Raw genomic sequence first — 55982 nt, 5'->3', positions numbered from 1 at the left:
ACCTCGATGCCCGCCTCGCAGAGCCGCTCCAGGACCTCGATCCCGCGCATGGCCCTGGGCCCGATGAGCGAGCGGCGCACCTCGGGGGTGACGGCGTGGATGGAGACGTTCATCGGCTCCAGGCGGTAGGCGATGACGCGCTCGACGTCCTCGTCGGTCATGTTGGTCAGCGTGACGAAGTTGCCCTGGGTGAAGGAGAGGCGGTAGTCGTCGTCGCGGAGCGTGAGCGAGGCGCGCGCGTCCTCCGGGAGCATCCTCATGAAGCAGAACTGGCAGGCGTTCACGCAGGTGCGGATGCCGTCGAAGAGCACGTCCTCGAACTCGACGCCCCAGTCCTCGCCGGGCTCGCGCTCGAGGGTGCAGGCGCACTCCTCACCCGTGGCGGGGTCGAAGACGGCGAGCTCGGCGACGGCGTCGGAGGCCTCCCAGCGCCAGTCGATGATGTCGCGCAGGGGGGCGCCGCCCACCGAGTCGATGCGCATGCTGGGCTCGAGGCCCGCCTCCCACGCGGGGCTGCCCTCCTCGACGGCGGCCACCCAGGCCCCCACCCTGCGCTCGCGGGTGCTCGCGTAGTCGGCGCGGCGCGGGGAGGCGCCGACGTCCCCCTGCGCGCCGGGCGCGGGCCGCACGTCCTTCTCCCCTTCCCTCGCCATGGCCTACTCCCCCACCCCGTCGCAGAGGCGGGCGATGGCGGAGGCCACGGCCTCGATCTGCTCGTGGGGCGTCGACGCGCCGGCCGTGACGCCGACGAGGGAGGCGCCCTCGAACCAGCCGGCCTCGAGCTCCTCGGGCGTCTCTATGTGGTGGGTCGCCGGGCAGCGCTCGGAGCAGATCTCGGCGAGGTGGGTCGTGTTGGCCGAGATGCGCCCGCCGATCACGATGACGACGTCCGCCTCTAGGGCGAGCTTGGCGGCCGCCCTCTGGCGCTCGGTCGTGGCGTCGCAGATGGTGTTGACGACGCGGACCTCCTCGGCGAGGTCGAGCAGGCGGTCCACCACCGCGCGCAGGCAGGCGCGCGTCTGCGTGGTCTGCACGACCACCCCGACCCTGCGCCCGACCCTCGCGCCATCGAGCTCGGCCGCGTCGGCGACCACGAGGGCGCCCGGGGCGTGGCCGAGCGTGCCCTCGACCTCCGGGTGGCCCTTCTCGCCCACGATCACGACTTGGTAGCCCTCCTCGCTGAGCCGCTCGGCGGCCAGGTGTGCCTTCTTGACGTAGGGGCAGGTCGCGTCTATGACCGCGGCTCCGGCCTCCCTCGCCGCCCGCTCGGTCGCGGGGGTCACGCCGTGGGTCCTGAGCACGAGCGTCGCGCCCGCCGCCTGCCCGGGGTCCTCGACGACGCCGACGCCGTCCTCCTCGAGGCTGGCGACGACCTGCGGGTTGTGGATGAGGGGCCCGAGCGTGTAGAGGGGCCCCTCGCTCCCGCGCGCGGCCTCCCTCACGAGCTCGAGCGCGCGCTCGACCCCGTAGCAGGCCCCCGCCTCGGACGCGACGACTATCCGTGGCCTCATGTCCTCATCGCCCCTCTCGTTAGAGCTTCCCCGGGTGCTCCGCGCGCAGCTCGTCGCGCAGGGCATAGACCCGCTCCATGGCCACCCGCTCCATCTCGGCCGCCTGGCGCTTGCGCCCCTTGGCCTCGATCCCGCCGAAGCCGATGGGCTCGCCGGCCTTGAGGAAGACCCGGTGGAAGTGCGGGACCTTGCGGGTGCGCGTCGTGATGTCGCGCGCGCCGACGATGGCGACGGGGAGGACGCGCGCCTTGGCGAGCTGCGCCATGAGGGCGAAGCCGCCGTGCAGCTCCACCTCCTCGTCGTCGGCCTTCACCCTGGTGCCCTCGGGGAAGATAAGGACGTCCTCCCCGCGCTCGAGCGCCCTCTGCGCGCGGCGCACGACCTTGATGTCTGCGGTGCCGCGGCGCACGGGGACGGCGCCGGCGCGCGCGAAGAGCCAGGTCGCCACCTTCACCTTGTCGAACTCGCTCTTGTAGACGCAGCGCACGCGCCTGCCGTGGACCCACTCGGAGACGTAGACCACGACCGGGTCGAGCATGGAGACGTGGTTCATGACGATTACGCGGCCCTTGCCGCCCTCCGCCGAGGCGTCCCAGAGCCTCTCCGCGCCCTCGATGCGCCACGGCCAGAGCACCTTGGTCGCGGCGCCCACCACGCCGACGAGGAAGCCGAGGAGGACCTTGGCCGTCCAGGGGTAGTCGCGCATCGCGTGGTCGTAGTAGTCGTCGATGGAGTTGCCGGCGAAGGCGCGCATCCGGCCCTCCGCGGGGGCGGGCTTGGGGGCCGCGGGCCTTGCGGGCGCGGGAGCGTCGGAAGCCGGCTTCGCGATCGCGTCCGGGGCGGGCGCCGTCGGCCCGGACGGCGCGGCCTGCCCCGTCGGGCCGCCCGCCTCCCTGGCGGCGGCGATGAGGCCCATGATCTGCTCGAGCTCCTGCTCGACCGTCAGGTCCGAGGAGTCGAGGAGGTGCGCGTCGTCCGCGCGCCTGAGGGGCGTTGTCTCGCGCGTGGAGTCGATCCGGTCCCTGCGCTCGATGCCCTCGAGGATGGCCCGCTCCTGCTCGGGGTCGACCTCCGCCGCGACGCCCGCGGCGGCGTCCCCTCCCGCGCGCTGGACGGCGCGCCGGTGCGCGCGGGCCCTGGGGTCGGCGGTCAGGAAGACCTTCACCTCCGCGTCGGGGAAGACCACGGTGCCGATGTCGCGCCCCTCGGCGACCACGTCGCCCTCGCCGGCGAGGGCGCGCTGGCGTTCGACCATGAGGGCGCGGACGGCGGGCACGGCGGAGACGATTGAGACGCTCCGGTCGACCTCCGGGGTCCTGATCTGGGCCGTGACGTCCTCGCCGTCGAGGAGCACGCGCTGGGACCCGTCCTTCTCGCGCACGAAGCGGACGTCGGACCTCGCCGCCGTGTCTGCGACGGCGGCGAGGTCCGAGGGGTCCACGCCGTCGCGCAGGCAGGCCCAGGTGACCGAGCGGTACATCGCCCCGGTGTCCAGGTAGGTCATGCCGCAGCGCTCCGCGAGGGCGCGCGCTATGGTCGACTTGCCCGATCCGGCCGGCCCATCAATTGCGATCTTCATGCTCAATCACCCCGGAGATGGTCTGTGTCGTGTCGTTGCCCATGAGGGAGGGGTCCTTGGCGCGGGCCACCACCTCGCGCGGGGCGAGCCCGAGGGCGGCGAGGCGGAAGGTGGTGCCGTCGCAAGTCAGGACCTGCGACGAGACGTTGGAGATCGAGACGTTCCAGAAGGTCTCGAGCGGCGTGTCGAAGACGGCGCCGAGAAGGCCCCTCGTGAGTCCGCCGTGCGTCACGCAGGCCGTCCTGCCCTCAAGGGGGAGAAGCTCCGCGAGGAGCGCCTTGGCGCGCGCCCTGAGGTGCTCGAAGTCCTCCGCGCCGGGCGCCGCGATGGAGCGTCCGCGCTCGTCGAGGTGCCACGGGAAGGGGTAGCCGAGCTCGGCGACCTCGTCGTAGGGGACGTTCTGGACGGAGCCGAACTCGAGCTCCACGAGGTTCTCGTGCACCTCGAAGGGGACGTGGAGACGCTCGGCGGCGGCCTCGGCTATGGTCGTGCAGCGCGACAACGGCGACGACCAGACGCGGTCGGGCCCCCAAGCGCAGACGGCCTCGATGGCCTCGAGGCGCTCGCGCTCCCCCCTCTCCGTGAGCTCGACGTCCTCGCGCCCCGAGAGGAAGCGGCGGGTGTTCGCCACCGTCTCCGGGTGCCTCATGACCAGTATCCTGTGACGTGCTGCCAAGCCTAGTCCTCCCTCTCGCCCTCGCGCGCGCCGGCGCCCGCGCCGGCCTCCCTTGCCTCGCCGACGACGCGCCTGATCGCCGCGACCTCGCCGTCCGTGAGGAGGCGCCAGCGGCCCTCGGCGACCCCCGTGAGCCTGAGCGGGCCGAACTCGTCGCGGTGCAGGCGCAGCACCTTGTGGCCGATGGCGCCGAGCATGCGCTTGACCTGGTGCTTCCTGCCCTCCTGGATCCTTATCCCCACGACGCTCACGTCGCCGCGCGCCCCCTCCGGGGCCACCGCGCCGAAGAGCGCGTCGCCAGGGCCGATGACCTCCGCCTCCGCGGGCTGCGCCATGCCGTCGCGCAGGCGGATCCCATGGCGGAGCCGGTCGAGCTGGGCGGCCGTGGGCCTGCCCTCCACGAGCGCCACGTAGTGCTTGGAGACGTGATGCGAGGGGTGCAGGAGCTGGTGGGCCGCCTCGCCGTCCGTCGTGAAGAGCAGAAGGCCCGTGGTGTCCCTGTCGAGCCTGCCGACCGCGAAGAGCCCCGGGTAGCGCCCGCAGGGGACGAGGTCCGCCACGCACGGGCGCCCCTGCGGGTCGCTCATGGTGGTCACGTAGCCCGCGGGCTTGTTGAGCATGAGGTAGGTGGGGCCGTCCGCGATCCGGAACTCGACCCCGTCGACGGTCACGCGGTCGCGCAGCGGGTCCACCTTGCTGCCCAGCTCGCGGACCACCTCGCCGTTGACGCGGACCCTGCCCGCCGTCATGAGGTTCTCCGATCCCCTCCTGCTCGCGGCCCCCGCCCGGGCGAGGAACTTCTGGAGCCTCATGGGCACGATGCGCCCGGAGCCCTCCTGCACGGGACCCGCCTCCCCCATCTCGTCCATCCTACTCCACGTCCCCCTCCGGCCCGTCCTCCGGGCCCTCCGCTTCGCCGTCCTCGAAGAGGTCCTTCTCCTCCTCGATCTCGTCCGCCGCGTCCTCGAGCGTCGACTCCACGTGCGCCCCGGAGAGCCGCTCGCGGATGAAGCGCCTCGACTGCTCGTCGGGCGCGAAGTCCTCGAGGGGCGGCAGGTCCTTGAGCGACCTCAGGCCGAAGTGCTCGAGGAAGGCGCGGGTCGTGCCGAAGAGCGCGGCCTGGCGGTCGTCCTTGCCGACCTCGCGGACCAGCCCCTTCTGGCGCAGGGACCCGATGACGCCGTCCGAGTTGACGCCGCGGACCTCGCGCACCCCCTCGCGCGAGACCGGCTGGTGGTAGGCGATGACGGCGAGCGTCTCGAGGGCGGCCTGGGAGAGCGTGTGCTTGTCCCACGACAGGACGTAGCCCTCCACCTGCTCGTGGAAGGCCGGGTGCGTGCACAGCCGCCAGCCTCCCGCGAGCTCCCTCAGCTGGAAGCCGCGGTTGGCGCGGGCGTACTCCTCCGAGAGCGCCCTCAGGACGTCCTCCACCTCCGCCGGCGCCAGCCCGAGCGCGCGGGCGAGCTCCTGCGCAGAGACGGCGTCCGTCGACACGAGGAGCAGGGCCTCGACGGCCGGGGCCATCGAGTCGGGCTCGAGTTGCTGGAGCTGCTGCATCACAGGTCATCCTCTCCGATGCTGGTAAGGTCCTCCTCGTCGAGCTCGAAGGCCGGCGCCCCCTCGACGCGGTCGATCCTGATGTCCCCGAAGACCTCGTCCTGGGTCACCCTGACCGAGCCGCGCTTGAAGAGCTCGAGCATGGCGAGGAAGGTCGCGACCACGACCTCCGGCCTCGTGTCGCCGTCTATGAGCTCCCGGAACGTGACCGAGCCGCGGCTGCGCGTGACGCGGTCGACGGAGGCCACGGTCAGGATGACCGGCAGGCGGTGCGGGGCGATGTGCTCGTCCTCCAGCAGGAAGCGACCCCTCCTCGAGTCGAGGTCGGCGCAGATGACGGCGAGGCTGCGCAGGGTCACGCCCTCGAGGTAGTCGGGAATGAGGCCCAGGAACTCGGGGTCGGGCCCGGCCGTGCGCGGCACCATGAGCGACTCGACGAGCTCGCGGCTCGCGAGGGCCGCGGCCGCCCCCCTGAACTGCTTGTAGGTGACGAGGCGCCCGACCAGGGCCTCGCGGGCCTCGTCGGGGCTCATGCCCGCGAACTCGTCGCCGAGCTCGTCCTCGTCGTCGGAGACCAGGCGCACGCCCTCGTCGGGGACGAGCGAGGCGGCCTTCATGTCGAGCAGCGTCGAGGCAACGAGCACGAAGTCGCTCGCCACGTCCAGGTCGAGCTCCCCCATGCGCTCGACCTCGGCGAGGTACTGGTCGGCCACCTCCGAGATGGAGATGGAGCCGATGGCTACCTTCTGCCTGCTCACCAGGGAGAGCAGGAGGTCGAAGGGGCCCGAGAAGACCTGTGTGCGGACGCGGTAGGACATGGGCTCCCACCTAGGCGAGCAGGAGCTCGAGGAGGTTCCCCGCCGTCGCGTCGAGGTAGAGGCTCAGGGGGTCAAAGTGCACGACCATGGGGACGAGGTAGAGCACGGCGACGAGGATCGGGAGGCTGTACGACTGGATGTGGTAGTAGCGCTCGCGCGCGCTTCCATGCAGCAGCGGCATGACGAGCTTCGAGCCGTCGAGCGGCGGGAGCGGGATCAGGTTGAAGAACATGAGGACGAGGTTGACGTAGACGTAGAGGGCAAGCGCCCTCAGCACCCAGAAGGAGGCGCCGCCGACGACCAGGGAGCCCCCGTCGGCGAGCAGGCGGGAGAGGACGAGCTGGTAGACGGCCGCCCCCGCGAGCGCCTGCAGGAGGTTTGACGCGGGGCCGGCGAGGGCGACAAGGACCTCGTCGGTGCGCGGGTTGCGCAGGTTGTTGGGGTTGTAGGGGACGGGCTTGGCGTAGGCGAAGACGGGCCAGCCCGCGACGGCCATCAAGAGCGGCAGCACGACTGAGCCGAACGGGTCCAGGTGCCTGGCCGGGTTGAGGGTGAGCCTGCCCGCCCGCTTGGCGGTCGCGTCGCCAAGCCTGTAGGCGACCCAGCCGTGCGCGACCTCGTGCACCATGGCCGAGAAGATCACGAGCGCGAGGGAGAGCGCCAGGTTCAGGATGTCGAGTGCGCTGTATCCGAGCACGTATCCCCCTATCTCCTCAGCGAGCCGCGGACGCGGCACAGGAGCCAGTCGGCGACGAAGAGGGCGAGCGCGGAGAGGGCGAAGTCCCCGCGGAAGGCGCCCCCGAAGGGCGTGTTGATGACGTAGAGGCCCGACACCCGGGCCGGGAGCGCGGAGGCCAGGGCGGCCGTGAGGTTGAAGAGGGCCGTCCTGGAGCTGAGGTTGGAGAAGCAGTCGAGGACCGCGACGACGCTCAGCGTGATGGCGGCGAGCCGGCACGCCCAGGCGAGAAGGGCGAGGAGGCCCCGGGCCGGCAGGTGGCGCCGGCGACGGGCGGGCGACGCGGCGCCGGGCTCCTCTCCGTAGCGGTACTGCGCGGGGGACGGCACGGCGTCGACGCGAACCGGCTCCGGCTCGGGAGCGTACGCGCGACCCGAGGCGGCACCCACGGGGATGCTGGGCAGGGTGTCGTCGAGGTCGCGGGCGAGGCGCGTCGTCGGGGGCTGCGCCCCCATCACGCGGGTGCGCCCGGCCGCCTGGGCGACGGTCGCTCTCGTGCCGGGGTCGTCCGGCACGGCTGCCCCGTCCCTGAAGTGGCTCGCCATCAGACGCCCGCCTCGATCTTCTCGGTGAGCTCCAGCCACTCCTCCTCGAGCCTGGGGATCTTCTTCGAGAGGGACTCATACTCCTTCATGGCCTTGTCGAACCTCGCCGAGTCGTTGTAGAGCTCCTCGGAGGCCATGAGGCCCATGAGCTCCTCGTAGCGGGCGTGCGCGGGCCCGAGCGCGCCCTCGACCTCCTTGAGGCGCCTGCGCTCCGCCTTGAGCGCGCGGTTGGCGGCGTTCCTCGCGTCCGCCTCGGCGCGGCGCTGCTCGCGCGTCTTGACGTTCCTGCCCTTGGGGCGAGCGTCCTCCGGCCTCGCCTGCGCGGCGGCCGGCGCGGCCTGGGCCGGGGCCTCGGCTCCCGCCGAGCGCGCCTCGAGCTCAGCGCGCTTGAACTCGTAGTAGTCGTAGTCCCCGTCGTAGAGCGTCACCTTGTGGTCGCGCACGTCGACCACCTTGTTGGCCACCGCGCGCACGAGGTGCTCGTCGTGGCTGATGAGGACGATGGTCCCCGGGAACTCGACGAGCGCTCGCTCGAGCACGTCGACCGAGTCGATGTCGAGGTGGTTGGTGGGCTCGTCGAGGCACAGCAGCGGGTCGGGGGCGACGAGCATCTTCGCCAGGGCGAGGCGGGCCTTCTCGCCGCCGGAGAGGACGTCCACGAGCTTGTTGACGTCGTCGCCGTGGAAGAGGAAGGCGCCGAGGAGGCGTCGCTCCTCCGAGCTCGTCCAGCCGGGGGCCGCCTCGTCCATCTCCTGCATCACCGTGTTGGAGGCGGTCAGCTCCTCGAGCTGGTGCTGGGCGTAGTAGGCCTGCGTCACGTTCTGGCCGAGCGTGACGGTGCCGGAGGTCGGCTCCTCGTGGCCGTTGATGAGCTTCATGAGGGTCGACTTGCCCGCGCCGTTGGGACCCACGAGGGCGACGTGGTCGCCACGGTAGAGCGTGAGGGAGACGTCGTCGTAGACGTCGTTGTCGCCGTAGTGCTTGGAGACGTCCTCGACGCTGACCACCATGTCGCCCGTGCGCGGGGGCGCCGGGAAGGAGAAGTGCACCCGCTTGGACTGCTCCGGCAGGACGACGAGCTCCTCCTTGATCTTCTCGAGCTTCCGCACGCGCTCCTGGACCTGCTTGGCCTTCGTGGGCTTGTAGCGGAAGCGCTCGATGAAGGTCTCTATGTGCTGGATGTCCTTCTCCTGCTTGGCGCGCTTGGCGCGGAGCTGCTCCAGGTTGTCCTCGCGCTGGCTGAGGTAGCTCGAGTAGTTGCCGGTGTAGGTCATGAGGCGCTTGTTCTCGAGCGAGGCGATGTGGCTCACGCAGGCGTCCATGAAGGCGCGGTCGTGGCTCACGAGCAGGACCGCCCCGTCGTAGGAGGCGAGGAACGACTCGAGCCACTTGACGCTCTCGAGGTCGAGGTGGTTCGTCGGCTCGTCGAGCAGGAGGAGGTCGGGGTGGCGCAGCAGGAGCTTGGAGAGCGAGATGCGCATCTGCCAGCCGCCCGAGAACTCCTTGGCGGGCTTGTCGAAGTCCTCGGTCGGGAAGCCGAGGCCGGCGAGGATCTGCTTGGCGCGCGCCTCGACCTCGTAGCCGCCCAGGCGCTCGAAGCGGTCCTGCGTGGAGCCGTAGCTCTCGAGCAGGCGCTGGTACTCAGGGCTGTCGATGTCCGCCGCTGGGTCCGAGATCCTCTCTTCCATCTCGCGGATGCGCGCCTGGAGGCGCTTGACCTCGGTCGCGGAATCCACGACCTCGGCCAGGGCGGTCTTGTCGCCCGCGAGCTTGGTCTCCTGCTCGAGGTAGCCGACGGTCGTGTCCTTGGCGAACGAGACCGTGCCCTCGTCCGGCGACTCCTTGCCCATGATGATCTTGAGCAGGGTCGTCTTGCCCGCGCCGTTGGGGCCCACGAGGCCCCAGCGCTCGCCGGCGTTGAGCTGAAGCGTAGCGGCCGCGTACAGGACGCGGCCGCCAAAGGACTTGGTAATCTTGTCTGCAAGAGCTATCAAGTGCGTCCTCCCGACGCTCTCCTGGCTTACGCACTCAAGGGTACCCCAGGGACCGCCGCGCCTGCATGGCGGCGCGCCTCTGCAAACAAGTACCACGAAGCGCCCGGGCGCCCGCTACTTCTGCGCGGTCAGGTGGATCGCGAAGCCAGCGATCTCCTTCTCGAAGTAGACGAGGAAGAGCGAGCCGTCCGGGTTCTTGGCGCAGTGGTCCCAGTCGATCTTGGAGCCGTGCTCGTCGAACCACTTCGCCGCGGCTTCGACGTCGTTCACGTGGAAGCCGATGTGGCCCCGCTCGCCGCTGCCGTGCCCGGGCTTCATGACCTCGACGAAGTCCCCGGCGAACTCCGAGACCGGGGCGACGGTCATGTGCTCGAGGCCGAGGAGGCCCGAGAACTCGTCCACGATCCTCATGGTGTCCTCGTCCGCCTCGGCGTTGACGCCGATGTGCGCGATGTACATGCCGAACTTCTCGACCGGGTTCTCGCCCTTCGCGTCCATGCTCCACCTCCGCATAGCAAAAAGGCCGGAGCGAACTCCGGCCCTCTCATCCTATGGTGGGCGATGCTGGTTTCGAACCAGCGACCTCTTCCGTGTGAAGGAAGCGCTCTACCCCTGAGCTAATCGCCCGCAACGCACGGGTTATATTACCAGACTCTCCCCGCAAGCGCACGAGAATTTTCCCCTGTCCGAGAAATTCCTGTGCCCGGCGCGCCAGCCTGCGGGGCAAGAGGCCCCCTTCGCGTTGGGCCTACTTCGCGAGGTTCCTCCTGTGGAGGGCTCGGGAGAGGCAGAACACGACGAGGGTCACGACGGCGCCCGCGCACATGAGGGCGAGCGCGGGGGCGTGAGCCTGGGCGGCTGCCGGGCCCACGAGCACGACGACGGCCGCGATCAGGGCGACCTGCACGAGAAGCAGGACTCCCGAGAGCCTCATGAGCCCGCCTGCCTTGTTGGGGACGTTTGCGAGCAGCGACCCACGGATCCCGAGGACGAAGGAGACCACGCCGCCTCCGGCCTCGGCGGCGCCGACGGGCGTCTGCTCGCCAAGCGCGGAGACCATGAAGATGCCGCAGAACAGGGAGACGAGGCCGTACACGAGACTGATAAGGGTGAATACCTTGATCCGCTTGCTTTCGGGGGACACGAGAACCTCCTGGGACGAGACTTCGGCCCTTCCGGGCCCGACCAACCTGCAGCTTTGTTCGTACCCACGCGTCGCGCGGGGCAGAGACGGCGCCCGCGCGTCCACGTTCTCTCCAGTCTAGGCCAACTCGCCCTTGACCAGACGCGTCGGCAGGAGTAAGGTATCCACCGTTGCGTTTGGGGAATTAGCTCAGCTGGGAGAGCGCATGACTGGCAGTCATGAGGTCAGGGGTTCGAATCCCCTATTCTCCACCAGGTAAACTCGGCTCCGCACTCCGGTGCGGAGTTTTTTATACCGCTTTAGCCCTGGCGCCGCCGTTGCACGGGGCACGATGCGGTAGAGTAGGCAGTGCACCGGGCCCTTGGCGCAACGGTTAGCGCAGGGGACTCATAATCCCTGGGTTGGGGGTTCGAATCCCTCAGGGCCCACCAAAAGGAATGCGCAGGCCAACGGATGCTTACCGTTGGCCTGCGTTTTTTTGCACGCCCCGGTTTCAGGCATGGCAGAGGCCGCCCCAAAGCCCGAGGCCCACCCGTGCCTACGGTCTAGCCCCACGAAGCCACGTCTAGGCCTTGTGGTAGCCGAGGTCCGCCGGGTTCAGGTCTCCCGAGATCCACTTGACGGTGCCGCCGCCCGCCTCGAACGCGCTACGGGCGGCCGTCACCTCCTTGGAGAGCTCCCGCGTATCTGCGTCCTTGCTCTTGCAGATTCCCTTGGACCAGTAGTCGATCACCAGCTCGGAGTCCCCGCAGATCTCCTTGGCGCCAAGGCCCCTTGCCACCTCGAGAGCCAGGGAGAGCGCCCGCAGCTCGCCATAGTTGTTGGTCCGGCCAGCCAATGTCAGGTTCCCGTCCTCGTCGAGCTCCCCCGCGTCGAGGACGAGCGGCAGCAGCGACTCCTTCGCCTCGTTCGCCACACGGCACTGGGTGGCCCTGCCAGACTGCAGCGACGCCCCGCTGTCGAAGTAGACGACGCCATTCTCCGCCTTGAGGTCATTCGCCATCTCGAAGTCCCTTCTCCCGTGTCAGGTCCGATGACCCTTGTCACACGCCATACTATAGTATGAGGGGACATTAATTCACGCAGTGCAATAGCCCTGCCCATCGCCTCCGGAGCGGGGCGGAGAAGGGGACGCAAGTACCTGCGGCCCCGAAAGGACGTCGGGCATGAATTTCCGCATGGCCCAGGACTTCTTTGTCGAGCTTGTCGGCGCGCTCGCCTGCGCCGATGGCGGCACCCCGGAGACGAACCCGGCAATTACGTTCAACGAGCACGCCAAGGCGGGAGAGTTCGACGAGCTCTCGGACGCCGAGTACAACGCCTGCCTCCACGCCGTGAACGAGATCGCCGTCCTCTGGCAGAAGCGCCCCACCACCACCCTTTCCGAGGTCGCGCGCAGGGCACTCTCCGACTGCAGCCTCACCGAGGCTGAGCTTTCGGTGGTAGCCGAGGTGCTCGGGCGCGCATGGGTCCGCAAGCACGGAAACCCCCTGGAGGACCACTACTTCAAGACCCCCGTCCGATACCTCGACCGCGAGCGGTCGCGCGGCGGCGCCCTCGACAGTGCCGAGGTGACGGGCCTCCTCCAGCTGAGCCCGCGGCAGATCGCCAAGGAGCTCTCGCGAGACGTCTGGGGGCAGGAGGATGCCATTCGCGACCTCGCCCTCATGCTCTGGCACCATGTGCGTGGAGACCGCCGGGTCACCCTGCTCATGGGGCCCACCGGCTCGGGCAAGACCCTGCTCGCCAACGGCGTCGCAAGGTTCTGGCCTCACGTGGCCTGGGTCGACGGCAGCCAGGTCACCACCGAGGGGTGGAAGGGTGACGTCAAGTTCTCCAACATGTTCCGTGGGATGGACAAGGTCGACGCCGAACATGCCATCGTGGTAATCGACGAGGCCGACAAGATGTTCGAGCCGAAGACCACCAGCTCGGGAGAGAACAGCTCCGCGTGGGTGCAGACCGAGCTCCTCAAGCTCATGGACGGGGGGCACACGAAGTCCATCCTCGGGTCGGACCCCAAGGCAGTCCCCGAATCGCTCTCCATGGAGAGCGTGAGCTTCCTGCTCATGGGTACCTTCGAGCACATGCTCGAAGGCATGTCCCACGAGACGCGGCTGGCCGGCTTCTCCGCCGACAACAGCGCGATCGACGCGGCCGAGACCAGGCTCCCCTCGATCGAGGACCTCGTGCGCTACGGTGGCGTGCGCCGCGAGATCGCAGGTAGGATCAACATCGTGTCGCGGGTCTCCAAGCTCACGGTCGACGACTACGCTCGCCTGCTGAGGGACCCCGCCCGCTCCCCCGCCGTGCGCATCGCGCGCCAGTACGGGACCTCGGTCACGCTCACCGACCAAGAGTGCCAGGAGCTGGCCGAGTTCGCCGCCTCCGCCGGCCTCGGCGTCAGGAGCCTCGAGTCCAAACTCGAGCAGAGGCTCGACGAGGACCTCTGGGAGGGCAGGATAGACCCCGACAACGACATCCCGGACCCCACGGACCAGCCGAGCTCGACCGAAGAGGCCGGCACCACCGAAGAGCTCCCCTGGGACTGATCCCAAGACCTGGGGCCCTGGCCCCTTAGGAGAAGAGCATCTCGCGCCCGACGTCTGCCAGGGTGGCCGCGCCGCACATCTCCATGGTGTCGGCGAGCTCCGAGCGCAGCTGCGCGAGGTAGTCCTCGACGCCCTGCTGGCCGCCGCCGTGGGCCGCCACCACCACGGGCCTGCAGACGAGGGCCGCGTCCGCGCCGAGCGCGAGCGCCCGGAAGACGTCCACGCCAGAGCGGATCCCGCCGTCGACGAGGACGGACATCCTGCCCGCCACCGCCTCCGCGATGCCGGGGAGCACCTCGGCCGTCGCCGGGACGCCGTCGAGCACGCGGCCGCCGTGGTTGGAGACCACGATGGCGTCCGCGCCCGCGTCGAGCGCCTTGAGCGCGCCGCGCGCGGTCATGATGCCCTTGAGCACGAAGGGCGTCCCGGCCTCGTGGCACTGCTCGGCAACCTTTGCGAGCTGGTCGACCGTCTTGGACCCCGCGGGCGGGTTCTGGCCCTTGAGGAATGGCAGGCCCGCCGCGTCGATGTCCATGGCGATGGCGAGCGGATGGGCACCCAGGGCCACCCCGACGCGCTCGCGCACGACGTCCATTGCCCAGGGCTTGATCGTCTCGACGCCGCAGCCGCCGAGCGAGGCGATCACCTGCGTGGCGTTGGCCACGATGCTGCCCTCCAGGCCGTCGCCGGTCCACGCGACCGTTCCCTGGGCCGCGGCTGCCGAGAGCACGCAGCGGTTGTAGGAGACGTCGTCGAAGAGCTCGCCGTAGTGGCGCCTCACGTCGCCGACGGGACCGACCATGACGGGCAGCGAGAGGGTGCGGCCGAAGAGCTCGAGCGAGGTGTCCGCCTCCGCGTAGGGACGGATCGTGTCGAGGTTGACGCGCCACTCCTCCCAGGCCTGGTAGTTGCGGACGGCGACCGTGCCCGTCCCCTTGGCGCCCGGGCCTGGGACGTGCGCGCCGCACGCCCTCCCGTCGCAGACGGGACAGGCCTTGCACCACGCCCCCGTCTTGCCCCTCGCCCTCTCCGCGAGCTCCCTGTACAGCATGGCTCTCCCCCCTTGCGAAGGGGCGCCCCGTGGGGCGCCCCGGACCACCTGGCTGTCTTTGCGATCTTTCGACCTTGCGTCGCGCCTACGCCCTCTGCGGGACGACCTTCTCCGCCAGGAACTTCGCGACCTCCTCGATCGCGACCTCCTCGCGCTCGCCTGTGGCGCGCACCTTGACCTCGACCTTGCCGTTTGCGATGGCCTTCTTGCCGCAGACGACCTGGTACGGGAAGCCCATGAGGTCGGCGTCGTTGAACTTGACGCCCGGGCGCTCCTTGCGGTCGTCCACCACGACCTCCACGCCGGCGGCAACGAGCTCTCGGGCCACCCTGTCCGCGACGGGCCAGACGACCTCGTCGCCCACCGTCAGGGGCACGACCTCGACCTCGTAGGGCGCGACGCAGACGGGCCAGGTTATGCCGTGCTCGTCGTGGTGCTGCTCGACGATGGCGGCGAGCATGCGCGAGACGCCGATGCCGTAGCAGCCCATCACCAGGGGCTTCTCCTTGCCGTCCACGTCCATGAAGGTGGCGCCCATGGGCTCGGAGTACTTGGTGCCGAGCTGGAAGACCTGGCCGCACTCGATGCCGCGCGCGAGCTTGAGGGGCTCGCCGCACGTGGGGCACAGGTCGCCCGCCTTGGCGGAGATGACGTCGACCCACGCGTCGTCGGCGATCGTGAGGTCGCGGCCGAGCTTTGCGTGCACGTAGTGGTAGCCCGCCTCGTTGGCGCCGACTGCCCACCACACGGACCCCTTGAGCGACTGGTCGAAGCAGGCGCGCACGCCCTCCGGCAGGCCGATCGGCCCGATGAAGCCCTTCACGAGGCCCGTCTGCTCGAGCTCCTCGTCGCTCATCAGGTGGTAGTCGCCGAAGGCGTGGGACGCCTTCACGTCGTTCATCTCGTGGTCGCCCGGGACGAAGACCACGACGGGCCTGCCGTCGCCGTCCATGAGCGCGAGCGCCTTGCGGGTTGCGCCCTCGGGGACGCCGAGGAAGGCGGCGAGGTCGGCGATCGTGGAGCAACCGGGGGTCTCGACCTTCTCGAGCTCGCCCGGCTCACCGTCCTCGAGGCTGATCGGTGCCGTCGCGGCCTCGGTGTCCGCCGCGTAGCCGCACTTGTCGCAGTAGACGAGCTCGGCCTCGCCGGCGTCGGCGATCGCCATGAACTCGATGGAGGTGCTGCCGCCGATCTGGCCCGTGTCCGCCGCGACGGGCAGGCACCACAGGCCGCAGCGGCGCATCACGTTCGCGTAGGCGCGGCTCTCGTCGTCGTAGCAGCGCTGCAGGCTCTCCTGGTCCGCGCTGAAGGAGTAGCCGTCCTTCATGATGAACTCGCGCGAGCGCATGAGGCCGAAGCGCGGTCGCCTCTCGTCGCGGAACTTGTCCTGGATGTGGTAGAGGGTGACGGGAAGCTGCTTGTAGCTGCTGAGCTCGTTGCGCACGAGGTCGGTGTAGGTCTCCTCGTGGGTGGGGCCGAGCGCGTACTCGTGGTCGTGGCGGTCCTTGATGCGCATGAGCTCGGGGCCGTAGGCGTCCCAGCGGCCGCTCTGGTGCCAGAGCTCCGCGTCGGTGAGGATCGGGGTGAGCATCTCCTGGGCGCCGATGTCCTCCATCTCCTCGCGGATGACGCCCTCGATCTTCATGAGCGAGCGCCACGCGAGCGGCAGGTAGCTGTAGAGGCCGGCGGCCTCCCTGCGGATCATACCGGCGCGGAGCAGCAGGCGGTGGCTTGCCAGCTCGGCCTCGGCGGGGTCCTCCTTGAGGGTTGGTGCGTAGAGGGACGACATCTTCGCGTAAGACTTCACGGGAATCCTTCCAGTAAGCTCGGTCGCGCCGGCCCCCACCGGAGGCTCGGGCGCGACCCGTACGGACCTTCTAATTGTAGGACAATCGGCAGCGCGCCCTACGAGAAGCGCGCCTCGATCTCCTTGAAGAGCTCGTCCACGATGTCTGCCTCCGCGACCTTGCGCAGAGGCTTGCCTTCGGCGAATATGAGCCCCTGGCCCTGGCCGCAGGCGACTCCGATGTCGCAGCCCGCCGCCTCGCCCGGGCCGTTCACGACGCAGCCCATCACGGCGACCGAGATGGGCGCGCGGACCCCCTGGAGCCTGCGCTCGACCTCCTCCGCGATCGGAATGAGGTCCACCTTTGTCCTGCCGCAGGTGGGGCAGCTCACCAGCTCGGGGTGCAGGCGCCTCATGCCGAGGGCGCCGAGCAGCTCCCACGCCACCCTGACCTCCTCGACGGGGTCAGCGGTGAGCGACAGGCGAATCGTGTCGCCGATGCCCTCCTCGAGCAGGACCCCCACGCCCACGCAGTTCTTGACCGTCCCCTGGAGCAGGGTGCCTGCCTCGGTCACGCCGACGTGCAGCGCCACCTCCGGGAGCCGGCGCGAGAGCTCACGGTAGGTCGCGAGCGTCACGGGGACCGAGTGGGCCTTCGCCGATAGGACGACGTCGTGAAAGCCGCGCCCCTCGAAGTGGCGGACGAAGGACTCCGCGGAGGCGACGAGCTTCTGGGGCCCGTCGAGGTCCTCGCGGGCGTCGACGTCCTTGTCGAGCGATCCCATGTTGACGCCGATGCGGATGGGGACGCCTGCCTCGCCCGCCGCGTCGATCACCGCGTCGACCCTGTCCCAGGAGCCTATGTTGCCCGGGTTGATGCGCACGCCCGCAGCGCCGTTCCTGACCGCGGCGACGGCGAGCCTGTGGTCGAAGTGGACGTCCGCGATCACGGGAATCGGGCTCTGCGCGCAGATCGCGTGGAAGGGGTCGACGTCGGCCGCTGACGGCAGGGTCACGCGCACGAGCTCGCAGCCCGCGTCCGAGAGACGTCCCACCTGCGCGAGGGTGGCGTCCACGTCCGAGGTGGGCGTGGTGCACATCGACTGCACGGAGACGGGCGCACCGCCCCCGACGGCGACGCCGCCCACGCTCACGCGCCTCGTGCGCTCCCTGGGGAGCCGCGGCGCACCGGAGCTCGCAACCACGCCGCCGCCAATCTCGCTCAGCATCAGCTCACCATCCAATCAGCAGTCTGCTCACGTCGTTTCTGAGCACCACCACGAACACGAAGGCGAAGAAGGCGATCCCCACGTAGGAGACGACGCTCTGCGCCCTCACCGAGAGCGGCCGCCTCATCGCCGCCTGGATGACCTCGATGAGGATCTTGCCGCCGTCGAGCGGCGGGATCGGCAGGAGGTTCATGAACCCGAGCGACATGGAGATCGCGGCCAGCAGCGACACCACGCTCATGGGGCCCTGCGAGGCGGCCTGCGACGCCATCACCGAGATGCCCACGATCGAGGTGGAGGAGTCGAGCACCTGCATGGTCTGGGTGGGCACGATCAGCCTAGCGGCGAAGGTGGCGACGAGGCCGGCATAGTCGACGGCCCAGCGGGAGGCCTCGAGCACGCCGGGGCGGTAGGTCGTCGTCTGCGCGTTGACGCCCAGGAGCTGCCCCTCCCCCTCCGAGACCTCGATCGTGGTGGTCATCGCCTCACCGTCGCGGACGAAGCCCACCTCGACCGAGGAGCCCGGCGTCAGGTACTGCCGAACGGCGTCGACGAGGTCGCTCCAGTCCGTGACCTCGGCGTCGCCGATGCGCACGATCGCGTCGCCCGCCTCGAGGCCCGCCTCGTCGGCGAGCGAGCCCTCGGTCACCGAGGCGATGACGTTGGAGTCGACGACGACCTGCTGGCCCACGACGCAGAAGGCTGAGACCGCGAGGACGAAGGCGAGCGCGACGTTGACAAGGGGGCCGGCTACGAGCATGCAGACGCGCTTCCAGAAACCGCAGCCGAGGTAGGTGCGGGCCCTCTCGCGCTCGAGCGCCGCCTCCGCGTCGCAGTCGAGCGGGCGCGGATCGCCCGCCCCCGTCGTCCCAGGCTGCGAGAAGTCGTGGGCGCGGTCGTACTCGGTCAGGAAGGCGGCGTCGCGCCTGAGCGTCTCGAACTGCTCGGGATAGGCCCCCTGCGACTCCCGCTCGCCCTTCGAGGCGTCGTAGTAGGGCCTGATCGCGGCCCAGTCCGACAGGGTGGCGAGGAGGCCGTAGGAGCGGTCGACGTCGCAGCCGAGCTCGTCTGCCAGCGCCGCCGCGCTCACGCGCCCCTCGCGCTGTACCACGGAGAAGGCCCGTGCGAGAAGCTCGTCCTGCTCCCCCTCCATGCCGCAGATGCGCGTGTAGCCGCCGAGGAGTATCGGCGTGACGCCGACCTCAGTGCCGTAGCGCTCGAGCTTGCGCGAGAGCCTGGCGCGGCAGGGCATGCCGAGGAAGAACTCGGTCACGCGCACCCCGAAGGCGCGCGCCGCGAGGTAGTGGCCGCCCTCGTGCACGAACACGAGGAGCGAGAGGGTGACGACGCCCCAGAACACGGCCGAGAGGACGCCGGCCGCGCTCATCGGCGCACCCCCTCGAGGAAGCCCCGCGCGACCTCGCGCGAGCGGGCGTCCACCTCCTCGAGCTGCGCCACGGACTCGACCTCCTCGGGCCGAGCCTCCCCCATCGTCTGCCGCACAACGCGCTCTATGTCGAGGAAGCCGCAGGCGCCTGCTCGGAAGGCGGCGTTTGCCACCTCGTTCGCGGCGTTCATGACGCAGGGGAGGGTGCCGCCGGCACGCCCCGCCTCGCGCGCGAGGGCGAGGCAGCCGAAGGCCTCCTCGTCCGCCTCGCCGAAGGTGATCGCGGGCTCCTGGCGCCACTCGACGCGCGGGGACGGCGTCTCCCAGCGCTCGGGATAGCTCAGCGCGTACTGGATGGGGATGCGCATGTCGGAGGGCCCGATCTGCGCCTTGACCGAGCCGTCGGCGAACTCGACCATCGAGTGGACGCGGCTCTGGCGCTGCACGAGGACCCGGATGCGATCGATGGGGACCCCGAAGAGCTGGTGCGCCTCGAGGACCTCGAGCCCCTTGTTCATGAGGGTCGAGGAGTCGACGGTGATCTTGGGGCCCATCGTCCAGGTTGGGTGAGCAAGGGCGTCGGCGGCGCTCACGTGCGCGAGCTCTTCTCGGCCCATGCCGTAGAAGGGGCCGCCCGAGCAGGTCAGCCACAGGCAGTGGACGTCGCTTGCGCGCTCCCCCACGAGGCACTGGTAGATCGCGCTGTGCTCGGAGTCCACAGGGATGAGCCTCCCCGGCCGGACGAGCGGCACGAGCAGGTCGCCGGCGACGACGATGGACTCCTTATTGGCGTAGGCGAGCACCTTGTCCGCCCTGAGGGCGGCGAAGCCCGCTTCGATCCCGGCGAAGCCGACCATGGCGTTGACGACGCAGTCGACCTCGTCGAGCTGCGTGAGCTCGACGACCGCCTCGGGCCCCACCCCGAGGGCGCAGCCCGAGGGGAGCCCCTCGAGTGCGGCGTCCCGGGCGTGCCCGGCGCTCGCGACCGCGACGTGGTCCGCGGAGAACTCGCGCGCGGCGCTCGCGAGGGCCTCGGTCGAGGTGTCGCAGGCGAGCGCCACGACCCGCAGCTTGTCTGAGTGCTGGCGGCAGACGTCGAGCGTCTGCCGCCCTATGGAACCAGAACACCCGAGGACCGCAACTCGAAGCGGCCTCGGGCGTGGCGAACGTGGTGCCGTATCCTCGAATATGCTCACAGAATTCCCCCGATGTGCAGTAGGAAGTAGGCGACCGTGCATCCGAAGAGCATGGAGTCCGAGCGGTCGAGCAGGCCTCCGTGCCCGGGCATCAGGTTGCCGGAGTCCTTCACACCGACCCCGCGCTTGATGCGGGACTCGAAGAGGTCTCCGATGACGGCGGAGATGCCCACCACCACGCCGCAGACGAGCGCGAGACCCATCCCGATGCCCTCAAGGCCAAGGATACCCACGATCATCCAGACGAGGACGGACCCGGCGAGCCCTCCATAGAATCCCTCCCAGCTCTTGTGGGGCGAGATCTTCGGCGCGAGCTTGTGCGCGCCGAAGCGAGAGCCGACGAAGTAGGCGATTGCGTCGTTGGCCCACATCGAGCCCATCACCCCCAGCGTGAGGAGCGCGCCGTCGCAGCCCGCGTCGACCTTGCGGATGAGGACGATGCAGGAGAACATCAGCGAGGTGTAGACGGGGCCGAACACCGTGATGGCGACGTCGGCCAGGTTCGCGCGGGGCGTGAGCACGTACCAGACCGCAAGCGAAAGGACGAGGGCGAAGGTCACGACGTGGATGGTGCCGAAGCCCCAGAGGTACATCGAGACCGGGTAGGCGATGGCGCCCGTGAGCCCCAGGATCTCGTTCGGCATCCTGCCGCCCATACGCGAGATGCGGAAGAACTCCGAGCAGCACAGCCATGCCATCGCCGTGATGCAGGCAGTCGTCGGCACGACGCCACCGAAGAGGCAGAGGAGGATGACGATGGTGTATATCGCGCCCGACGTGGTCCGCGTGAGGAGCTTCTCGGTCCAGCCGCGCACGACCTGGCCCTTGAGGCCGCCGACGGCGCGCAGCCCCTCCTTGGAGTGGCGGTGGCTCTCGATCCTCTCGATGGCGCTGTCCAGCGAGATGTGGGCCCTCGCCTCGCGGCCGTCGACGTCCGCCGGAAGCGGCCTCTCCTCGCCTCCGGCGCCCGCGCCCGAGGGATGACCGGTTTCGCTCACTTGTTGACCACTCCCCCGAAGCGGCGCTTGCGGCCCTGGAAGTCCCGGACGGCCCTGAGGTAGTCCCAGCGCGTGAAGTCCGGCCAGAGCGTGTCGGTTACGTAGAACTCCGTGTAGGCGATCTGCCAGAGGAGGAAGTTGGACAGGCGGTTCTCGCCGGAGGTCCGGATGAGGAGCTCCGGGTCCGGCAGGCCCGCCGTGTAGAGACGGGCCGCGACGGAGGCCTCGTCGACCTCGTCTGCGTCGACCCTACCCGCCGCCACGTCCCGCGCGAGGGCGCGCGCGGCCCTCGCGATCTCCGCCCTCGAGCCGTAGTTGACCGCGAGGGCGAACACCATGCCGGTGTTGCCCCGGGTCTCCTCGAGGCCCTTCTCGAAGACGTCGCGCGTGACCTTGGGCAGCGCGTCGATGTCCCCCAGGAAGAGCAGCCTGACGTTCTCCTGTGCGAAGAGCGGGAGCTCCTTCACGAGCGTCGTTGCGAACAGGTGCATCAGGAGGTTCACCTCGTGCTGCGGCCGTCTCCAGTTCTCGGTCGAGAACGCGTAGACGGACAGCACGTCCACCCCGAGCCTCACGCTCGTGGTGACCGCCTCCCTGAGGGCGTCCACGCCCGCGACGTGCCCCTCGCTCCGGTCGAGCCCCCGGGCCTGCGCCCAGCGCCCGTTGCCGTCCATGATGATCGATATGTGGCTGGGGATCCTCTCGAGGTCGACGTCCGACAGGCTGATGTCATCGGGCGCGCCTGCGTAGTACTCCCGCAGCTTCGCCTCGTCTCGTTGCACCTAGATCTCCATGACCTCGGCCGTCTTGGTCTTCAGGAGGGAGTCGATCTCCTCGATGGCGTTGTCGGTCAGCTTCTGGACCCGCTTCTTCTCCGCCTTCTGCTCGTCCTCGGAGAGCTCCTCGTCGCGGTCGATGGCCTTGTTGGCCTCCTTGCGCGCGTTGCGCACGGCGACCCTGCCCTCCTCGGCGAGCTGCTTGCACTCCTTCGCGAGCTCCTTGCGGCGCTCCTCGGTGGGGGCGGGGAACGGGAGGCGGATCGAGACGCCGTCGTTGGATGGGGTGATGCCGAGGTCGGACTGCTCGATGGCCTTCTCGATGCTCCTGAGGGAGGTCTTGTCCCACGGCTCGACCACGAGCATGGAGGCCTCGGGGACCTTCACGCCGGCGAGCTGGGTGATCGGTGTGGGCTGGCCGTAGTAGTCGACCTTGATCTCGTCGAGGATGTGCGGGTTGGCGCGGCCCGTGCGGACCTTCGCGAAGTTGTTCCTCAGCGCCTGGATGGACTTGTCCATGTGCTTCTTGGCGTTGTCGGTGTGCTGGCTCATGTCTACTCGCTCTCCTCGTCGACTACGGTGGTCCCGACAGGCTCCCCCTTGAGGGCCTTCTCGAACGCGCCCTGCTCCTCCATCTTGAAGACGATGATGGGCATGTGGTTGTCATGGCACAGGGCGGTCGCCGTGGCGTCCATGACCTTGAGGTCCCTGGTCAGGACGTCCATGTAGGTGATCTCGTCGAACTTCCTGGCCTCCGGGTGCACGACCGGGTCCATGTCGTAGATGCCACTGACCTTGGTCGCCTTCATGAGCACCTCGGCGTCGATCTCGCACGCCCTCAGGGCCGCTGCGGTGTCGGTCGTGAAGTAGGGGTTGCCCGTGCCCGCCGCGAAGATGGTGATGCGGCCCTTCTCGAGGTGGCGTATCGCGCGGCGCCTGATGTAGGTCTCTGAGACCGAGTGCATCTCGATCGCGCTCATGACGCGCACGTCCATGCCGTTGCGCTCGAAGCAGTCCTGGAGGGCCAGGGAGTTGATGACCGTGGCAAGCATGCCCATGTTGTCCGCCTGGGCGCGGTCCATGCCGCTCGCGGCGCCCGACAGGCCGCGGAAGATGTTGCCGCCGCCCACGACGATCGCGATCTGGATGCCGGCCTCCCACACGGGCTTGACGCTGTCCGTGATGGACTGGAGGACTGCGGGGTCGATGCCGAAGCTCTTCTCGCCCATCAGGGCCTCGCCCGAAAGCTTGAGAAGGACGCGGTGGTATTTGTAGTCAGTCAAGTGGGTCCTCCACTTCTTGTCGACGAATCCCGCCCCCGCGCCAACGGTGGGGACGGGACAACGGGCTTGCTTGCCGTTCAGTCCCCTGTGATTCTAACAGAGGTCAGAGCCCGTGCCCTCACGGAAGCGCCAGGCATCGCCTCGCTCGGTGGGACCGGCAAACGAAAAGGCCGGCCCGCTCTCGCGGACCGGCCCGTCAGACGCTTGAACCGAGGAGTTACTCGCCGAAGTTGAAGCGGACGAAGTTGACGATCTCGATCTTGTCGTCAGCCTTCTTGGAGACCTCGTCTGCGAGCTGGGAGATGGTGGTCTCGGGGTTCTTGATGAACTCCTGCTCGGTGAGGACGTTCTCCTTGTAGAACTTCTTCAGGCGGCCCTGGACGATGCCGTCCCAGAACTTCTCCGGACGGCCAGAGTCCTTTGCCTGGGCGGTGTAAATGCTCTTCTCGTGCTCGATGATCTCCTGCGGGACGTCGTCGCGGCGCGCGGAGACGGGCGCGGAGGCCGCGACCTGCATCGCGACGTCGTGCGCGAAGGACTTGAAGTCCTCGTTCTGCGCGGTCTCGGGCTTGGCGAACTTGAAGTTCACGATGTCGCCGAGGTGGGCACCGAGGTGGATGTAGCTCGCGAGGGTGCCCTCGGAGGTGATGCGCGCGAAGCGGTTGATCTTCATGTTCTCGCCGATGACGTGAATCATCTCGGTGAGCTCGGAGTCGACGGTGCCCCCGTTCATCGGGCACGCCTTGAGCGCCTCGAGGTCCGCCGGGTCGTTCTCGGCGACGACCTTCGCCACGTCGGCGGCGAAGCCCTCGAACTTGGGGTTGGAGCTCACGAAGTCGGTCTCGCAGGTGAGCTCGAGGAGGGCGCCGGTCTTGCCGTCCTCGGACACGTAGGCCGCCACGCAGCCCTCGTTGGTGTCGCGGCCCGCTCGCTTGACGGCCTTCGCCATGCCCATGGTGCGCAGGACGTCGACGGCCTTCTCGATGTCGCCGTCAGCCTCGACGAGGGCCTTCTTGCACTCCATCATCGGCGAGTCGGTCATCTCGCGAAGCTGCTTGACCATAGCGGCAGTAATCTTGGTTGCCATGCTTCCCCTCCTTGGGGTGTTCGTTCTCGTATCGGACGACGCTTGGCGGACGTGCCGCGCCAAAGCGCTACTCTGCGGCGGGCGCCTCGGCCGCGGGGGTCTCGACGGCAGGCGTCGTCTCGCCCTTGGCCATCTCCTCAGCGGAGATCTGCTCCTTGCCGGAGCCGGCCAGGACGGCGTCGGCCACGAGTTCGCACATGAGGTCGACGGAGCGGATGGCGTCGTCGTTCGCGGGGATGCCGTAGTCGATGACGTCGGGGTCGGAGTTGGTGTCGAGAAGGCCGACGACCGGGATGTGGAGGCGGTTGGCCTCGCGGACCGCGATCTCCTCGCGCTTGGTGTCGACGACGAAGAGGGCCTGCGGGAGGGCCTTGAGCTCACGGACGCCGCCGAGGTTGCGCTGGAGCTTCTCGAGCTCCTTGGTCAGGACGGCCTGCTCCTTCTTGCCACGGGCGGCGAGGCTGCCGTCCTCGGCCATGGTCTCGAGCTCCTCCATGCGCTCGATGCGGGAGCGCATGGTGACGAAGTTGGTCAGCATGCCGCCGAGCCAGCGCTGGTTGATGAAGGGCATGTTGGCACGCTCGGCCTGGGTCTGGATGGGCTCCTGGGCCTGCTTCTTGGTGCCCACGAACAGCACGGTGCCGCCCTTGGCAGCGGTCTCCTTGAGGAAGGTGTAGGCCTTGTCGGCGTCGATGATGGTCTGCTTGAGGTCGAGGATGTAGATGCCGTTGCGCTCGCCGAAGATGTAGGGCTTCATCTTGGGGTTCCAACGGCGGGTCTGGTGACCGTAGTGGCAGCCCGCATCGAGAAGGGTCTGGATGTTGATCTTTGCAGCCATGTACTAAACCTCCTGTGGTTTGTCCTCCGCGTGAGGTCAACCCCATAGCGCCACCCCTGCCCTGGCTTATGGGGAGGGGCACCACGGCGCATGAGTCGTCACGCGTGTGAAATGTGCCATGCGGTCGCACGGCGATTCTCAAGTATATCAGCACGGAGGAGGGCGCGCCAGACCCAGGCTCCCTTCAATGACTCACCATAACTTCACATTGGCCCCTCGGCGCTCGGGCGCCCGCTCAGCCGCGCGGGTGCGCCCGCCGGGCCGCGTCCTTGAGCCGCGCCACCGAGAGATGGGTGTAGACCTGCGTCGTCGCGAGGCTCTCGTGGCCGAGAAGCTCCTGGACGCTCCTGAGGTCCGCGCCCCCGTCGAGGAGCTCGGTCGCGAAGGTGTGCCTCATCGCGTGCGGCGTCACGCCGGCGAGGCCCGCCTGGCGGGCGTGCCCCTCGAAGCACCTCCTCAGGGCGTCCGCAGACATGCGCCTCCCCCGCGTCGACACGAAGAGCGCGCGCTCGTCTCCGGCCTGCCCCGTCCCGTCGCGCCGGCGGGCCACCAGGCGCCCTCGCGGGCCCTCGAGGTAGGCGGAGAGGCGCTCGAGCGCTACGGGGTAGAGCGGCACGATCCTCTCCTTCGAACCCTTGCCGAAGAGCGTCACCTGCTCCTGGGCGAAGTCCACGTCACCCACGTCGAGGGCGGAGACCTCCGAGATGCGCGCGCCGGACGCGTAGAGCAGCTCGAGGAACGCCCGGTCCCTGAGGCCGAGGTCGCTCCCCTCGTCGCAGGTGTCGAGGATCCGCCCCACCTCGGCGTCCGACAGGGTCTTCGGAAGGCCCCTGGCGAGCCTCCTTCCCGAGATGGCGTCGGCCGCGTCGGTCTCGCAGACGCCCTCGGCGACGAGCCAGCGGTAGAGCCCCTTGATCGAGGACAGGTGCCTGTTGACCGTCTTCGCGCCGTAGCCCGCCGAGACGAGCTCGGCGAGGTAGCGCCTCAGCTGCTTGTGGGTCACCTCGAGGGGCCGCACGCCCTCCCTCCTGGCCCAGAGCGCGTACTGGGCGAGGTCCGAGGCATAGGCCTTCGCGGTGTTCCCCGAGAGCCCGCGCACCTGGGTGAGCTGGGACACGAATCGCTCGATGTCCCGCTCGAACCCGTCCGACCTGGTGCGGTCGGAACCTGACCCGCCCTCTTCGAGAACGGCGGGGCCCCCTTCGGACGGCGTGCCGTCGGACATGCCCTTACGCCTTCCCCTCGACGCGGAAGAGATCGGGTCGTGCGTCCACGTAGGCGCCTACGTCCGCCTTGGCGCGCTCGGAGTAGGCGGCATAGCGCTCCTTCTTGCGCAGGCGCCGGCCCTCGATGGGGGGCACGAGCCCGAAGTTCACGTGCATGGGCTGGTAGTCTTTGGTTTCCGGGTCGGTCGCGTAGGCGACGAGCGAGCCGAAGGCCCCCGTGGCGGGGAGCGAGACCTCGGGGAGGGAGCGGAGGTCGGCGAAGGTGTTGAGCGCGGCGAGGTAGCCGGAGGCTATGGCCTCGGTGTAGCCCTCGGTCCCGCAGATCTGCCCGGCGAGCCTGCATGACGTGCCGGGGATCTTGAACGTGCGGTCGAGGACGTGCGGGGAGTCCACGAACGAGTTCCTGTGCATCACGCCGTAGCGGAAGAACTCGGCGTGCTCGAGGCCGGGGATCATCCTGAACACGCGCTTCTGCTCGCCCCAGGTGAGGTTCGTCTGGAACCCCACCATGTTGTAGGCCGTCCGTCCCTCGTTCTCGGTCCTGAGCTGCACGGCAGCCCAGGGCCTCCTCCCCGTCCTCGGGTCGGTGAGCCCGACAGGCTTCAGGGCGCCGAACCTCAGGGAGTCGTGCCCCGTCCTTCCGACCTCCTCCACCGGCTGGCAGGCGCAGAACAGGTCGGACTGCTCGAACTCGCGCGAGATGACCCGCTCCGCACCCATGAGCTCCTCGTAGAAGGCGTCGTACTCCTCCTTGTCCATGGGGCAGTTGAGGTAGTCTCCGCCGGGCTCCCCGTAGCGCGACTGGGCGAACACGACGCCCATGTCCAGGGACTCGGCGTCCACGATCGGCGCCGCGGCGTCGAAGAAGGCGGAGTGCCCCTCGCCGACGAGGTCGGTCACGCGCCGAAAGAGGGCGTCGGAGCACAGCGGCCCCGCCGCTATGACGGCAGGGCCCTCGGGGATGGACGTCGCCTCCTCGCGCACGAGCTCCACGAGCGGTTCCCCCTCCACCCGCTCGGTCACGAGCCTGGAGAACTCCCTCCTGTCGACGGCGAGGGCACCGCCGGCCGGCACGGCGGCACGCTTAGCCAGCTCGACGAGGACGCTTCCCATCCTCGTGAGCTCCCACTTCAGAAGGCCCGCCGCGCTGTCCTCGCGAAGCGACTTCAGGGAGTTCGAGCACACGAGCTCTGCGAGGCCGTCCGTGTGGTGGGCTGGCGTCGTGGCCTTGGGCCTCTGCTCTACGAGCCGCACGCGCACCCCCCTCCGGGCGAGCTGCAGCGCGCACTCGCTCCCGGCGAGACCGCCCCCGACGACCGTGACTTGCGTTTCCATCAGCTGCTTCCTCCACCTGGGTCCCTGGGGCCGGGGGTCTTCTCCCCCCTCGCCCCCGCCGCTTCCGCCCTCCGCTGGTAGTCCCGGTAGGCGGCCTGCGACACCGTGTAGCTTCCGTCTGGAAGTCTTTCTACCACACCTCTCGTCTCGTAGTCGGACAGCGTCCGCACGAGGGTGAGCACCGGCTCCCCCAGACGCGTCGCAAGCTCGTCCGGCCTCATGGGCGACGCCACGAGCGCGGACACGACGCGGCTCGAGCTCTGGAACCCCTGCTCGCCCACGAGCCGGAGGGATCCGTAGTCCAGCGCGATCTTCGTCTCGAGGTCCATCTCGCTCGCTATTATGCAGGCCCCGTCCGAGATGAGCTGGTTGGTCCCCATCGAGTTGGGGCTGAAGATGGACCCTGGTATGGCGTAGATCGGCCGTCCGAGAGCGTTTGCCGTCTCGGCGGTGCTCATGGTCCCCGACCTCATGCCCGCCTCGGTGACGAAGAGGCACCGAGACAGGGCCGCTATGACGGCGTTCCGCTGCAGGAACGCGAACCCGGCGCGGGCCCTTGCCCCAGGCCCTGAGCGAGATTACCGCACCGCCCTGGCGCACCGCGTCGTGGAAGACGTCGAGCGAGGAGCGCGGGTAGACGACGTCCGCCCCGCAGCCGGACACGACGACGGTCCTGCCACCGGCGTCCAGCGCCGCCCGGCTCGCAGCGTGGTCGCACCCCAGGGCCCCGCCCGAGACGACCACGATCCCGCACTCCGCTGCCACCCTGCCAGCCATCTCCGCCACGGCGATTCCGTAGGGCGTGGCCCTTCTCGCACCGATGACCGAGATGCAGGGCAGCCCCAGCGCCTCCCTGCTCCCCACGCCGTAGATCCTCTCCGGGGCGTCGTCACCGAGCTCGAGCACCCCCTCGGGGTAGCCCTCCTCGCCCCTTGCGACCTCCCACCGAGCCCCCATGTAGCGCCTCCTAGATGCTGCCCCTCGACCTGTAGACGCAGGCCTCCACTATGTCATCCGCACCCACGCGCTCGTGGGCCGCGAGGTCCGCGATCGTGCGCGCCACGCCCGCTATGCGCGTTATCGCCCTGCCTCCGAGGGCCCTGCGCCGGGCGGCGCCCTCCAGCGCGGCGCGGGCGCCGGGCTCGAACCCCTCCCATCTCCTCTGGGGCTCCCCCGTCCCCCCGCCGCTCCTGGAGACGCGCCAGCGACGGAACTCCGTGGCGGCGAGCACCTGCTCCCGCATCTGCGCCGAGGACGCGCCCGCCTCCTCGGCCATGACGCGGTGCGAGTCCGGGCGCGCCACGTCCACGAGGATGTCGATTCGGTCCATGAGGGGTCCGCCGATGCGCGCCTGGTAGCCCGTGATCTGCGAGGGCGTGCAGCGACAGGGGTGCCCCTCGTCCCCGAGGTGCCCGCAGGGGCAGGGGTTGGCGGCGGCGACCAGCTGGAAGTCGCAGGGGAAGACATAGGCCCCGTCCGCCCGCACGAGCCTGACGACGTGCTCCTCCATGGGCTGCCTCAGGCTCTGCAGGACGTTCGTGGCGAACTCGGGAAGCTCGTCGAGGAAGAGCACCCCCTTGTGCGCGAGCGAGACCTCCCCCGGCAGGACCGGTCTGCCGCCGCCGATGAGCCCCGCGAGCGAGACCGAGTGGTGCGGGGCGCGGAAGGGCCTTCCGCCCGCGGCGATCTCCTCGAGCGACTGCCCCGCGACGGAGTGGATGAGGAGGGCCTCGCGCGTCTCGTCCTCCGAGAGGGCGGGGAGGATCGTCGGCATCCGCCGGGCGAGCATGGTCTTTCCGGCGCCGGGAGGACCGACCATGAGCAGGCCGTGCTTCCCCACCGCGGCGATGACGAAGGCGCGCTTCGCGAGCTCCTGGTCCATCACGTCGGCGTAGTCGAGCGCCGCGGGGGCGCACGCGCGCGGAAGGGGCTCAGGACCTGGGGCCGCCTCCGGGAGCGAGCCAACGCCGCGTCTGAGGTCCGCGAGGGTCGACACGCACCTCACGCGCGAGGCGTCCTCGGGAAACCACGGCCCGCCGGCTCCGACGAGCACGAGGCCGCTCTGCCGCGCGAGCGCCTCGTAGGCGACCGCGCCCCTCACGGGGCAGACCTGGCCGTCGAGCCCGAGCTCGCCCACGAACAGGCAGCCATCGAGCCCGGCCCTCGGTATCTGCCCCGTCATCGCGAGGATCGCGACGGCGATGGGAAGGTCGAACGAGGTCCCCGACTTGCGGACCTCGCTCGGGGAGAGGTTGATCGTGACGTGCCTCCTCGCCATGGTGTAGCCGCACGCGGTGAGCGCGCAGCGCACGCGCGACCTCGCCTCCAGGACGGCCGCGTCCGGACGGCCGACGACCGTGAGTCCCGGGATGCCCGCGCTCATGCTGGCCTCGACCGTCACCCCGAGCGCCTCGACGCCACGCAGCAGGGCCGCGTGGACGGAGCACGTCTCCGGCGCGCTCATTGCTCGTCCCAGCAGTAGGCGCCCACGAGGTGCCGGAGGAGCGCGGAGCGGTTCTCCCTGAGCGTCACGGCGATGACGTCGAAGCGCACGTTCGTCACCTCGGGGTGAAGGGAGACGTACATGAGGGCGAGGCGCGTGTAGGTTTTCCGCTTGCGCACCCCGACGGCAAGCTCGGGCGCCAGGGGGTCGCCTCCCCTGTCGACCCTCGTCTTGACCTCCACGAGGACGGTCTCGTCGCCGTCGCGGGCGACGACGTCCGCCTCGCCGCAGACGCAGCGCCAGTTGCGGTCCACGACCTCGTACCCGCGACGCACGAGGTAGCTCGCCGCGATCGCCTCGCCCTCGAGCCCGACCTCCCTCGTGCTGTAGCTGCTCACCGGCTTGTCCCTCGGCACAACGGAGAAGTCCAGGGGCTCGCATTCGTCCTCGCGCCCGACCGCGGCCACGTCCGGGAGGGCCTTCCTCGCGGGGTCCGCACGGACGCCCGCTCGCGACCGCCGTCCTGGAACGCCCTTCGAGCCCTCCAGCACCTCCATCACCTCAGGGACCGTCTTCGCCATGCCTGCCTCCCTCGTCCGTTTCGGACCCAAGAGCATGACAGGTCGCCCCGCGCGGTGCCTTGTCGCACCCTCGCAGGAAGCTGGCACCGGTCTCTCACGCGCGGCCCCGGCCGCCACGGCATAGCCGCTCTGGACGGTGGCCCTGGGCGCCCGGGGCTCGTTCACATCACTTGTCGTACTAGTGCGGATTTGTGCCTACAAGAAGTTTCCACAGAAGGTCACCCGGTGCACGGGCGTGAGACCGAGCTCGCGAATCGCCTCGATGTGGGCCCTCGACCCGTAGCCCTTGCACTCGGCGAGGTGGTATCCGGGGTACTCCGAGTCCAGGCCGACCATGATCGCGTCTCGCGTCACCTTGGCGACGATGGAGGCGGCGGCGATGCACGCGACGCGCGCGTCCCCCTTGACGAGGGTCTTCTCCTTTGGGTGCACGTGGACGGGGTTGCCGTCTATGAGGACGCAGTCCGGCTCCACACCGGTGTCCTCTATCGCCTGCGACATGGCCACCCTGAGGGCCACGCGCATGCCGAGCGCGTCGATCGACTCGGGCGGGACGTGCGCGATGCCGATCGCGACGGCGACCTCTGCGATCCGCGCCGCCACCTCCTCGCGGCGCGTGGGCGTGAGCTGCTTGGAGTCGTTGAGGCCCCAGACGACGGGCTCGGGCGGCAGAACGACTGCCCCCACGGTGAGCGGTCCCGCGATCGAGCCCCTCCCCACCTCGTCGACGCCCACCACGAGGCCCTCCCCGCCGAGCTCGCGCTGCAGCTCGTACATGGCGATGACGCGCTCGCGCTCCGCGCGCTCCCGCTCGAGCCGCCTGCGAGCCGACGCGACGGCCTGCTGGACCTGCCTCCTGTCGTCCTCGGAGTACCTCTCCACGAGCTCGTCCAGGTCCTCGAAGGCCGCACCCCTGACCTGACGAGCGACCTCGCCTGCAGTCGGCCTCCGTCCGCCCTCCATGTGAACCGCCTCCCACGCGCACGCTACGGGCCACCCCTCGCCCCGGGCGCCCCGTTGCGTCCGGGACCGCGCGGGCGTGATCCCTGTTGAAAAAGAGAGGGGCCGCCCGAAGGCGGCCCCTCCAACCTGTGCAAGTGCTCCTGCTAGCGCTTCTCGCGAAGACGCGCGGCCTTGCCGACGCGGTCGCGGAGGTAGTAGAGCTTCGCGCGACGGACGCGGCCGTGGCGCAGGACCTCGAGCTTGGCGATCTTGGGGCTGTGCACGGGGAAGGTGCGCTCGACGCCAATGCCGAAGGAGATCTTGCGGACGGTGAAGGTCTCGCGGGCGCCCGCACCGCTCATGCGGATGACGTCACCCTGGAAGACCTGCTCGCGCTCGCGGTCGCCCTCCTTGATGCGGTAGTGCACCTTCACGTTGTCACCAACGCGAAGCTCGGGCAGGTCCTTGCGGATCTGCTTGCTCTCGATTGCAGCGATGTAGTCCATCTTGTCCTCATCTCTAGAGGTGCCGACGCCAGGCGAACGGCACATAGGCTTGCACACAAGAGGAAAGTATAGGGCAAGGCGCCTGCTCGGGCAACGCACAGGCGATTTCCACAAGCTCTGGACATCCGTGCCACACCCTCGCGGCCGGCAGCGTGGCGCGCGGACGGAAGCGGCGGACGTCCGCCGGCGTCTCTACAGGCAGAAGCCGACGACGTAGGCGGAGCTCTCGTCGGGGTTGCCGTACCCCTTCGGGACGCCCGAGTTCATCACCTGGTAGAAGAGGTCGTTCGCGCCCGAGTGGGCCCAGTTGGCCCCCTGCGGCGTCCGGTACCACCAAGTGGACCTCCCGGTGCTCCCGTCGAGCCTCAAGAAGCCGTCCCCGGCGCTCGTCGCGGTGACCCCGTGCTCGGCGAAGGCCAGGTACTGGTAGCCCTCCTGGTTGAGGGACTCGTCGATCCCCCAGCCGTCGTCGCCGTACGTGTCCGTCTCCCAGGTGACGGTCCCGCACACCTCCTTGGGCGAGAAGAGCCACAGCTCGTCAGTCGTCGCCGAAACCTCCTCCGGCGCGTTCGTGTCGCCCACGTTGTTCGTGAGCTTGGTCACCGGCACGATCGCCTGCCGCAGGTCATCCGGCAGGAGGGCGAGCCCGTCGCTCGCGAGCCAGGCCCGTGCGTGGCTCGACTCCCAGCCGCCTTCCGCGGTGGGCCCCTCGTTCATCGGGCCGCGAGCGAGCGCGCCGACCGACATGAGCGTGAGCCCCGCCTTGCCCGAGCCGTCCGCCTTATCGTCGTGGAGGACGTCGATCACGCGGACGTCGATCGAGTAGCCGTTCGTGAGGTCGGCCCGGATGGTGTCCTGGGTGAGGCTGCCGTCCTCCTCGACGATGCCATAGGATCGCGCGACCTCCCGCGCGGCAACCCCGTCCGCCGCCGCCTCGATCCTGTCTGCGGCCTCCCTGAGGGCAGCCCACGAGAGGTCGGATAGCCGCGCCTGCGCGGGGCCCGCCGTGGGCCGCGGCTGCTCCTGGGCCTCGTCCAGGGCGGGTTGAGCGCCCTGCGCCCAGGGGAGGAGCCCCTTGGCCGATGCGGCGAGGTAGAGCACGCACGCGCAGGCGGCGAGCGCCGCCAAGCCCGCGACCACCCGTGCCGCCGCCCTCGCCCTGCCGCTCCCAGATGACATGCCAGACCCCTCTCTTCGCTCCTCGGTCCGTAGGCATCGTAGCATGCGCCGCCTGTCCGACCGCCCGCCCCCGTGCGGTCGCGACGCCGCTCTATGAATCCCGATTACCCAAACCGCCTTTCGATGGACATGGCGACGTTTGACCTTCTGACGTGACGCCCGTATTTTGTTCCTACAAGCGCGCGGGATTCCTTATTCCCGCAATGCGTTGTCCCCCCAATCGCCCTTCGCCTCGTGCGGAGGGCGTTTTGCCATAGGCGACCCTTCCTTCGTCACGCGCGTCGAGCACGCCGCTCTCCCCTGTGCCCTCCACCGGTCCTGCGTTCGCGCGACGTCCACGCAAAGAGGGCCGGGAGGACTTGCTCCTCCCGGCCCTCAGGCTGCCTGAGCCGATCTAGCCAGCCGGCCTCGTTATCGCGTCGAGGCTACTTCTCGAGCTTCTTGGGGCCGCCGTTCGACTCGATCTTCGCCTGGGCGCAGGCGAGGCGGGCGACGGGCACGCGATAGGGCGAGCAGGACACGTAGTCGAGCCCGAGGTCGTAGTACATGTGGATGGAGTCGGGGTCGCCGCCGGTCTCGCCGCAGACGCCGCAGACGATGGTCGGGTTGGCCTTGTGGCCGCCCTCGACGCCCATCTTGACCATCTTCGCGACGCCGTAGTCCAGCGTCTCGAACGGGTTGGTCTTGAGGATCTTCTTGGAGAGGTACTGCGGGATGAAGGCGGACTCGACATCGTCGCGCGAGAACCCGAAGGTGGTCTGCGTGAGGTCGTTGGTGCCGAAGGAGAAGAAGTCGGCGTACTGGCCGATCTCGTCTGCGGTGACGGCAGCGCGCGGCAGCTCGATCATGCAGCCGATCGGGATGTCGAGCTCGACGCCCTCGGCCTCGGCGACCGCCTTGACGCCGGCCTCGACCTGCTCGCGGACGAGCTTGAGCTCCTCGACCGTGGAGATGAGCGGGACCATGATCTCCGGCTTCGGGTTGAGGCCCTGCTTGATGAGGTGGGCAGCGGCGCTCGCGATGGCGCGGACCTGCATGTCGTTGAGCTCGGGGTAGACGATGCCAAGGCGGCAGCCGCGCAGGCCGAGCATGGGGTTTGCCTCCTGGAAGGAGTCCAGGCGGGCCAGGCGGTCGCGCATGGCCTTGAGCTGGGACTCGGTCTCACCACGGCCCTCGGCGCGGGCGATCTCGACCGCGAGGTCGCGCGGGTTGTCGAGGAACTCGTGCAGGGGCGGATCGAGCAGGCGGACGATGACCGTCTTGCCGTCCATGGCCTTGAACATGCCCTCGAAGTCGCCGGTCTGCGCCGTCAGGAGCTGGCCCAGGGCCTGCTGCTTCTGGCCGTCGTTGTCGGCGAGGATGAAGGACTGGATGATCTGCTTGCGGTCGCCCAGGAACATGTGCTCGGTGCGGTCGAGGCCGATGCCCTCGGCGCCGAAGTCGACGGAGAGCTGCGCGTCCGCGGGGTTGTCGGCGTTGGTGCGCACGCCGAAGATGCGGCCGCGGGAGGCGTCGTGACGGACGTCGTCCGCCCAGGTGAGGATGGTCTCGAGGTCGCCGGTCAGAGACGGGCGCGTCAGGGGCACGGCGCCCTTGATGATGTCGCCCGTGGTGCCGTTGATGGAGATGATGTCGCCCTCGTGCAGGACCACGTCGGTGCCGGAGACGACGACCTCCTTGGCCTTGGCGTCGATCTTCAGCGCCTCGGCGCCGCAGACGCACGGCGCGCCCATGCCGCGGGCGATGACGGCGGCGTGCGAGGTCTTGCCGCCGTGGGACGTGAGGATGCCCTCGGCCGCGACCATGCCCTTGAGGTCGTCAGGCGTGGTCTCCCAGCGGACCAGGATGCAGGGCTTCTCGCGGTTCTTGTAGGAGACGGCGGCGTCGGAGGAGAAGACGACGGCGCCGACCGCGGCACCGGGCGAGGCGTTCATGCCCTTGGCGATGACGTCGTACTTTGCCTTCGGGTCGAACTGCGGGTGCAGGAGCTGGTCGAGCTGCTCAGGAGCGACGCGCATGATGGCCTGCTCCTTGGTGATGCGGCCCTCCTCGACCATCTGCATGGCGACCTTGAGTGCGGAGAGCGCGGTGCGCTTGCCCACGCGGGTCTGCAGCATCCAGAGCTTGCCCTCCTGGATGGTGAACTCGAGGTCCATCATGTCCGCGTAGTGGTCCTCGAGGATCTCGAAGACGTGATAGAGGTCCTTGCCCGCCTGCTCAAGGCCGGGGGTCTTGGGGAGGTCGGCGATCGGCTCGGTGTTGCGGATGCCGGCGACGACGTCCTCGCCCTGGGCGTTGACCAGGAAGTCACCGTAGCGCTCGTTGGTGCCGTCGGCGGGGTTGCGCGTGAAGGCGACGCCGGTCGCGGAGGTCTCGCCCATGTTGCCGAAGACCATGACCTGGACGTTGACGGCGGTGCCGAGCGTGTCGTCGATCTTGTTCTGCTTGCGGTACAGGATCGCGCGCGGGGTGTTCCAGGAGCCGAAGACGGCCTGCTCGGCAAGGCGCAGCTGCAGCAGCGGGTCCTGCGGGAAGGAGGCGATGCCGTCGGGCGCGACCTCGGGGTGAGCCTGGGAGTCGACGTTCTTGGCAAAGATGCCCTTGAAGGTCTCGGTGAGGTCCTTCAGGTCGGCCGCGTCGAGCTCGGTGTCGAGCTTCACGCCCTTCTCGGCCTTCTTCTCGTTGATGGCGTCCTCGAAGAGCTGGCCGTCGACGCCCATGACGACGTCGGAGAACATCTGGATGAAGCGGCGGTAGGAGTCCCAGCCGAAGCGCTCGTTGTTTGTCTTCTTGATGAGGCCGAGGACGGAGCGGTCGTTCAGGCCGAGGTTCAGGACCGTGTCCATCATGCCGGGCATGGAGAAGGGCGCGCCGGAGCGGACGGAGACCAGGAGCGGGTCGTTCTCGTCGCCGAGCTTCTTGCCCATGCGCTTCTCGAGGTCCTTGCGATATTCGTCGATCTCGTCGAGAACGCCCTCGGGCCAGACGTTGCCCGCGCCGGAGTAGGCGACGCAGGTCTGGCAGGTGATGGTGAATCCCGGAGGAACGGGAAGGCCGATGTTAGCCATCTCGGCAAGGTTGGCGCCCTTGCCGCCAGTGATCCACTTGGCCTCGTCGACGGTCTTACCGGCAACCTCGGTGACGTTGTTGCCGGCTTCGTCGTGACCGAAGCGATATACGTGCTTCTCAGCCATGTTGCTCCTTCTCTTGCTCGATTGCCTTGCCGCGTCTAAGCGACCCTCGCCCCGCACCTACGCAAGGATGTGGATGCAGAACAAAATGATTTTAATCGCTTCGATTTCATAGCTCCGACACAAGCACTTCGCGGCCGCATGCCAACCGTTCGGCAGTATCTCCGGCAAGAAGAAGGGAGAAACCCTAGCATGTAGAGTTTCTCCCTTCTGTGTACTACCTATCTGCCCAGCAGGCGTCCGCGGCCCCTACTTGGCGAGCTGGTCCCTCAGGGCGCCGACCTTGTTGTTGGGCTCCTCGCCGGAGAGCGTGGCGATCACCGAGATGGCAGGCCCGAGCAGGTCGATCGAGGGGATGCCCCTGCTCTCGAGCAGCCCGCGCACCTCGCGGCGCATGTTCTTGTCGCTGAAGGTGTGGAAGACGGCCATCGGACGGTCCGGCTGGACGTTCTCGTCGAGGAACTTCTCCACCGTCGCCAGGTCCTTCGCGTCGTGAAGGCGGACGATGTCCACGGAGTCCGGTCCGAACTGGGCCGCCGCGGCCATCACGACCACGTTGGCCGTCTCGCCTCGCGCGTCCGACATGACGAAGATCAACGGCTTCACGTTCTCGAGTACTACGCCCTCGTCAAGATCGAGGATGCCCATGTCTCTCCTCCCAACCCGGAATCAGACCACCGGGGACAATGACTGCTACTTACGGGAGAGGACCGCGAAGTCGGCGACGTCACGGAAGACGCCGACGAACTTGTTCAGCAGACGCAGACGGTTCTCCCTTACCTTAGTGTCATCGTCCATGACAAGGACGTCATCAAAGAATTGGTCGATTGGCTCCCTCAAATCGGCGAGAGCGGCGCAGGCGCTGGTGAAGTCAGCCTCCGCGATGGTCGAGGCCACCTTCTCGGCCCCCTTCTTGCAGGCAGCGAGGAGCGCGCGCTCCGGCTCCGTCAGGGCCGACTCGTCGACGTCGTCACCGAGCGTGGCGTCGGTCAGGTGAGAGGCTCGCGCGAAGGCGGTGGCGAGGTCATCGAAGACCTCGGTCTCGCCGGCACGGGCGTCCTCGAGGGCGTGGGCGCGCGCGAGGAACTGCGTCGGATCGATGACGCCGACCGAGGAGACGGCCTCGATCGTGTCGGGCGAGACGCCCTCGTCCTTGGCGATGGAGGCGAGGCGGCCGGCGAAGAAGGACTCCACGTCGGCGGCGACCTTCTCCGCGTCGAACTCGAGGCCCTGCTCGGCGTAGGACCGAAGCGCCTTGGCGATGAGCCCCTTGAGGTCGACGCCCTCGAGGGTCCTCAGCATCGCGATGACGCCGATCGCGGAGCGGCGCACCGCGAAGGGGTCCGAGGAGCCGGTGGGCGGCTCGTCGATAGCGAAGAGGCCGCAGATCGTATCGAGCTTGTCGGCGATGGCAACGGCCTTGCCGACGGTGTCGCCCGGGAGCTCGTCGCCCGCGAAGCGGGGGCGGTAGTGCTCGGTGATGGCGCGCGAGACGACCTCGGGCTCCCCGGCTGCGGCCGCGTAGTAGCCGCCCATGACGCCCTGCTGGTTGGTGAACTCGACGACGGCCTGGCTGACGAGGTCTGCCTTGGCGAGAAGCGCCGCGCGCGCGGCGAGCTTGGCCTCGGCGGCGTCGCCGGCCTCGGTGCAGACCTCGGGCGCGAGGGCCTCCATGCGGTGCGCCTTCTGGAGCATCGTGCCGAGCTTCTCCTGGAAGGCGACCTTGCCGAGCCTCTCCACGAACTCGTCCATCGGAACCTTGAGGTCCTCCTCGTAGAAGAACTTCGCGTCGTCGAGGCGCGGGCGCACGACGCGCTCGTTACCGGCGATGACCGTCTCGTTGCAGCGCGGGTCGGCGTTGGAGACGATGACGAACTTGCGCGTCAGCCTGCCGTCCTTGTCGTAGATCGGGAAGTAGCGCTGGTTGGAGAGCATGGAATCGCAGATGATCTCGTGCGGGACCTTGAGGAACTCCTCGTCGAACTCGCCCACGAGTACCGTCGGCCACTCGCAGAGGTTCACGACCTCCTCGTAGGTGCCCTTGGGGGTCTCGACGTGGCAGCCGTCCATCTCGGACTCGATCTTCTCGATGCCCTGGCGGATCACCTCGTCGCGGCGCCTCTCGGTGAGCACGTGCGCGGACTCGAGCACGGCCTCGTAGGCGCTCGGCTCGCTCACCACGTGCTCGCCCGGGCCGAGGACCCTGTGGCCACGGGTGGTGTTGGAGCTCGTGACGTCCGCGTAGGTCACCGGGACGACCTCGGAGCCGAACAGGCAGCAGATCCAGCGGATCGGACGCACGAAGGTCGCGTGCTCGGAGCCCCAGCGCTGGCTGCGATAGTTGGGCCACTGCAGTCCCGCGATCGTCGTCTCGGAGATCTCCGAGAGGATCGGCAGGGCCGGCTTGGAGTCGACGTGCAGCTCGGCGAAGACGTGCTCGCGGCCGTCCGCGCCCTCGCGGCGGACGAGCTGGTCGGCCGTGAGGCCCGCCTTGCGCGCGAATCCCTCGGCGGCCTTGGTCGGCCTGCCCTCGGCGTCGAAGGCGATGTCGGCCGCAGGGCCCTGCTTGACCTCGTTGACCTCGGACGTGGACTCGGCTACGCCGGAGACGATCACGGTAAGCCTGCGCGGCGACGAGCAGGTGCGGACCTCTCCGTGCGCGAGCCCGGCCTCGTCGAGCTTGCCGGCGACCAGCTTGGAGAGCTGGCGCTGGGCGTTCATGAGCGGTGCCGAGGGCATCTCCTCGGTGCCTATCTCGAGTAGGAAATCCCTGGTGTCTGCCATCTAGGCCACCTCCCCCTTCTGGGCGTCATCGTCTTTTCCGGCGACCTCGGCGAGGTACGCCTCGCAGCAGAGCTTCGCGACCTCGCGCACGCGCAGGATGTAGTTGGCGCGCTCGGTAGCGGAGATGGCGCCGCGGGAGTCCAGCAGGTTGAACGCGTGGCTGCACTTGAGGACGCAGTCGTAGGCGGGCAGCGGCAGGTGCGCCCTCAGGCAGGAGTGGCACTCCTCCTCGTAGTCGTCGAACTTGTTGCGCATCATCTCGACGTTGGCGATCTCGAAGTTGTAGGCGGAGAACTCGCGCTCGTTCTCGAGGAAGACGTCGCCGTAGGTCATGGGCTTGCCGCCGGGCAGATAGCTCCAGACGAGGTCGTAGACGGAGTCCACGCCCTGGATGTACATGGCGATCCTCTCGAGGCCATAGGTTATCTCGACCGGCACGGGGTCAACGTCGATGCCGCCCACCTGCTGGAAGTAGGTGAACTGCGTGCACTCCATCCCGTCGATCCAGACCTCCCAGCCCAAGCCCCAGGCGCCGAGGGTCGGGCTCTCCCAGTCGTCCTCGACGAAGCGGACGTCGTGGTCCTTGGGGTCGAGGCCGATGGCCGCGAGCGAGCCCAAGAAGAGGTCCTGCGAGTCGACCGGCGACGGCTTGATGAGGACCTGATACTGGTAGTAGTGCTGCATGCGGTTGGGGTTCTCGCCATAGCGCCCGTCCGCGGGCCGGCGGCAAGGCTGCGGGTAGGCCGTGCGCCACGCGGCGGGGCCGAGGGAGCGCAGGGTCGTCGCGGTGTGGAAGGTACCCGCGCCGACCTCGCTGTCGTAGGGCTGCATGACGGTGCAGCCGAGCTCCGCCCAATAGTGTGTGAGCTTCAAGATCATGTCCTGGAAGGTAAGCGAGTTGTCTCTCATACCCCGTCCTTTCCCGCTCGTTGGCGCTCCATACGCTTACTTGAGGTGCGATGCCTTCGCGCGGCCCCCCAACCGCGCGCCCTCGCCTCCTAGAGGCCCCCAGCATCGGGGAGGGGCCAGAATATGAACGCGGCGTGGGACGTCACGTCGCTCACGCTGATGGGACCGAAGTAGCGCGAGTCGAGAGAGTTCGTCCTGTTGTCGCCCATGACCCAGAGGCAGCCCTCGGGCACGGTATACGGATAGCTTAGCCCACCGTCCACCACGTTGGTAGGCAGGGGCTCGGTCGGCTTGCCCTCGGTGTAGCTCTCCTGCTGGGGCAAGCCGTCGATGTAGAGGACGCCGTCGTGCATGTCGACAGTCTGCCCGCCGACGGCGACCACGCGCTTGATGAGGGTGACCGAGGGGTCCTGCGGGTCGTTGAAGGTGACGACGTCGCCTGCCCTGGGTCCCGCCAACCGGTAGCTGACCTTCTCTCCCACCAGCCTGTCGCCCTCCTGGATGGTCTCGAGCATCGAGCCCGACGGGACGATGTACACCTCGAAGACGAAGGTCCTGAGCAGCACCGCTATCACGAGCGCCACTGCGATCGTGACGACCCAGTCCAGGGCCGCCCTTCCTGCTCCCCTGCGGCCCATCCCGGCCTCCCTAATCCGCCTTCTCGGCTTCGCCTTCCCCAAGGGGCCCCTTCGCGGCCTCGCGCGCCCAGGCACGCTCCTCCTCGGTGAGCTCGGCGCCCTCGAGGAGGTCCGGACGCCAGAGTGCCGTCCGCTCCACCGAGCTCCTCCTGCGCCAGGCGCGCACTGCGGCGTGGTCCCCGGATAGTAGCACGGGCGGGACCTCGAGGCCCTCGAAGTTCGCCGGCCTCGTGTACTGGGCGTATTCGAGGAGGCCGTCCGAGAAGCTCTCGTCCTCCGCGCTCTTCTCGTCTCCGAGGGCGCCGGGAAGGAGCCTCACGACCGAGTCGATGACGACGAGGGCGGCGAGCTCCCCACCGGTGAGCACGTAGTCGCCCAGCGAGAGCGTCTCGTCCGCGAGCTCGTAGGCCCGCTCGTCCATCCCCTCGTAGCGCCCGCAGACCAGCAGCACCCGGTCCATGGCGGCCAGCCGCCTCGCCGCGGACTCGTCGTAGCGCTCGCCGCAGGGCGAGAAGAACACGACGTGCGGGCGCTCCTCGTGCATAGCCGATATGGCCCGCACCGCCTCGAAGATGGGGGCGGGCTTCATGAGCATCCCCTGGCCGCCGCCGAAGGGCGCGTCGTCCACGGTACGGTGCCTGTCATGCGTCCAGTCTCGCAGGTCGTAGGCACAGAACTCGAAGATTCCCCGCCTCTGGGCGCGCCCCATGATCGACTCGTCGAGGTAGGGGGCGAACACCTGCGGGAAGACCGACAGGGTCTCGAACCTCATGCCTCGTCCCCCTCGGAGTCTCCCCTGCGAAGCTCTTCCAATAGATGCGCGGGGACGCTCACGGCCACCTCGCCGTCTGCCGCGAGCGTCGCGCCTATGGCGTCCACCACGGGCAGGAGCAGCTCGCCTGCGCCCGTGTCGATCGCCCAGACGTCGTGCGCGGGGGTGCGGATGACCTCGGCGACCCTGCCGAGCTCCCCCGCCGAGGCGTCCGTCACCGTGCGTCCGACCATCGTCTCCGCGTCCATGAGCTCCACGTCCGCCGGGAGGTCCTCGCGCCGCGCGAGCAGGTAGCGGCCGCGCAGGCCCTCCGCCGCGTCGAGGTCCGACACGCCGGAGAGCGCCACGAGCTGGCTCGCGCGCGCCCCTCCCGAGTCCGCGCGCTCGACCACGTGGAAGCGGTCTCCCTTGAGCCGCGGCGGGACGACCGCCACGCGCATGCCCTCGTGCATGAGAGGGGGAAGCCCGTGGACGGACGCCGCCACGAACTCCCCCCTCTTGCCATGGGCCTTCTCTATGTGGGCTATGAGCTTGTAGTCGCTGATCAAGATGACCTAACCCAACACCTCGACCTCGACCGAGGTCCCCACGCGCTGGCCGAGCGCGCGGGCGAGGGTCCTGATCGCCTTGATCGTGCGACCACGGCGACCGATAATCCTCCCCGCGTCCTCCTCGGCGCAGCTCACCTCGATGAGGGAGCCCTCCTCGCCGTCGGTGACGTCGAGGGAGACCGCATCCTCATCGTCGACAAGGCCGCATACGATGTACTCAACGAGGTCAGCTACCTTGTCCGAGGGCATCTCCTCAGAGGCGTCATCGAGAGCCTCCTCGTCGACCATGTCCTGTGCAGCCACGATTTACTCTTCGGAGCTGGCGGCCTTGGCAGCCTGCTTCTTGGAGACCTTCTGCTTCTTCTCGGGAGCAGTGGCACCGGTGCGCACGATGTCGATCAGGTGGGCGACGGTGTTGGAGGGCTGGGCGCCCTTGGAGATCCACTCGTCGATCTTCTCGAGGTCGAGCTCGATGGTCTTGGGGTTGGTCAGCGGGTTGTAGCGGCCGACCTGCTCGATGTAGCGGCCGTCACGCGGCATGCGGCCGTCTGCGACGACGACGCGGTAGTAGGGGCGCTTCTTGGCACCGTGGCGTGCCATACGAATCTTGACTGCCAATGAAAACTCCTTCAGACGAGCGGCGCTGGGGTGTGTGGTGTAGGCCGCACCGCTAAGCCATACAAGCAGTAGGTAATGATACGACATGGCCCAGAGTCTGCAAAGTGCAGTTTCTGTGAATTGGCGTCGAATCGCCCCTGAATACGTTCCCAGACTGGCGGGCATTCAGAAAGCTTTGAGTGTCAGGGCGTAATATCCTCTCAAGCTTCGCCTTGTAAAAGAGTATGCAGTGCGTGGCACTGCTACCGAAGGGGGCCACATGAACATTCTCGTTGTCGAAGACGAGCGCAATCTCGCAGACGCCATCTGCCACATCCTCGAGGACGCCTCGTTCAACGCAGAGGCGGCCTACGACGGCAAAGCCGGGCTCGCGAGCGCTCAGAGCGGCCTCTACGACGCGATCGTACTCGACGTCATGCTCCCGGGCATGAACGGCTTCGACCTGGTGCACGAGCTGCGCCGCACGGGCAACGCCATCCCCGTCCTCATGCTCACGGCGCGCACCGCCACGACGGACAAGGTCGAGGGCCTCGACGCGGGCGCGGACGACTACATGACCAAGCCCTTCGAGGCCCCCGAGCTCCTCGCGCGCCTGCGCGCCCTCACCAGGCGCAAGGGGGACGTGATCCTCGACGTCGCGACCTTCGGTGACCTCAAGCTCGACCTCAACACGCACGACCTGTCCTGCGAGTCCAGGAGCGTCCACCTGTCCGGCAAGGAGTTCGAGGTCATGCGGATGCTCATGAGCTCCAACTCGCGCGTCGTCTCCAAGCAGGACCTCCTGACCCGCGTCTGGGGCATGGACGGCGAGGCGTCGGAGAATTCCGTCGAGGCCTACATCTCGTTCCTCCGCAAGAAGATCAACCACCTACACTCTAAGGTGCTCATCACGACGCTGAGGATGCTCGGCTACCGCCTGGAGGTGCTGGACCAGTAGGCGCGCCGCGTCCGCTAGGAGTGGCACATGCTGAAGAGGCTCAGGCGAAAGCTCGTCGCCGTCATCCTGGTCATGGTCGGGTCCGTCCTCGTCCTGGCGTTCTCCACCTCGTTCTTCTCGCTGTACCACACGCAGCAGGGGGTCATCTCGGAGGCGCTCGAGCTCGGCCTGAGCGGCAACGTCCGCAGCATCTCCGAGTACCCCGCGGGCAGCTCGGAGGCGCGCGCCCCCAAGGTGCTCGCCATCACGGTCGACGTGGACCAGAGCGGCGTGGTCCTCGAGTCCAACTACAGCTCCGTCGTCATCGACAAGGACGTCTTCAGGAAGATCCTCGAGACGGCCTCCCGCTCCGAGTCCTCCGAGGGCTACGACGCCACGGCGCACGTCGCCTGGCGCAAGGCCCTCCTCTCCGACGGCGCCCTGCGCGTGGCGATGGTCGACACCTACGGGTCCTACTACTCCCTTCGCGCGCAGCTGCTCCAGGACGTGGCGATCGTCATCATGGGCCTCGCCGCGCTCGCCGCCATATCCTGGTGGCTCTCCGGCTGGATCCTGCAGCCGGTCGAGGACGCCTGGGAGCAGCAGCACCGCTTCATCGCCGACGCCTCCCACGAACTCAAGACGCCGCTCTCCGTGATCATCGCCAACACCGAGATCCTCCTCAGGGAGGAGGGGCTCCCCGCCGGCAGCCGCCGCTGGATCGAGAGCACCGCCGACGAGTCGTCCCACATGAAGGGGCTCGTCGAGGAGCTGCTCGAGCTTGCACGCGCCGACGAGGACCAGCTCGGGGCGGGCGGCATCTCGCGCAAGGACGACGTGGACCTCTCCGAGGTGGTCGAGAGCGCCTCCCTCGAGTTCGACGCCGTGGCCTTCGAGCGCGGCTCGGTCATCGAGGACTCGATCGAGGGCGACGTCCACGTCACCGGAGACGAGGTGTGGCTCTCGCGGCTGGTGAGGATCCTGCTCGACAACGCCTGCAAGTACGCCTACGCGGGCACCACGGTCACGGTCTCCCTCAGGCGGCAGGGCCGCAGCTGCGTCCTTTCTGTCACGAACGTGGGGGACGTCATCGCGCCCGAAGACCTCAAGCACATCTTCGACCGCTTCTACCGCACGGACCAGGCCCGCTCGAGGGACCCCAGGGCGGGCGGCTTCGGGCTCGGGCTCGCCATCGCCAAGTCCGTCGCCATCTCCTCCGGGGGCGACATCCACGCCACGAGCAGCGAGGAGGCGGGCACGACGCTCTCGGTGACCCTCCCCCTGAGGCAGCCCTCGCAGCTCCGCGGGCAGGCCTAGCCATGGGCGGAGAAGGGCCTCTGCACGAGGAGGCCAGCGCGCGGGGCCCCCTGGAGGGGCGCAGACGCGGCGAGGGGGCGCGGCGCCCGAGGTCTCCGCTCGCAGGCGGCCTCGCGTGGGAGGGGCCCGCGATCGGCCTCCTCGACCTCGACGCCTTCTTCGCCTCCGTCGAGCGCCTCGACCACCCAGAGCTCGCCGGGCGCCCCCTCATCGTCGGTGGCTCGACGGAGCACAGGGGCGTCGTCTCCTGCGCCTCCTACGAGGCAAGGGCGTTCGGCGTCCATTCCGCCATGCCCTCGGCCCAGGCGCTCCGCCTCTGCCCCGACGCCGTCTGGACGACCGGGCACTTCGACCGCTACCGACAGGTGAGCGACGAGGTCATGGGCCTCATCCGCAACCGGACGCCCCGCGTCGAGCAGGTCTCCATCGACGAGGCCTTCTTCGACGTCACTCCGGGACGCGCCGGGCGCGACCCCATCCTCGTCTGCAGGGAGCTGCAGGAGGAGGTGAGCGCCCTCGGGGTGACCTGCTCCATCGGGCTCGGGACGAGCAAGACCATCGCCAAGGTCGCCTCGGAGCGCGACAAGCCGCGGGGCCTCACCATCGTCATGCCGGGCATGGAGGCCTCCTTCCTCGCACCCCTGCCGGTCCGCGCGATGAGCGGCATCGGCGCCGCCACCCAGGCCAAGCTCGCAGGGGCGGGGATACGGACCCTGGGGGAGCTCGGCCGCGCCGACCCCGTGGAGCTCGAGGCCCTGCTCGGCGTCTCCGGCCCCAGGCTCCGCGAGCGCGCCCTGGGCCGCGAGCGCAGCGTCGTTAGGCTCTCGAGCGAGCGCGAGGCGCCAAGGTCCGTCTCGAACGAGCGGACCTTCTCGCACGACCTCACGGAGGAGGCCGACGTGCTCGCGGCCATAGCGCACGTGAGCTCCCTCGTCGGCGCACGCCTGAGGAGGAAGGGCCTCAGCGGTCGGCGCGTGACCCTGAAGCTCAAGTTCGACGCGACCACGACCCACACGGCCCAGTGCCAGCTCGAGGACGCGACCGACAACGAGGCCGTCTTCGGGCGCGCCGCCCGGGGGCTCCTTCGCGTCGCCTGGAGCCCGGGCACCCCCGTCAGGCTTGTGGGCGTCGCCGTGTCGGACTTCTCCGCGAGGCCGACCCAGCTCAGGCTCTTCGACGACGCGCCCTCCGACGAGCCCGCAAGCGCACCCGACCCGCACGAGACGCGGACCGAGAGGGGCGCGAGCCCCCGCACACGCGCCGCGAGGAGCCTCGAGCGCGCCGATCGCGACGAGCGCATGCGCGAGCTGAGCGTCACCGCGGACCGGCTGCGGGAGCGCTTCGGCAAGAACGCCGTGTCGTTCGGACGCGACCTCAGGATGAGGGACGCATCCTCCGACACGGCGCCCATGGACAAGGACGACGACTAGTTCGGGGCGCCCGCTCCGGCGCCCCGCGATTCGTGTCCCGCTATTCCTCCCCAGCCGGCCCGTCCTTCTCGGCCGCACCCTCCGCGACCGCCGCCGTGGGCGCGACCTCCTCCAGGCCAAGCGCGCCCTCGAGGTCGAGCGGCACGCGCGGGGCCTCGCCCCACAGCCGCTCGAGGCGGTAGTACTCGCGCACCTCGGGGTCGAAGACGTGGACGACGAGCGACCCGTAGTCCAGAAGGACCCACCTGGTGCCGTTCTGTCCCTCTCTCGCAAGGGGCTTCACCTGCGCGTTCTTCCAGACGCGCTCCTCGATGCCGTCGACAACGGCGTCCATCAGGTGCGCGTTGCCGGCGCTTGCGATCAGGAAGTAGTCGCAGACGTCGGACAGCTCCGTGAGGTCGAGCAGGACGATGTCCTGCGCCTTCTTCTCGTCCGCGGCGATGGCGGCGACCTTAGCGAGCTCCAGGGGGGTTATGCTCATGTACTCCTGCCTTCTCTTCACTTGAGTGCGTTTCCTGCAGCCGCGCCGCGCGCCCGGCGCGCGGCGATGGCGTTGTACACGTCAATGGTACCCGGGTAGAGGTAGCGGGCGCCCTCGATCACGTAGACGATACCGCCGGTGAAGGACTCCCAGAAGACGTCGTCGAGGGAGGCGCGGCCGACGAGCGACCTCGTGCGCGCGATTCCGGCGCTCTCCCTTCTGAGCGGCTCTATGCCGTCGGCGACGAAGACCACCTCGTCGAGGGGGGACATGTCCTCGGCCGCCGTCGTGTGCCGCGCTATGGCCTGGAAGACGGGGGCCGCGAGCATGGGGTAGCGCTCGGGCAGCTCGCGGGCGGCGAGGATGCCGTGGAGGAGCGGCTCGACGAGCTCGAGGTCCACCCCCAGGTCCAGCCCCTCCTCGCGCGCGCGACGCAGGAGCTCCTCGGGCTCGAGCGCCTTGTCCCAGTCGTGCAAGAGTCCAGCCACCCGCGCGTCGAAGGGGTCCGCGCCGTAGAGGAGCGCGAGGTGGCAGGCGGTATCGGCGACGGAGAGGGAGTGCGCGAGGCGCCGGGGCCTCGCGGCCAGGCGCGCCCTCAGGTCGCGCTCGATCTCGTCCATGAGGGCGAGCTGGCCCTCGTCGAAGCTCGCCTCGCCGGCGACCGGGAGCCACGCCCCCGGCTCGCGCGAGCCCTCCCTCTTCCCGTCATGGGGCTTTCCCACGTTCTTCTCCCTAGTACTCGTTGGCGCGCGTCACGCGCGTGGAGCCGTAGCGGGTCGTTCGCGCCCCGTACAGCTTGTGCTTGTGGATGTATCCCGTCACGGGGTCCGGCGTGAGGTAGCGCAGGCTCTGGTTGTCCGCCACGCGCTGCCTCAGGTAGCTCGACGAGATGGCGAGCGCCGGGACCTCGAGGTAGATCACGTCGAGGTCGTAGCCGGACGAGGCGATGCTCTCCCGCGCGCGCTCGAGGTCGTAGCCAGGCCTCGTTGCGCCCACGAGCGTCGCCAGGCGGCCGATGCGCTCGGCGTGCCTCCAGGTCACGATCTCCTGGATCGCGTCAGCGCCGGTGATGAAGTAGAGCTCGACGTTGGGCGCGTAGATCTCGCGCAGCAGGGAGAGCGTCTCGACGGTGTAGGTGATCCCCTTGCGGTCGATCTCGAAGCGGCTTGCGAGGAAGTGCGGGTTGTCGGAGGTCGCGAGCAGGGTCATGGCGTAGCGGTCCTCGCCCGAGGAGACGCGCTTGTCCTGCTTGAAGGCGGGGCTGCCGGCCGGCATGAAGACGACCACGTCCAGGTTGAGGTCGTCGAAGGCCTGCTCGGCGGCCACGAGGTGGCCGTTGTGGATGGGGTCGAAGGTCCCGCCCATGATCCCGAGCCGGTAGGTCTTGCTCGGGTCTTGGCCGAGCAGCGGCAGGTCGCTCCTCTCGATGACGCCCTCGGCCACCCGCTCGACCTCCAGGGGATCCAGTCCCATGCTCGCCTCACTTCCGCCCATCGCATCCTCCAGCGCCCCGCTCGGCCCGCCTGCGCCCCGTCCCTAGAAGACCAGGAGCTCGTCTCTGTGGATGGCCGGCTGCGTCGCCTTGTCCGGCATGAACCGGCCGATCACGTCGAGCTGGAGGCCGCGCACGCGCACCATGTCCTCGGACGAGTAGCGCACGACGCCGCGCGCGATGAGGAAGCCGGACGCGTCGACCACGTCGACGACGTCGCCCTCCTCGTAGGTGCCCTCCGTCTTGGTGACGCCCACCGGCAGCAGCGACGCCCCCCTCTCCACGATAGCCCTCTTCGCTCCCTCGTCCACCGTGAGGCGGCCGTGTGTCACCTCGGCGAGGCCGATCCAGAGCTTGCGGCCGCTCTCGTGCGAGGAGCCCTCGTCCGCCTCGAAGCGCGTGCCGACCAGCTCGCCGCCCGCGACGCGCACGAGGATGTTGTCCGCGCGCCCCTCGCAGATGACGGTCGGGATGCCCGCGGCGATCATCGCCCGGGCGGCGCGGAGCTTGGAGCGCATGCCTCCCGTGCCGACCGAGCTTCCCGCGCCGCCCGCCATGGCCAGCACCTCGTCGTTCACGCTGGTGACGCGCCTCACGAGGCGCGCGGCGGGGTCGGTCTGGGGGTTTGCCGTGTAGAGGCCCGCGACGTCGGAGAGGATCACGTACAGGCTCGCTCCGAGCAGCGCCGAGACGATCGCGCCGAGCATGTCGTTGTCGCTGAAGGTGAACTCGGAGACGCTCACCGTGTCGTTCTCGTTCACGACCGGCACCGCGCCGAGCTCGAGCAGGCGGAAGAAGGTGTTCCGCGCGTTGAGGTAGCCCTCGCGGTCGGTCACGTCCCTCCTCGTGAGGAGCACCTGGCCGCAGGCTACGCCGCGCGAGGCGAGCTCCTTCGCGTAGGCCTCGGTGAGCGCGGCCTGGCCGGCCGCAGCGCACGCCTGCAGGCTCGGGATGTCCGTCGGCTTGGCCGAGAAGCCCAGGCGCTCCCTGCCGGCGGCGGCTGCGCCCGAGGAGACGAGGACTACGGGCCGGCCGCCGTGCCTCAGCTGCGCGATCTGGTCGATCAGGCGCGCGATGAAGGCCGCGTCCGGCCTGCCCGAGGCGTCGACGAGGGTCGAGGACCCGACCTTCACCACCACGAGCCCGTCCATCTCCTGCGGCAGGTACATCCCCTACCCCTCCTCGTCGAACTCGCTGACGACCTCGTCGTCGGCGTCTCGCAGCTCCGCGTACTCGTCCGTGCCATGGTTCGTCTCGAAGGTGAACGCGAACCCGAGGATGCGGACCTCGTCGCCGTCCCGGCAGCCCTCCTTGAGGAGCTTCTCCTCGAGGTGGATGCGCTCGAAGCGGTGCTCGAGGTAGGCGAGCGCCTCGGGGTTCTCCCAGTCCGTCTGGATGACCATGCGCTCGATGGCGCCGCCGGAGACGCGCCAGATGCCGCGCGACTCCTGCCTGACCGTAATCGTGCGGTCCCTGCGCTGGCGCTTGCGCTCCCACGCCGCGTTGAAGGCGTCGGGGGCCTCCGTCGCGCTGATCTGGCTCCTGAGCTCGGAGACCATGGTGGCGCAGCGCTCCACGAGGTCGTCGAGGCCGGCGCCGGTGACGGCCGAGACGCAGAAGAGCTCCCTGCCGTCCTCCTCCGCCGCCTGCCTGAGCCGCGCCACGGTCTCCTCGCACCCCGGCATGTCGCACTTGTTGGCGACCACGAGCTGCGGGCGCTCCGCGAGCTCGGTCGCGTAGGCCGCGAGCTCGGCGTTGATGGCGTGGTAGTCCGCGACCGGGTCGCGCTGCTCGAAGCCGCCCGTCACGTCGACGACGTGCAGGATGAGGGCCGTGCGCTCGATGTGGCGCAGGAACTGGTGGCCAAGCCCCCTGCCCTCGCTCGCGCCCTCGATGAGGCCGGGGACGTCGGCGGCGACGAAGGAGCGCGAGCCGTCCTTGGTCCTCACGACGCCGAGGTTGGGGACGAGGGTCGTGAAGGGGTAGTCCGCGATCTTGGGACGAGCGGCGGAGATGCGCGCGATGATCGAGCTCTTCCCCACGCTCGGCATGCCCACGAGGGCGGCGTCCGCCATGAGCTTCATCTCCAGCTCGATCCAGTGCTCCTGGGCGGGCTCACCCTTCTCCGCGAAGGCGGGCGCTCGCCTCACTGAGGTCACGAAGTGGATGTTGCCACGGCCGCCGATGCCACCGGGCGCCACGACCACGCGCTCCCCGGGCTGGGTGAGGTCCGCGATCTGGTAGACGGGCTCCTGCGTCCTCGGGTCGAGCTCATGGATGACGGTGCCGAGCGGGACCTTGAGGACGAGGTCGGCCCCGTCCTTGCCGTGGCGGCGCGCTCCCTGGCCGTGCGTGCCACGCTCCGCCCTGAAGTGGTGCTTGTAGCGGTAGTCGATGAGGGAGGAGAGCTGCGGGTCGGCCTCCACGATGACGTCGCCGCCGTTCCCGCCGTCGCCGCCATCCGGGCCGCCCTTGGGGACGAAGGCCTCGCGCCTGAAGGACATGCAGCCCGCCCCGCCGTCACCGCCCTTGACGTTGATCTTAGAGAGATCGGTAAAGCTCGCCACGAGGTGGTCCTTTCTCTAGTGTACTCCACCGCGAGTCCGCCCCGGCTAGCCCGGGACCGACTCCGACTTCACATAATAAAAGGGCCCCGCCGCAAAGACGAGGCCCCATCGCGATTGTTACGCAGCCTAGGCGGTGCGAACGTGCACGTAGTGCTTAGCGCCCTTCACGAACTCGACCGTACCGTCGGCGAGCGCGAAGAGGGTGTCGTCCTTGCCACGACCGACGTTCTCACCCGGCGTGATGTGCGTGCCACGCTGGCGGACGATAATCTGGCCGGTCTTGATTGCCTGGCCACCATAGATCTTGGTGCCGAGGCGCTGGGAGTTGGAGTCGCGACCGTTGCGCGAGGAGCCAAGGCCCTTCTTGTGTGCCATGTCATTACCTCTTATCTAGTCTTGGAGAACGGGACGTTAGGCCTCGGTCGAGGCGGCCTCGGCGGCCTCCTCGATGGGAAGCTCTGCGATCTGAAGCCTGGTGAGGTTCTGGCGATGGCCGCGGGTGCGGCTGTAGCGCTTGCGCTTCTTGAACTTGAAGATGACCTGCTTCTCACCCTTGTGCTGGTCGACGACCTCGGCGGTGACCTTCTTCTCGGCGAGTGCGGCGGCATCCACGACGGTGTTCTTGCCGTCATTGAGCATCAGGACGTCAAGGCTCACCTTGTCGCCAGGCTGCGCGTCGAGCTTCTCGACGTCGATGACGTCGCCCTTGGCAACCTTGTACTGCTTGCCACCAGTAGTAACGATAGCGTACATTTGGTAACTCCTCATTGCTGGTCTGAGTGCAACAGCTAACAATTATACGTGCGTATAGCGAGTAGTCAACAAAAATCCCCGTGGCCGTGGTGTAGGAGACCGTAGCTGGGCACACGGGGCACGTTTCTACTGTTCGGTATGCGCAGACCCAGAATAGCCCTGCTCGCCCTCCCCGAAGGTCATCTCGAGCGGCTCCACAAGACGCCCATCTTCCGTCGCGTGCCACTGGCCGAGCCTCGTGACGCGCGCATAGTCGAGCCGCGCGCCCAGGAGCGGCTCCTCCCCCATCGCCTTGTCGAAGAGGACGGCCGGCCTCAGGGAGGCCTCGTTGGTCGAGCGCGTCATGAGGTCGACGCGAAGCCCGTCGGGGGCCTCATCCACCGCGATCGAGACGAGGGTCTCCGTGAGGTCGACGCGCTTCGTCTTCTCGCCCCGCCGGTACTCCAGGGCGCCCCTGTCCCTCATGCGGGCGACCGCGCGCTCGAGGTCGCCCGCGTCGAGGCCCTCTCCCATGAGGTCGCAGGACCAGCGCGAGATCGTGGCCCAGGCCTCGAGCGCGGGCACCTTGCGCGGCAGGTAGGCCACGGCCTCGGGGGCGAGGCCTGCGGGGGTGGCGGCCCCGAGCGCCTCAAGCGCGAGGGCCGGCTCCACCCTCCTCGTGAGCATGAGGTCGAAGTACTCCGCCTGGGAGGAGGCCCCCACGGGCAGCGCCTGCGAGAACTGCACCCTCATGCGCCGCGCGAACCCGTTGCCCACAGAGAAGGGCAGCCCGGAGCGCCTCACGCTGCGCATGATCGTGTTCATCACCTCGAGGTGCCCGAGGAACGCCAGCCTCCCGTCCTTGCGGTAGCGCACCCGCAGCCTCCAGAGCACGAGCCCGTCATCGGTCACGATCGATCACCCGCCAGGTCGTTGTGGACCGACAGGGTCGGGCAGACGCCGCAGCCGACGCAGCTCGCCCTGGTGCAGTCCTCGGTGGTCACGCCGCGCGCGGCCCTTCTCCACTCCCGCTCGAGGAAGCCCCTCGAGACGCCGGGGGACGTGTGCTCCCAGGGCAGCCTGAGCGAGTGGTCGAAGGACTCCGAGGCGGTCTCGGCGAGGTCCACGCCCACGTTCCGCGCCGCCTCGCACCAGCGCTCGTAGGAGAACTGGTCGGACCAGGCGTCGAAGCGGCAGCCCAGCCGCCACGCCTCCATCACGAGGTCGAAGCCGCGCCGCCCCATCTTGGAGAGGGCGGCCTCCACCTGGGAGGTGCGCGCGTCGTGGTAGGAGATCCTCACCGCGCGGTCCGGCGTCGAGTGGAGAAGTAGCTGCTGGCGCCTGACGACCTCGTCGAGCGGAAGCTGCCCGACCCACTGGAAGGGCGTGTGCGCCTTGGGCACGAAGACGGCGACGGAGATGCTGACCGAGACGCCCGCACGCCGCCCGAGCACCTCCCGGCCGATGCCGCAGACGCGCTCGGCGCACTCGGATATCTTGATGATGTCCTCGTCCGTCTCCGTCGGCAGGCCCATCATGAAGTAGAGCTTCATGCGACGCCAGCCGGCGGAGAAGGCGTTGCGCGCCGCCTGCTCGATGTCTCGCTCGGTCACGTTCTTGTTGATCACGTCGCGCAGGCGCTGCGAGCCCGCCTCGGGAGCGAAGGTGAGGCCGGCCTTGCGCGACGCGCCGACGGCGGCCGCCATCTCCACGCCGAAGGAGTCCATGCGCTGCGAGGGGATCGAGACCCTGACGCCCGTGCCCGCAAGGTCCCGGTCGAGCTCCTGGAGCATCTCGCGGCACTGCGAGTGGTCGGTCGTCGAGAGCGATGAGAGAGAGCACTCGTCGAAGCCCGTCCGCTCGAGGCCCCTCTCGCAGGCATCGACCACCTGGTCGGCCGGACGCTCGCGCACGGGGCGGTAGGTCATGCCCGCCTGGCAGAAGCGACACCCGCGGGCGCAGCCCCGAAGGACCTCCACGGCAAGCCGGTCCTGGATGAGGCCCATGTAGGGCACGATCCTCTGATAGCTGGGGTCGGTGGCGGAGAGGTCCTGCAGGGTCCTCTTGAGCACCCGCCCAGGCGCGCCCGTACCCTCCTTGGGCCGCGCGTAGCCCCAGCGCGTCGACCCCTCGTCAACGACGACCTCGTAGAGCGAGGGCACGTAGACGCCCTGCACGCGCGCGAGGTCGAGAAGGACCTGCTCCCTCGAGTCGCCGCGGTCGCGGCCCCGACGCACGCAGTCGACCATCTCCACGATGGCCTCCTCGCCGTCGCCCAGCAGGATCGCGTCGAAGGCGGGCGCCACCGGCTCGCAGTTCCATACCGAGGGGCCGCCGCCGAACACGAAGGGGTCGTCCTCCGCGCGCTCCTCCGCCCTGACGGGAATCCCCGCGAGGTCGAGCGCCTCGACCACGTTGGTGCAGGCCATCTCGTGGGCGAGCGTGAACCCCACGACGTCGAAGCTCGCGAGGGGCGCCGAGCTCTCCAGGGCGAGCAGCGGTATCCCCTCCTCGCGCATGAGGTCCGCCATGTCCACCCAGGGCAGGTAGGCGCGCTCGCAGGAGACGCCCTCCTGGCGGTTCAGCACGTCGTAGAGGATGGCTATGGCGAGGTTGGGCTGGCCGACCTCGTACACGTCGGGGTAGACCATGCATACGTGGAAGGGACCGTCCTGCTCCTCGGTGGCGCCCCACTCGTGGTCCAGGTAGCGGGCGGGCTTGTCGACGCGCGTGAGCAACGGCTCGATCCTGTGAAAGAGGTCCTCTCTCGCCGCCCTCATTTCTCGCCTCGCTCGTAGGTAACGTAGTCGGAGCCATCCTCGCGGCCCGGTAGCGCCCGTCTGGCACCGCTCGCGCCGGCCTCCGCGGCCTTCGTGCGCGCCCCGGCCGCCTCGGCCGCCCTGAGCGCGACCTCGCGGGCTGCCGCGGCCGCAGACTCGGCGAGGCCTCCCACGCCGCCCTCCGAGAGCTCGGAGGCGACAAGGCCCGTGAGCGCCGTGCCGCCGTAGGCGACCGCGGCCCTCACGAGGAACGCGAGCGGCCCCGCTCCCCTGCAGGCCACGCGCGCGACCCCGCGGTAGGCAAAGGCCGCCGCGACGACGCCCGCGAGCCCGGCCGCGGTGAGCGCATCCTGGGTGCGGCCCCTGGCGGCCGCGACGTCGAGCGCGAGCTTGGCCTGGTTGGAGGCCATAATCGGAAGGTCCGCGCCGCGCACGAGGTCGACCGCACCAACCACGGCGTTCTCCAGGGCGCAGCGGTTGGTGAGGCGGGCCACCTCGGCGTCGCGGCAGAAGGGGAAGTTCGCCGCGGCGCAGATCGGGTCCGAGACGTTGTCGAGCAGCCAGTCCGCGAGCTTCTCGAGAAGGGCCGGCGCTTCGGAGGCGGCTACGAGCGAGGCATAGGGCGCGAGCGCCTCCGGCAGCTCGAGCCCCGGCGCGTCGAGGGACGACTCGGCGACGACGCAGACCGGGATGCCCGAGGAGGCGTAGGCCCGCACGGCCTCGTCCTCCCCCGCCTCCGCGGGCCCCACGCAGACGAGCGCGAGGTCCGCCTGGGCGAGCTCGGTCCCGACGGCGAGCCTCGCCACACGGACCTGGGCGCCCTCCTGCTCGGGGAGGAGGCTGTCGCGCACCGCGCGCGCCAGCCAGGCGGGCGCGTCGTCCGCCACAAGAACGGAGACGGAGAGGTCGCCGGAGACGCTGCCCTGTGCCTTCAGGGCGCTGCTGACGAGCTCGGCCACGCGACCGAAGGAGACGTTTCTTGCCATCGCACACCTCGCAATGAAAGAGGATGACCCGAGTCCACTACTCTAGCGCAACGGCCGCGAGAGGCGCCACCGGGCGCGCGCCGCCGCCTAGCCGGCCTTCGTACGGTACCTCCAGACCGACTGGATGAGCCCCATCGAGGCAAGCTGCGAGATCATCGACGACGAGCCGAAGCTCACGAACGGCAGGGGGATGCCCGTGATGGGCATGATGCCGATGCACATCCCCACGTTCTGCAGGACCTGGAAGCCCCACATCGCCACGACGCCCACGAGCACGAGCCTCCCGAAGACGTTGTCGAGCCGCATCGCGAGGCCGATGGTGGAGAAGAGCATGCAGGCGAAGAGGAGCAGCAGGACGAGGGCGCCCACGAAGCCGAACTCCTCGGAGAGCAACGCGAACACGAAGTCGGTGTGCGCCTCTGGCAAGAAGCCGCTCCCCGCCTGGCTCGCGTTGCCGACCCCCTTGCCGAGAAGGCCCCCCGAGCCGACGGCTATCTTGGCCTGCTGCAGGTTGTAACCGTCGCCCGTCGGGTCCACCGAGGGGTCCATGAAGACCACGAGGCGGTTTATCTGGTACTGCTTCAGCACGTGCGGAAGGCCGTCCGTCATCGACGTCACTACGACCAGGGCGGCGCCCACCACGATCAGCGCTATCGTGACGAGCACCCAGCTCCTCTTCGCCCCGCCGCAGATGATGATAGCGGCCCCCGTCACGAGGACGATCAGGCCCGTGCCGAGGTCGGGCTGGGTGAGGATCAGCAGGAACGGTACGAGCAGGGCGCCGCAGAGCTTGAGGTAGTCGGCGAGCGTGTCGATCCTGCCGTTGTACTCGGAGGTAAGCGAGGCCATGAGCAGGATGGTCA

Annotated in this window: 56 protein-coding genes, 3 tRNA genes and 1 pseudogene (2 of these 60 cut by a window edge); 6 read left to right on the top strand and 54 right to left on the bottom strand. The window is 69.1% G+C overall.

What is annotated here, in order from left to right; genetic code table 11:
- The 13 genes from VXJ25_RS04720 to VXJ25_RS04660 form a co-directional block, all read right to left on the bottom strand.
- Positions 1-653: the 5' portion of a DUF512 domain-containing protein gene (locus tag VXJ25_RS04720; RefSeq protein WP_330958056.1), read on the bottom strand. It extends 874 nt beyond the left edge of the window; the window shows 653 of its 1527 coding nt (coding positions 1-653); it begins with the start codon at positions 651-653; its stop codon lies off the left edge, out of view.
- Between the two features lie 3 nt (positions 654-656).
- Positions 657-1511 carry a 4-hydroxy-3-methylbut-2-enyl diphosphate reductase gene (gene ispH / locus VXJ25_RS04715; RefSeq protein ID WP_330958055.1) on the bottom strand — a complete coding sequence of 285 codons (855 nt, stop codon included), beginning with the start codon at positions 1509-1511 and terminating at the stop codon, positions 657-659.
- 19 nt (positions 1512-1530) lie between these two features.
- Complete coding sequence (gene cmk, locus VXJ25_RS04710) at positions 1531-3090, bottom strand: (d)CMP kinase (RefSeq protein ID WP_330958054.1); 1560 nt, start codon at positions 3088-3090, stop codon at positions 1531-1533.
- Positions 3074-3766 (bottom strand): histidine phosphatase family protein, encoded by a 693-nt coding sequence (locus tag VXJ25_RS04705; protein WP_330958053.1) that lies wholly within the window; start codon positions 3764-3766, stop codon positions 3074-3076. The genes cmk and VXJ25_RS04705 overlap by 17 nt, the downstream gene beginning before the upstream one ends.
- 2 nt (positions 3767-3768) lie before the next feature.
- The gene (locus tag VXJ25_RS04700; protein ID WP_330958052.1) at positions 3769-4635 is read right to left on the bottom strand and encodes a pseudouridine synthase; all 867 of its coding nucleotides are present in this window, start codon (positions 4633-4635) and stop codon (positions 3769-3771) included.
- A 1-nt stretch (position 4636) separates the two neighbouring features.
- Positions 4637-5323, bottom strand: coding sequence for an SMC-Scp complex subunit ScpB (gene scpB / locus VXJ25_RS04695; protein ID WP_330958051.1), 687 nt, complete (start codon positions 5321-5323; stop codon positions 4637-4639).
- Complete coding sequence (locus VXJ25_RS04690) at positions 5323-6141, bottom strand: segregation and condensation protein A (protein WP_330958050.1); 819 nt, start codon at positions 6139-6141, stop codon at positions 5323-5325. Before VXJ25_RS04690 ends, scpB begins: the two co-directional genes overlap by 1 nt.
- Positions 6142-6151: 10 nt before the next feature.
- A complete protein-coding gene (locus tag VXJ25_RS04685) occupies positions 6152-6838 on the bottom strand; it encodes a site-2 protease family protein (RefSeq protein ID WP_330958049.1) in 687 nt (228 codons plus the stop codon).
- A gap of 8 nt (positions 6839-6846) precedes the next feature.
- Positions 6847-7422: a hypothetical protein gene (locus tag VXJ25_RS04680; protein WP_330958048.1), complete on the bottom strand. Its 576-nt coding sequence runs from the start codon at positions 7420-7422 to the stop codon at positions 6847-6849.
- The gene (locus tag VXJ25_RS04675; protein ID WP_407941911.1) at positions 7422-9368 is read right to left on the bottom strand and encodes an ABC-F family ATP-binding cassette domain-containing protein; all 1947 of its coding nucleotides are present in this window, start codon (positions 9366-9368) and stop codon (positions 7422-7424) included. Before VXJ25_RS04675 ends, VXJ25_RS04680 begins: the two co-directional genes overlap by 1 nt.
- A gap of 162 nt (positions 9369-9530) precedes the next feature.
- Positions 9531-9914 carry a VOC family protein gene (locus tag VXJ25_RS04670; protein WP_330958046.1) on the bottom strand — a complete coding sequence of 128 codons (384 nt, stop codon included), beginning with the start codon at positions 9912-9914 and terminating at the stop codon, positions 9531-9533.
- A gap of 54 nt (positions 9915-9968) precedes the next feature.
- Positions 9969-10043: transfer RNA gene (locus VXJ25_RS04665), tRNA-Val, on the bottom strand.
- A gap of 121 nt (positions 10044-10164) precedes the next feature.
- Positions 10165-10560, bottom strand: a complete 396-nt coding sequence (locus VXJ25_RS04660) for a hypothetical protein (RefSeq protein WP_330958045.1) — start codon at positions 10558-10560, stop codon at positions 10165-10167.
- A gap of 178 nt (positions 10561-10738) precedes the next feature.
- Between VXJ25_RS04660 and VXJ25_RS04655 the strand changes: the two genes are divergently transcribed.
- Together VXJ25_RS04655 and VXJ25_RS04650 are read left to right on the top strand one after the other, a co-directional pair.
- Positions 10739-10814, top strand: a tRNA-Ala gene (locus VXJ25_RS04655).
- 101 nt (positions 10815-10915) lie between these two features.
- Positions 10916-10991, top strand: a tRNA-Ile gene (locus VXJ25_RS04650).
- 134 nt (positions 10992-11125) lie between these two features.
- Here VXJ25_RS04650 and VXJ25_RS04645 read toward each other — a convergent pair.
- Positions 11126-11563, bottom strand: a complete 438-nt coding sequence (locus tag VXJ25_RS04645) for a ribonuclease H family protein (protein WP_330958044.1) — start codon at positions 11561-11563, stop codon at positions 11126-11128.
- Positions 11564-11726: 163 nt separating this feature from the next.
- Here VXJ25_RS04645 and VXJ25_RS04640 point away from each other — a divergent pair, with 163 nt between their 5' ends.
- Positions 11727-13112: an AAA family ATPase gene (locus tag VXJ25_RS04640; protein WP_330958043.1), complete on the top strand. Its 1386-nt coding sequence runs from the start codon at positions 11727-11729 to the stop codon at positions 13110-13112.
- A 25-nt stretch (positions 13113-13137) separates the two neighbouring features.
- On the opposite strand, the gene VXJ25_RS04635 is transcribed toward VXJ25_RS04640, so the two are convergent.
- From VXJ25_RS04635 to rpsP, 29 genes and pseudogenes are all read right to left on the bottom strand, one after another.
- On the bottom strand, positions 13138-14163 hold the full coding sequence (locus VXJ25_RS04635) for an alpha-hydroxy-acid oxidizing protein (protein ID WP_330958042.1): 1026 nt from the start codon (positions 14161-14163) through the stop codon (positions 13138-13140).
- Between the two features lie 85 nt (positions 14164-14248).
- Entirely contained in the window at positions 14249-15970 is a 1722-nt protein-coding gene (locus VXJ25_RS04630; RefSeq protein ID WP_330958041.1) for a proline--tRNA ligase, read from the bottom strand.
- A gap of 98 nt (positions 15971-16068) precedes the next feature.
- Positions 16069-17178: a flavodoxin-dependent (E)-4-hydroxy-3-methylbut-2-enyl-diphosphate synthase gene (gene ispG, locus VXJ25_RS04625; RefSeq protein ID WP_330958040.1), complete on the bottom strand. Its 1110-nt coding sequence runs from the start codon at positions 17176-17178 to the stop codon at positions 16069-16071.
- A gap of 4 nt (positions 17179-17182) precedes the next feature.
- The gene (locus VXJ25_RS04620; RefSeq protein WP_330958039.1) at positions 17183-18565 is read right to left on the bottom strand and encodes a M50 family metallopeptidase; all 1383 of its coding nucleotides are present in this window, start codon (positions 18563-18565) and stop codon (positions 17183-17185) included.
- Positions 18562-19761 carry a 1-deoxy-D-xylulose-5-phosphate reductoisomerase gene (gene dxr, locus VXJ25_RS04615; RefSeq protein WP_330958038.1) on the bottom strand — a complete coding sequence of 400 codons (1200 nt, stop codon included), beginning with the start codon at positions 19759-19761 and terminating at the stop codon, positions 18562-18564. Before dxr ends, VXJ25_RS04620 begins: the two co-directional genes overlap by 4 nt.
- Complete coding sequence (locus VXJ25_RS04610; RefSeq protein WP_330958037.1) at positions 19758-20759, bottom strand: phosphatidate cytidylyltransferase; 1002 nt, start codon at positions 20757-20759, stop codon at positions 19758-19760. Before VXJ25_RS04610 ends, dxr begins: the two co-directional genes overlap by 4 nt.
- Entirely contained in the window at positions 20756-21541 is a 786-nt protein-coding gene (locus VXJ25_RS04605; RefSeq protein ID WP_330958036.1) for an isoprenyl transferase, read from the bottom strand. The genes VXJ25_RS04610 and VXJ25_RS04605 overlap by 4 nt, the downstream gene beginning before the upstream one ends.
- The gene (gene frr / locus VXJ25_RS04600) at positions 21542-22087 is read right to left on the bottom strand and encodes a ribosome recycling factor (protein ID WP_330958035.1); all 546 of its coding nucleotides are present in this window, start codon (positions 22085-22087) and stop codon (positions 21542-21544) included.
- A gap of 2 nt (positions 22088-22089) precedes the next feature.
- Positions 22090-22818 (bottom strand): UMP kinase, encoded by a 729-nt coding sequence (gene pyrH, locus VXJ25_RS04595; protein WP_330958034.1) that lies wholly within the window; start codon positions 22816-22818, stop codon positions 22090-22092.
- Positions 22819-23035: 217 nt separating this feature from the next.
- A complete protein-coding gene (gene tsf, locus VXJ25_RS04590) occupies positions 23036-23905 on the bottom strand; it encodes a translation elongation factor Ts (protein ID WP_330958033.1) in 870 nt (289 codons plus the stop codon).
- A 67-nt stretch (positions 23906-23972) separates the two neighbouring features.
- Positions 23973-24743 (bottom strand): 30S ribosomal protein S2, encoded by a 771-nt coding sequence (gene rpsB / locus VXJ25_RS04585; RefSeq protein ID WP_330958032.1) that lies wholly within the window; start codon positions 24741-24743, stop codon positions 23973-23975.
- A 235-nt stretch (positions 24744-24978) separates the two neighbouring features.
- Positions 24979-25968, bottom strand: a complete 990-nt coding sequence (locus tag VXJ25_RS04580; RefSeq protein WP_330958031.1) for a tyrosine recombinase XerC — start codon at positions 25966-25968, stop codon at positions 24979-24981.
- Between the two features lie 4 nt (positions 25969-25972).
- Positions 25973-27304: a methylenetetrahydrofolate--tRNA-(uracil(54)-C(5))-methyltransferase (FADH(2)-oxidizing) TrmFO gene (trmFO, locus tag VXJ25_RS04575; protein ID WP_330958096.1), complete on the bottom strand. Its 1332-nt coding sequence runs from the start codon at positions 27302-27304 to the stop codon at positions 25973-25975.
- Positions 27304-27810: a DNA-processing protein DprA gene (locus tag VXJ25_RS04570; protein WP_330958095.1), complete on the bottom strand. Its 507-nt coding sequence runs from the start codon at positions 27808-27810 to the stop codon at positions 27304-27306. Before VXJ25_RS04570 ends, trmFO begins: the two co-directional genes overlap by 1 nt.
- Before the next feature lie 94 nt (positions 27811-27904).
- Positions 27905-28261, bottom strand: a pseudogene (locus tag VXJ25_RS04565) (DNA-processing protein DprA); the annotation flags it as partial.
- Positions 28262-28271: 10 nt separating this feature from the next.
- Positions 28272-29768, bottom strand: a complete 1497-nt coding sequence (locus VXJ25_RS04560) for a YifB family Mg chelatase-like AAA ATPase (RefSeq protein ID WP_330958030.1) — start codon at positions 29766-29768, stop codon at positions 28272-28274.
- Positions 29765-30328: a YraN family protein gene (locus VXJ25_RS04555; protein ID WP_330958029.1), complete on the bottom strand. Its 564-nt coding sequence runs from the start codon at positions 30326-30328 to the stop codon at positions 29765-29767. Before VXJ25_RS04555 ends, VXJ25_RS04560 begins: the two co-directional genes overlap by 4 nt.
- A gap of 195 nt (positions 30329-30523) precedes the next feature.
- The gene (locus VXJ25_RS04550; RefSeq protein WP_330958028.1) at positions 30524-31291 is read right to left on the bottom strand and encodes a ribonuclease HII; all 768 of its coding nucleotides are present in this window, start codon (positions 31289-31291) and stop codon (positions 30524-30526) included.
- A gap of 143 nt (positions 31292-31434) precedes the next feature.
- Positions 31435-31776, bottom strand: a complete 342-nt coding sequence (rplS, locus tag VXJ25_RS04545; RefSeq protein ID WP_330958027.1) for a 50S ribosomal protein L19 — start codon at positions 31774-31776, stop codon at positions 31435-31437.
- 192 nt (positions 31777-31968) lie between these two features.
- Positions 31969-32955, bottom strand: a complete 987-nt coding sequence (locus VXJ25_RS04540) for a DUF6273 domain-containing protein (protein WP_330958026.1) — start codon at positions 32953-32955, stop codon at positions 31969-31971.
- 425 nt (positions 32956-33380) lie between these two features.
- On the bottom strand, positions 33381-36149 hold the full coding sequence (gene ppdK / locus VXJ25_RS04535) for a pyruvate, phosphate dikinase (RefSeq protein ID WP_330958025.1): 2769 nt from the start codon (positions 36147-36149) through the stop codon (positions 33381-33383).
- Positions 36150-36395: 246 nt separating this feature from the next.
- Positions 36396-36794, bottom strand: coding sequence for a kinase/pyrophosphorylase (locus VXJ25_RS04530; RefSeq protein WP_330958024.1), 399 nt, complete (start codon positions 36792-36794; stop codon positions 36396-36398).
- Between the two features lie 45 nt (positions 36795-36839).
- Positions 36840-38930, bottom strand: coding sequence for a glycine--tRNA ligase subunit beta (gene glyS / locus VXJ25_RS04525; RefSeq protein WP_330958023.1), 2091 nt, complete (start codon positions 38928-38930; stop codon positions 36840-36842).
- Positions 38931-39839 carry a glycine--tRNA ligase subunit alpha gene (locus tag VXJ25_RS04520; protein WP_330958022.1) on the bottom strand — a complete coding sequence of 303 codons (909 nt, stop codon included), beginning with the start codon at positions 39837-39839 and terminating at the stop codon, positions 38931-38933.
- Positions 39840-39928: 89 nt separating this feature from the next.
- Positions 39929-40477, bottom strand: coding sequence for a signal peptidase I (gene lepB / locus VXJ25_RS04515; protein ID WP_330958021.1), 549 nt, complete (start codon positions 40475-40477; stop codon positions 39929-39931).
- Positions 40478-40487: 10 nt separating this feature from the next.
- A complete protein-coding gene (trmD, locus tag VXJ25_RS04510) occupies positions 40488-41249 on the bottom strand; it encodes a tRNA (guanosine(37)-N1)-methyltransferase TrmD (protein ID WP_330958020.1) in 762 nt (253 codons plus the stop codon).
- A complete protein-coding gene (locus tag VXJ25_RS04505) occupies positions 41246-41797 on the bottom strand; it encodes a ribosome maturation factor RimM (RefSeq protein WP_330958019.1) in 552 nt (183 codons plus the stop codon). The genes trmD and VXJ25_RS04505 overlap by 4 nt, the downstream gene beginning before the upstream one ends.
- A gap of 6 nt (positions 41798-41803) precedes the next feature.
- A complete protein-coding gene (locus VXJ25_RS04500) occupies positions 41804-42088 on the bottom strand; it encodes a KH domain-containing protein (RefSeq protein ID WP_330958094.1) in 285 nt (94 codons plus the stop codon).
- A gap of 18 nt (positions 42089-42106) precedes the next feature.
- Positions 42107-42418 (bottom strand): 30S ribosomal protein S16, encoded by a 312-nt coding sequence (gene rpsP, locus VXJ25_RS04495; RefSeq protein ID WP_330958018.1) that lies wholly within the window; start codon positions 42416-42418, stop codon positions 42107-42109.
- A 259-nt stretch (positions 42419-42677) separates the two neighbouring features.
- Here rpsP and VXJ25_RS04490 point away from each other — a divergent pair, with 259 nt between their 5' ends.
- From VXJ25_RS04490 to dinB, 3 genes are read left to right on the top strand one after another with little or no spacing between them, the layout of a single operon-like run.
- Positions 42678-43355, top strand: coding sequence for a response regulator transcription factor (locus VXJ25_RS04490; protein ID WP_330958017.1), 678 nt, complete (start codon positions 42678-42680; stop codon positions 43353-43355).
- Between the two features lie 27 nt (positions 43356-43382).
- The gene (locus tag VXJ25_RS04485; protein WP_330958016.1) at positions 43383-44651 is read left to right on the top strand and encodes a sensor histidine kinase; all 1269 of its coding nucleotides are present in this window, start codon (positions 43383-43385) and stop codon (positions 44649-44651) included.
- Between the two features lie 2 nt (positions 44652-44653).
- On the top strand, positions 44654-46081 hold the full coding sequence (dinB, locus tag VXJ25_RS04480) for a DNA polymerase IV (RefSeq protein WP_330958015.1): 1428 nt from the start codon (positions 44654-44656) through the stop codon (positions 46079-46081).
- A gap of 40 nt (positions 46082-46121) precedes the next feature.
- On the opposite strand, the gene rsfS is transcribed toward dinB, so the two are convergent.
- The 11 genes from rsfS to VXJ25_RS04425 all read right to left on the bottom strand — a co-directional run.
- Complete coding sequence (rsfS, locus tag VXJ25_RS04475) at positions 46122-46583, bottom strand: ribosome silencing factor (RefSeq protein WP_330958014.1); 462 nt, start codon at positions 46581-46583, stop codon at positions 46122-46124.
- On the bottom strand, positions 46580-47284 hold the full coding sequence (yqeK, locus tag VXJ25_RS04470; protein ID WP_330958013.1) for a bis(5'-nucleosyl)-tetraphosphatase (symmetrical) YqeK: 705 nt from the start codon (positions 47282-47284) through the stop codon (positions 46580-46582). The genes rsfS and yqeK overlap by 4 nt, the downstream gene beginning before the upstream one ends.
- Positions 47285-47294: 10 nt before the next feature.
- Positions 47295-48035 carry a nicotinate-nucleotide adenylyltransferase gene (gene nadD / locus VXJ25_RS04465; RefSeq protein WP_330958012.1) on the bottom strand — a complete coding sequence of 247 codons (741 nt, stop codon included), beginning with the start codon at positions 48033-48035 and terminating at the stop codon, positions 47295-47297.
- Between the two features lie 63 nt (positions 48036-48098).
- Entirely contained in the window at positions 48099-49223 is a 1125-nt protein-coding gene (proB, locus tag VXJ25_RS04460; RefSeq protein ID WP_330958011.1) for a glutamate 5-kinase, read from the bottom strand.
- Positions 49224-49226: 3 nt separating this feature from the next.
- Positions 49227-50621 (bottom strand): GTPase ObgE, encoded by a 1395-nt coding sequence (gene obgE / locus VXJ25_RS04455; protein ID WP_330958010.1) that lies wholly within the window; start codon positions 50619-50621, stop codon positions 49227-49229.
- Between the two features lie 126 nt (positions 50622-50747).
- Positions 50748-50996 (bottom strand): 50S ribosomal protein L27, encoded by a 249-nt coding sequence (gene rpmA / locus VXJ25_RS04450; protein ID WP_330958009.1) that lies wholly within the window; start codon positions 50994-50996, stop codon positions 50748-50750.
- Positions 50997-51032: 36 nt separating this feature from the next.
- Positions 51033-51374, bottom strand: coding sequence for a 50S ribosomal protein L21 (gene rplU, locus VXJ25_RS04445; RefSeq protein WP_330958008.1), 342 nt, complete (start codon positions 51372-51374; stop codon positions 51033-51035).
- Positions 51375-51500: 126 nt separating this feature from the next.
- Positions 51501-52265, bottom strand: a complete 765-nt coding sequence (locus VXJ25_RS04440) for a TIGR03936 family radical SAM-associated protein (protein WP_330958007.1) — start codon at positions 52263-52265, stop codon at positions 51501-51503.
- Positions 52262-54133 carry a TIGR03960 family B12-binding radical SAM protein gene (locus VXJ25_RS04435; protein ID WP_330958006.1) on the bottom strand — a complete coding sequence of 624 codons (1872 nt, stop codon included), beginning with the start codon at positions 54131-54133 and terminating at the stop codon, positions 52262-52264. Before VXJ25_RS04435 ends, VXJ25_RS04440 begins: the two co-directional genes overlap by 4 nt.
- Positions 54130-55119 carry a hypothetical protein gene (locus tag VXJ25_RS04430; protein WP_330958005.1) on the bottom strand — a complete coding sequence of 330 codons (990 nt, stop codon included), beginning with the start codon at positions 55117-55119 and terminating at the stop codon, positions 54130-54132. The genes VXJ25_RS04435 and VXJ25_RS04430 overlap by 4 nt, the downstream gene beginning before the upstream one ends.
- 87 nt (positions 55120-55206) lie before the next feature.
- On the bottom strand, positions 55207-55982 hold the 3' portion of the coding sequence (locus VXJ25_RS04425) for an FtsW/RodA/SpoVE family cell cycle protein (protein ID WP_407941910.1). 406 nt of this gene lie beyond the right edge of the window; the window shows 776 of its 1182 coding nt (coding positions 407-1182); its start codon lies off the right edge, out of view — the gene reads right to left on this strand; its stop codon occupies positions 55207-55209.

This window comes from Olsenella absiana, from assembly GCF_036408855.1.
GTDB lineage: Bacteria > Actinomycetota > Coriobacteriia > Coriobacteriales > Atopobiaceae > Olsenella_K > Olsenella_K absiana.
Note: the sequence above shows the minus strand (reverse complement) of the source record. Positions and strands in the feature narration are given on the sequence as shown.

What these genes read in the sequence shown, in the direction of transcription:
- VXJ25_RS04550 (WP_330958028.1), bottom strand. Translation starts at nt 31,291, where the DNA reads ATGGAGGGCGGACGGAGGCCGACTGCAGGCGAGGTCGCTCGTCAGGTC.
- frr (WP_330958035.1), bottom strand. Translation starts at nt 22,087, where the DNA reads ATGAGCCAGCACACCGACAACGCCAAGAAGCACATGGACAAGTCCATC.
- ispH (WP_330958055.1), bottom strand. Translation starts at nt 1,511, where the DNA reads ATGAGGCCACGGATAGTCGTCGCGTCCGAGGCGGGGGCCTGCTACGGG.
- trmD (WP_330958020.1), bottom strand. Translation starts at nt 41,249, where the DNA reads ATGAGGTTCGAGACCCTGTCGGTCTTCCCGCAGGTGTTCGCCCCCTAC.
- VXJ25_RS04580 (WP_330958031.1), bottom strand. Translation starts at nt 25,968, where the DNA reads ATGTCCGACGGCACGCCGTCCGAAGGGGGCCCCGCCGTTCTCGAAGAG.
- cmk (WP_330958054.1), bottom strand. Translation starts at nt 3,090, where the DNA reads ATGAAGATCGCAATTGATGGGCCGGCCGGATCGGGCAAGTCGACCATA.
- rplS (WP_330958027.1), bottom strand. Translation starts at nt 31,776, where the DNA reads ATGGACTACATCGCTGCAATCGAGAGCAAGCAGATCCGCAAGGACCTG.
- ppdK (WP_330958025.1), bottom strand. Translation starts at nt 36,149, where the DNA reads ATGGCTGAGAAGCACGTATATCGCTTCGGTCACGACGAAGCCGGCAAC.
- VXJ25_RS04485 (WP_330958016.1), top strand. Translation starts at nt 43,383, where the DNA reads ATGCTGAAGAGGCTCAGGCGAAAGCTCGTCGCCGTCATCCTGGTCATG.
- trmFO (WP_330958096.1), bottom strand. Translation starts at nt 27,304, where the DNA reads ATGGAAACGCAAGTCACGGTCGTCGGGGGCGGTCTCGCCGGGAGCGAG.
- VXJ25_RS04640 (WP_330958043.1), top strand. Translation starts at nt 11,727, where the DNA reads ATGAATTTCCGCATGGCCCAGGACTTCTTTGTCGAGCTTGTCGGCGCG.
- VXJ25_RS04635 (WP_330958042.1), bottom strand. Translation starts at nt 14,163, where the DNA reads ATGCTGTACAGGGAGCTCGCGGAGAGGGCGAGGGGCAAGACGGGGGCG.
- rpmA (WP_330958009.1), bottom strand. Translation starts at nt 50,996, where the DNA reads ATGGCACACAAGAAGGGCCTTGGCTCCTCGCGCAACGGTCGCGACTCC.
- scpB (WP_330958051.1), bottom strand. Translation starts at nt 5,323, where the DNA reads ATGCAGCAGCTCCAGCAACTCGAGCCCGACTCGATGGCCCCGGCCGTC.
- dinB (WP_330958015.1), top strand. Translation starts at nt 44,654, where the DNA reads ATGGGCGGAGAAGGGCCTCTGCACGAGGAGGCCAGCGCGCGGGGCCCC.
- VXJ25_RS04430 (WP_330958005.1), bottom strand. Translation starts at nt 55,119, where the DNA reads ATGGCAAGAAACGTCTCCTTCGGTCGCGTGGCCGAGCTCGTCAGCAGC.
- VXJ25_RS04690 (WP_330958050.1), bottom strand. Translation starts at nt 6,141, where the DNA reads ATGTCCTACCGCGTCCGCACACAGGTCTTCTCGGGCCCCTTCGACCTC.
- VXJ25_RS04680 (WP_330958048.1), bottom strand. Translation starts at nt 7,422, where the DNA reads ATGGCGAGCCACTTCAGGGACGGGGCAGCCGTGCCGGACGACCCCGGC.
- VXJ25_RS04540 (WP_330958026.1), bottom strand. Translation starts at nt 32,955, where the DNA reads ATGTCATCTGGGAGCGGCAGGGCGAGGGCGGCGGCACGGGTGGTCGCG.
- VXJ25_RS04700 (WP_330958052.1), bottom strand. Translation starts at nt 4,635, where the DNA reads ATGGACGAGATGGGGGAGGCGGGTCCCGTGCAGGAGGGCTCCGGGCGC.
- nadD (WP_330958012.1), bottom strand. Translation starts at nt 48,035, where the DNA reads ATGGGACTGGATCCCCTGGAGGTCGAGCGGGTGGCCGAGGGCGTCATC.
- VXJ25_RS04520 (WP_330958022.1), bottom strand. Translation starts at nt 39,839, where the DNA reads ATGAGAGACAACTCGCTTACCTTCCAGGACATGATCTTGAAGCTCACA.
- VXJ25_RS04490 (WP_330958017.1), top strand. Translation starts at nt 42,678, where the DNA reads ATGAACATTCTCGTTGTCGAAGACGAGCGCAATCTCGCAGACGCCATC.
- VXJ25_RS04645 (WP_330958044.1), bottom strand. Translation starts at nt 11,563, where the DNA reads ATGGCGAATGACCTCAAGGCGGAGAATGGCGTCGTCTACTTCGACAGC.
- VXJ25_RS04620 (WP_330958039.1), bottom strand. Translation starts at nt 18,565, where the DNA reads ATGAGCGCGGCCGGCGTCCTCTCGGCCGTGTTCTGGGGCGTCGTCACC.
- ispG (WP_330958040.1), bottom strand. Translation starts at nt 17,178, where the DNA reads ATGCTGAGCGAGATTGGCGGCGGCGTGGTTGCGAGCTCCGGTGCGCCG.
- VXJ25_RS04500 (WP_330958094.1), bottom strand. Translation starts at nt 42,088, where the DNA reads ATGGTCGACGAGGAGGCTCTCGATGACGCCTCTGAGGAGATGCCCTCG.
- VXJ25_RS04530 (WP_330958024.1), bottom strand. Translation starts at nt 36,794, where the DNA reads ATGGGCATCCTCGATCTTGACGAGGGCGTAGTACTCGAGAACGTGAAG.
- lepB (WP_330958021.1), bottom strand. Translation starts at nt 40,477, where the DNA reads ATGGGCCGCAGGGGAGCAGGAAGGGCGGCCCTGGACTGGGTCGTCACG.
- VXJ25_RS04670 (WP_330958046.1), bottom strand. Translation starts at nt 9,914, where the DNA reads ATGGACGCGAAGGGCGAGAACCCGGTCGAGAAGTTCGGCATGTACATC.
- glyS (WP_330958023.1), bottom strand. Translation starts at nt 38,930, where the DNA reads ATGGCAGACACCAGGGATTTCCTACTCGAGATAGGCACCGAGGAGATG.
- VXJ25_RS04435 (WP_330958006.1), bottom strand. Translation starts at nt 54,133, where the DNA reads ATGAGGGCGGCGAGAGAGGACCTCTTTCACAGGATCGAGCCGTTGCTC.
- proB (WP_330958011.1), bottom strand. Translation starts at nt 49,223, where the DNA reads ATGTACCTGCCGCAGGAGATGGACGGGCTCGTGGTGGTGAAGGTCGGG.
- VXJ25_RS04555 (WP_330958029.1), bottom strand. Translation starts at nt 30,328, where the DNA reads ATGGCGAAGACGGTCCCTGAGGTGATGGAGGTGCTGGAGGGCTCGAAG.
- tsf (WP_330958033.1), bottom strand. Translation starts at nt 23,905, where the DNA reads ATGGCAACCAAGATTACTGCCGCTATGGTCAAGCAGCTTCGCGAGATG.
- VXJ25_RS04560 (WP_330958030.1), bottom strand. Translation starts at nt 29,768, where the DNA reads ATGAGCGCGCCGGAGACGTGCTCCGTCCACGCGGCCCTGCTGCGTGGC.
- rpsB (WP_330958032.1), bottom strand. Translation starts at nt 24,743, where the DNA reads ATGGCTGCAAAGATCAACATCCAGACCCTTCTCGATGCGGGCTGCCAC.
- rplU (WP_330958008.1), bottom strand. Translation starts at nt 51,374, where the DNA reads ATGTACGCTATCGTTACTACTGGTGGCAAGCAGTACAAGGTTGCCAAG.